At 58.6% G+C, this 56,658-nt stretch carries 55 protein-coding genes (2 of these 55 only partly in view); 38 read left to right on the top strand and 17 right to left on the bottom strand.

Annotated features, from left to right (window positions below; all coding sequences use genetic code 11):
- Window positions 1-596: the final stretch of a 23S rRNA (adenine(2503)-C(2))-methyltransferase RlmN gene (gene rlmN / locus BOSE62_RS05965; protein ID WP_159643263.1), read on the top strand. The gene continues 652 nt to the left of window position 1, outside the view; only the last 596 of its 1,248 coding nucleotides appear in the window; the start codon falls outside the window, past its left edge; its stop codon occupies window positions 594-596.
- Here rlmN and BOSE62_RS05960 read toward each other — a convergent pair.
- Entirely contained in the window at window positions 593-982 is a 390-nt protein-coding gene (locus BOSE62_RS05960; RefSeq protein ID WP_159643261.1) for a RidA family protein, read from the bottom strand. The two genes, rlmN and BOSE62_RS05960, sit on opposite strands and share 4 nt — an antisense overlap.
- 114 nt (window positions 983-1,096) lie before the next feature.
- Window positions 1,097-1,636 (bottom strand): outer membrane protein, encoded by a 540-nt coding sequence (locus BOSE62_RS05955; protein ID WP_159643259.1) that lies wholly within the window; start codon window positions 1,634-1,636, stop codon window positions 1,097-1,099.
- 227 nt (window positions 1,637-1,863) lie between these two features.
- Between BOSE62_RS05955 and BOSE62_RS05950 the strand changes: the two genes are divergently transcribed.
- Genes BOSE62_RS05950 through BOSE62_RS05940 form a run of 3 tightly spaced genes read left to right on the top strand, consistent with a single transcriptional unit; the run spans window position 1,864 to window position 4,722 of the window.
- On the top strand, window positions 1,864-2,673 hold the full coding sequence (locus tag BOSE62_RS05950) for a cytochrome b/b6 domain-containing protein (RefSeq protein WP_236553865.1): 810 nt from the start codon (window positions 1,864-1,866) through the stop codon (window positions 2,671-2,673).
- The gene (locus BOSE62_RS05945) at window positions 2,667-3,431 is read left to right on the top strand and encodes a molybdopterin-dependent oxidoreductase (RefSeq protein WP_443028820.1); all 765 of its coding nucleotides are present in this window, start codon (window positions 2,667-2,669) and stop codon (window positions 3,429-3,431) included. Before BOSE62_RS05950 ends, BOSE62_RS05945 begins: the two co-directional genes overlap by 7 nt.
- 37 nt (window positions 3,432-3,468) lie before the next feature.
- Window positions 3,469-4,722: an SAM-dependent methyltransferase gene (locus tag BOSE62_RS05940; RefSeq protein ID WP_159643255.1), complete on the top strand. Its 1,254-nt coding sequence runs from the start codon at window positions 3,469-3,471 to the stop codon at window positions 4,720-4,722.
- Window positions 4,723-4,754: 32 nt separating this feature from the next.
- On the opposite strand, the gene BOSE62_RS05935 is transcribed toward BOSE62_RS05940, so the two are convergent.
- Window positions 4,755-5,198 carry a DUF1801 domain-containing protein gene (locus tag BOSE62_RS05935; protein WP_236553863.1) on the bottom strand — a complete coding sequence of 148 codons (444 nt, stop codon included), beginning with the start codon at window positions 5,196-5,198 and terminating at the stop codon, window positions 4,755-4,757.
- Between the two features lie 102 nt (window positions 5,199-5,300).
- Between BOSE62_RS05935 and BOSE62_RS05930 the strand changes: the two genes are divergently transcribed.
- From BOSE62_RS05930 to recN, 15 genes are all read left to right on the top strand, one after another.
- Complete coding sequence (locus BOSE62_RS05930) at window positions 5,301-6,518, top strand: argininosuccinate synthase (RefSeq protein WP_159643251.1); 1,218 nt, start codon at window positions 5,301-5,303, stop codon at window positions 6,516-6,518.
- A gap of 72 nt (window positions 6,519-6,590) precedes the next feature.
- Window positions 6,591-7,583, top strand: a complete 993-nt coding sequence (locus BOSE62_RS05925; RefSeq protein ID WP_159643249.1) for a calcium/sodium antiporter — start codon at window positions 6,591-6,593, stop codon at window positions 7,581-7,583.
- Window positions 7,584-7,709: 126 nt separating this feature from the next.
- Window positions 7,710-8,267 (top strand): ribosome maturation protein RimP, encoded by a 558-nt coding sequence (gene rimP, locus BOSE62_RS05920; RefSeq protein WP_159643247.1) that lies wholly within the window; start codon window positions 7,710-7,712, stop codon window positions 8,265-8,267.
- 2 nt (window positions 8,268-8,269) lie between these two features.
- Window positions 8,270-9,898 (top strand): transcription termination factor NusA, encoded by a 1,629-nt coding sequence (gene nusA, locus BOSE62_RS05915; protein ID WP_159643245.1) that lies wholly within the window; start codon window positions 8,270-8,272, stop codon window positions 9,896-9,898.
- Window positions 9,879-10,562, top strand: a complete 684-nt coding sequence (locus BOSE62_RS05910) for a DUF448 domain-containing protein (protein ID WP_159643243.1) — start codon at window positions 9,879-9,881, stop codon at window positions 10,560-10,562. The genes nusA and BOSE62_RS05910 overlap by 20 nt, the downstream gene beginning before the upstream one ends.
- A 63-nt stretch (window positions 10,563-10,625) precedes the next feature.
- Window positions 10,626-13,190 carry a translation initiation factor IF-2 gene (infB, locus tag BOSE62_RS05905; protein WP_159643241.1) on the top strand — a complete coding sequence of 855 codons (2,565 nt, stop codon included), beginning with the start codon at window positions 10,626-10,628 and terminating at the stop codon, window positions 13,188-13,190.
- Window positions 13,191-13,304: 114 nt separating this feature from the next.
- The gene (gene rbfA, locus BOSE62_RS05900) at window positions 13,305-13,706 is read left to right on the top strand and encodes a 30S ribosome-binding factor RbfA (protein ID WP_159643239.1); all 402 of its coding nucleotides are present in this window, start codon (window positions 13,305-13,307) and stop codon (window positions 13,704-13,706) included.
- Between the two features lie 86 nt (window positions 13,707-13,792).
- Window positions 13,793-14,371: a thymidine kinase gene (locus BOSE62_RS05895; RefSeq protein WP_159643237.1), complete on the top strand. Its 579-nt coding sequence runs from the start codon at window positions 13,793-13,795 to the stop codon at window positions 14,369-14,371.
- Window positions 14,364-14,900: a GNAT family N-acetyltransferase gene (locus tag BOSE62_RS05890; RefSeq protein WP_159643235.1), complete on the top strand. Its 537-nt coding sequence runs from the start codon at window positions 14,364-14,366 to the stop codon at window positions 14,898-14,900. Before BOSE62_RS05895 ends, BOSE62_RS05890 begins: the two co-directional genes overlap by 8 nt.
- Window positions 14,897-15,619: a hypothetical protein gene (locus BOSE62_RS05885; RefSeq protein ID WP_159643233.1), complete on the top strand. Its 723-nt coding sequence runs from the start codon at window positions 14,897-14,899 to the stop codon at window positions 15,617-15,619. Before BOSE62_RS05890 ends, BOSE62_RS05885 begins: the two co-directional genes overlap by 4 nt.
- 20 nt (window positions 15,620-15,639) lie before the next feature.
- Window positions 15,640-16,683: a tRNA pseudouridine(55) synthase TruB gene (gene truB, locus BOSE62_RS05880; RefSeq protein ID WP_159643231.1), complete on the top strand. Its 1,044-nt coding sequence runs from the start codon at window positions 15,640-15,642 to the stop codon at window positions 16,681-16,683.
- A 24-nt stretch (window positions 16,684-16,707) separates the two neighbouring features.
- Window positions 16,708-16,977, top strand: a complete 270-nt coding sequence (gene rpsO, locus BOSE62_RS05875) for a 30S ribosomal protein S15 (protein WP_159643229.1) — start codon at window positions 16,708-16,710, stop codon at window positions 16,975-16,977.
- Window positions 16,978-17,151: 174 nt separating this feature from the next.
- Complete coding sequence (pnp, locus tag BOSE62_RS05870) at window positions 17,152-19,416, top strand: polyribonucleotide nucleotidyltransferase (protein WP_159643227.1); 2,265 nt, start codon at window positions 17,152-17,154, stop codon at window positions 19,414-19,416.
- Window positions 19,417-19,606: 190 nt separating this feature from the next.
- Window positions 19,607-20,389, top strand: a complete 783-nt coding sequence (locus tag BOSE62_RS05865) for an outer membrane protein assembly factor BamD (RefSeq protein ID WP_159643225.1) — start codon at window positions 19,607-19,609, stop codon at window positions 20,387-20,389.
- Between the two features lie 57 nt (window positions 20,390-20,446).
- Window positions 20,447-22,111 carry a DNA repair protein RecN gene (recN, locus tag BOSE62_RS05860; protein WP_159643223.1) on the top strand — a complete coding sequence of 555 codons (1,665 nt, stop codon included), beginning with the start codon at window positions 20,447-20,449 and terminating at the stop codon, window positions 22,109-22,111.
- 46 nt (window positions 22,112-22,157) lie between these two features.
- Here recN and BOSE62_RS05855 read toward each other — a convergent pair whose 3' ends face one another.
- Entirely contained in the window at window positions 22,158-22,646 is a 489-nt protein-coding gene (locus BOSE62_RS05855) for a DUF2165 family protein (RefSeq protein ID WP_159643221.1), read from the bottom strand.
- A gap of 87 nt (window positions 22,647-22,733) precedes the next feature.
- On the opposite strand from BOSE62_RS05855, the gene ligA reads away from it, so the two are divergent.
- Window positions 22,734-25,043, top strand: a complete 2,310-nt coding sequence (gene ligA / locus BOSE62_RS05850) for an NAD-dependent DNA ligase LigA (RefSeq protein ID WP_159643219.1) — start codon at window positions 22,734-22,736, stop codon at window positions 25,041-25,043.
- 66 nt (window positions 25,044-25,109) lie between these two features.
- The gene (locus BOSE62_RS05845; RefSeq protein WP_159643217.1) at window positions 25,110-25,937 is read left to right on the top strand and encodes an alpha/beta hydrolase; all 828 of its coding nucleotides are present in this window, start codon (window positions 25,110-25,112) and stop codon (window positions 25,935-25,937) included.
- Between the two features lie 71 nt (window positions 25,938-26,008).
- On the opposite strand, the gene BOSE62_RS05840 is transcribed toward BOSE62_RS05845, so the two are convergent.
- A complete protein-coding gene (locus BOSE62_RS05840; RefSeq protein ID WP_236553861.1) occupies window positions 26,009-26,866 on the bottom strand; it encodes a sterol desaturase family protein in 858 nt (285 codons plus the stop codon).
- A gap of 87 nt (window positions 26,867-26,953) precedes the next feature.
- Here BOSE62_RS05840 and BOSE62_RS05835 point away from each other — a divergent pair, with 87 nt between their 5' ends.
- The gene (locus BOSE62_RS05835) at window positions 26,954-27,610 is read left to right on the top strand and encodes a Crp/Fnr family transcriptional regulator (RefSeq protein WP_159643215.1); all 657 of its coding nucleotides are present in this window, start codon (window positions 26,954-26,956) and stop codon (window positions 27,608-27,610) included.
- Between the two features lie 176 nt (window positions 27,611-27,786).
- Here the strand turns inward: BOSE62_RS05835 and BOSE62_RS05830 are convergent, their stop codons facing one another.
- Window positions 27,787-28,473, bottom strand: coding sequence for a TIGR02117 family protein (locus tag BOSE62_RS05830; RefSeq protein WP_159643213.1), 687 nt, complete (start codon window positions 28,471-28,473; stop codon window positions 27,787-27,789).
- A 29-nt stretch (window positions 28,474-28,502) separates the two neighbouring features.
- Here BOSE62_RS05830 and phhA point away from each other — a divergent pair, with 29 nt between their 5' ends.
- On the top strand, window positions 28,503-29,399 hold the full coding sequence (phhA, locus tag BOSE62_RS05825) for a phenylalanine 4-monooxygenase (protein WP_159643211.1): 897 nt from the start codon (window positions 28,503-28,505) through the stop codon (window positions 29,397-29,399).
- Between the two features lie 84 nt (window positions 29,400-29,483).
- Here phhA and BOSE62_RS05820 read toward each other — a convergent pair whose 3' ends face one another.
- Both BOSE62_RS05820 and BOSE62_RS05815 read right to left on the bottom strand, forming a co-directional pair.
- Complete coding sequence (locus BOSE62_RS05820; RefSeq protein ID WP_159643209.1) at window positions 29,484-30,467, bottom strand: 50S ribosomal protein L11 methyltransferase; 984 nt, start codon at window positions 30,465-30,467, stop codon at window positions 29,484-29,486.
- Between the two features lie 42 nt (window positions 30,468-30,509).
- The gene (locus BOSE62_RS05815) at window positions 30,510-32,390 is read right to left on the bottom strand and encodes an ABC-F family ATP-binding cassette domain-containing protein (RefSeq protein ID WP_159643207.1); all 1,881 of its coding nucleotides are present in this window, start codon (window positions 32,388-32,390) and stop codon (window positions 30,510-30,512) included.
- A 218-nt stretch (window positions 32,391-32,608) separates the two neighbouring features.
- Between BOSE62_RS05815 and BOSE62_RS05810 the strand changes: the two genes are divergently transcribed.
- Window positions 32,609-33,901, top strand: coding sequence for an MgtC/SapB family protein (locus BOSE62_RS05810; protein ID WP_159643205.1), 1,293 nt, complete (start codon window positions 32,609-32,611; stop codon window positions 33,899-33,901).
- Window positions 33,902-33,908: 7 nt separating this feature from the next.
- Here the strand turns inward: BOSE62_RS05810 and BOSE62_RS05805 are convergent, their stop codons facing one another.
- Window positions 33,909-34,589: a spermidine synthase gene (locus BOSE62_RS05805; protein WP_159643203.1), complete on the bottom strand. Its 681-nt coding sequence runs from the start codon at window positions 34,587-34,589 to the stop codon at window positions 33,909-33,911.
- The gene (locus tag BOSE62_RS05800) at window positions 34,586-35,299 is read right to left on the bottom strand and encodes an SDR family NAD(P)-dependent oxidoreductase (protein ID WP_159643201.1); all 714 of its coding nucleotides are present in this window, start codon (window positions 35,297-35,299) and stop codon (window positions 34,586-34,588) included. Before BOSE62_RS05800 ends, BOSE62_RS05805 begins: the two co-directional genes overlap by 4 nt.
- Window positions 35,300-35,499: 200 nt before the next feature.
- Between BOSE62_RS05800 and sdhC the strand changes: the two genes are divergently transcribed.
- From sdhC to BOSE62_RS05780, 4 genes are all read left to right on the top strand, one after another.
- A complete protein-coding gene (sdhC, locus tag BOSE62_RS05795; protein ID WP_159643199.1) occupies window positions 35,500-35,913 on the top strand; it encodes a succinate dehydrogenase, cytochrome b556 subunit in 414 nt (137 codons plus the stop codon).
- A gap of 15 nt (window positions 35,914-35,928) precedes the next feature.
- Window positions 35,929-36,318, top strand: coding sequence for a succinate dehydrogenase, hydrophobic membrane anchor protein (sdhD, locus tag BOSE62_RS05790; RefSeq protein ID WP_159643197.1), 390 nt, complete (start codon window positions 35,929-35,931; stop codon window positions 36,316-36,318).
- Entirely contained in the window at window positions 36,318-38,135 is a 1,818-nt protein-coding gene (sdhA, locus tag BOSE62_RS05785) for a succinate dehydrogenase flavoprotein subunit (RefSeq protein WP_159643195.1), read from the top strand. The genes sdhD and sdhA overlap by 1 nt, the downstream gene beginning before the upstream one ends.
- A 215-nt stretch (window positions 38,136-38,350) precedes the next feature.
- Window positions 38,351-38,971: a LysE family translocator gene (locus BOSE62_RS05780; protein WP_159643193.1), complete on the top strand. Its 621-nt coding sequence runs from the start codon at window positions 38,351-38,353 to the stop codon at window positions 38,969-38,971.
- On the opposite strand, the gene BOSE62_RS05775 is transcribed toward BOSE62_RS05780, so the two are convergent.
- Genes BOSE62_RS05775 through BOSE62_RS05765 form a run of 3 tightly spaced genes read right to left on the bottom strand, consistent with a single transcriptional unit; the run spans window position 38,968 to window position 41,175 of the window.
- Entirely contained in the window at window positions 38,968-39,480 is a 513-nt protein-coding gene (locus BOSE62_RS05775) for a hypothetical protein (RefSeq protein WP_159643191.1), read from the bottom strand. The two genes, BOSE62_RS05780 and BOSE62_RS05775, sit on opposite strands and share 4 nt — an antisense overlap.
- 32 nt (window positions 39,481-39,512) lie before the next feature.
- The gene (locus tag BOSE62_RS05770) at window positions 39,513-39,995 is read right to left on the bottom strand and encodes a hypothetical protein (RefSeq protein ID WP_159643189.1); all 483 of its coding nucleotides are present in this window, start codon (window positions 39,993-39,995) and stop codon (window positions 39,513-39,515) included.
- Between the two features lie 31 nt (window positions 39,996-40,026).
- Window positions 40,027-41,175, bottom strand: coding sequence for an alpha-hydroxy acid oxidase (locus BOSE62_RS05765; RefSeq protein WP_159643187.1), 1,149 nt, complete (start codon window positions 41,173-41,175; stop codon window positions 40,027-40,029).
- A gap of 127 nt (window positions 41,176-41,302) precedes the next feature.
- Here BOSE62_RS05765 and creD point away from each other — a divergent pair, with 127 nt between their 5' ends.
- A complete protein-coding gene (gene creD / locus BOSE62_RS05760; protein ID WP_159643185.1) occupies window positions 41,303-42,718 on the top strand; it encodes a cell envelope integrity protein CreD in 1,416 nt (471 codons plus the stop codon).
- 42 nt (window positions 42,719-42,760) lie between these two features.
- On the opposite strand, the gene ypfJ is transcribed toward creD, so the two are convergent.
- Window positions 42,761-43,672, bottom strand: coding sequence for a KPN_02809 family neutral zinc metallopeptidase (gene ypfJ, locus BOSE62_RS05755; protein ID WP_159643183.1), 912 nt, complete (start codon window positions 43,670-43,672; stop codon window positions 42,761-42,763).
- A 125-nt stretch (window positions 43,673-43,797) separates the two neighbouring features.
- Between ypfJ and BOSE62_RS05750 the strand changes: the two genes are divergently transcribed.
- The 4 genes from BOSE62_RS05750 (at window position 43,798) to BOSE62_RS05735 (ending at window position 46,928) form a co-directional block, all read left to right on the top strand.
- Window positions 43,798-44,583 carry a 3-hydroxybutyrate dehydrogenase gene (locus BOSE62_RS05750; protein WP_159643181.1) on the top strand — a complete coding sequence of 262 codons (786 nt, stop codon included), beginning with the start codon at window positions 43,798-43,800 and terminating at the stop codon, window positions 44,581-44,583.
- Complete coding sequence (locus BOSE62_RS05745; RefSeq protein WP_159643179.1) at window positions 44,580-45,167, top strand: DUF4893 domain-containing protein; 588 nt, start codon at window positions 44,580-44,582, stop codon at window positions 45,165-45,167. The genes BOSE62_RS05750 and BOSE62_RS05745 overlap by 4 nt, the downstream gene beginning before the upstream one ends.
- Window positions 45,168-45,236: 69 nt before the next feature.
- Window positions 45,237-46,559 carry an amidohydrolase gene (locus BOSE62_RS05740; RefSeq protein WP_159643177.1) on the top strand — a complete coding sequence of 441 codons (1,323 nt, stop codon included), beginning with the start codon at window positions 45,237-45,239 and terminating at the stop codon, window positions 46,557-46,559.
- Window positions 46,560-46,592: 33 nt separating this feature from the next.
- Window positions 46,593-46,928: a hypothetical protein gene (locus BOSE62_RS05735; RefSeq protein WP_159643175.1), complete on the top strand. Its 336-nt coding sequence runs from the start codon at window positions 46,593-46,595 to the stop codon at window positions 46,926-46,928.
- Between the two features lie 86 nt (window positions 46,929-47,014).
- Here BOSE62_RS05735 and BOSE62_RS05730 read toward each other — a convergent pair whose 3' ends face one another.
- Window positions 47,015-47,434: a hypothetical protein gene (locus tag BOSE62_RS05730; protein ID WP_159643173.1), complete on the bottom strand. Its 420-nt coding sequence runs from the start codon at window positions 47,432-47,434 to the stop codon at window positions 47,015-47,017.
- A gap of 203 nt (window positions 47,435-47,637) precedes the next feature.
- Between BOSE62_RS05730 and BOSE62_RS05725 the strand changes: the two genes are divergently transcribed.
- The 5 genes from BOSE62_RS05725 to BOSE62_RS05705 all read left to right on the top strand — a co-directional run bounded on the left by BOSE62_RS05725 (window position 47,638) and on the right by BOSE62_RS05705 (window position 56,081).
- The gene (locus BOSE62_RS05725; protein ID WP_159643171.1) at window positions 47,638-49,029 is read left to right on the top strand and encodes a helix-turn-helix domain-containing protein; all 1,392 of its coding nucleotides are present in this window, start codon (window positions 47,638-47,640) and stop codon (window positions 49,027-49,029) included.
- 176 nt (window positions 49,030-49,205) lie between these two features.
- Complete coding sequence (locus tag BOSE62_RS05720) at window positions 49,206-50,594, top strand: TIGR03013 family XrtA/PEP-CTERM system glycosyltransferase (protein WP_159647914.1); 1,389 nt, start codon at window positions 49,206-49,208, stop codon at window positions 50,592-50,594.
- Window position 50,595: 1 nt separating this feature from the next.
- A complete protein-coding gene (gene prsK, locus BOSE62_RS05715; RefSeq protein WP_159643169.1) occupies window positions 50,596-52,692 on the top strand; it encodes an XrtA/PEP-CTERM system histidine kinase PrsK in 2,097 nt (698 codons plus the stop codon).
- Window positions 52,692-54,074 (top strand): PEP-CTERM-box response regulator transcription factor, encoded by a 1,383-nt coding sequence (gene prsR / locus BOSE62_RS05710; protein WP_159647913.1) that lies wholly within the window; start codon window positions 52,692-52,694, stop codon window positions 54,072-54,074. Before prsK ends, prsR begins: the two co-directional genes overlap by 1 nt.
- Window positions 54,075-54,077: 3 nt before the next feature.
- On the top strand, window positions 54,078-56,081 hold the full coding sequence (locus BOSE62_RS05705; RefSeq protein ID WP_159643167.1) for a tetratricopeptide repeat protein: 2,004 nt from the start codon (window positions 54,078-54,080) through the stop codon (window positions 56,079-56,081).
- Between the two features lie 7 nt (window positions 56,082-56,088).
- On the opposite strand, the gene BOSE62_RS05700 is transcribed toward BOSE62_RS05705, so the two are convergent.
- Both BOSE62_RS05700 and BOSE62_RS05695 read right to left on the bottom strand, forming a co-directional pair.
- A complete protein-coding gene (locus tag BOSE62_RS05700) occupies window positions 56,089-56,433 on the bottom strand; it encodes a GntR family transcriptional regulator (protein ID WP_159643165.1) in 345 nt (114 codons plus the stop codon).
- Window positions 56,434-56,512: 79 nt separating this feature from the next.
- Window positions 56,513-56,658, bottom strand: partial view of a nitroreductase family protein gene (locus BOSE62_RS05695; RefSeq protein ID WP_159643163.1) — the final stretch only. Its footprint extends 457 nt past the window's final position; the window shows 146 of its 603 coding nt (coding positions 458-603); its start codon lies beyond the right edge, outside the window; its stop codon occupies window positions 56,513-56,515.

The raw sequence follows: 56,658 nt of genomic DNA, 5'->3' as shown, positions 1-56,658 counted from the left end.
TTGACAATGTGCGCGACGCGATGAAAATCGTGATGGATGGCGACGGGCTCGCGCTTTCCCGTCGGCGGATCACCTTGTCGACCAGCGGCGTCGTGCCGATGATTGCTCGGGCGGGAGCGGAAATTAACGTTAATCTGGCGATTTCACTGCACGCGGTGAACAAGGAGACCCGGGACGAGATCGTCCCGCTCAACCGCAAATATTCGATCGAGGAACTGCTGCAGGCCTGCGCCGATTATCCCGGTGCCAACAACGCCCGCAGGATCACCTTTGAATATGTGATGCTCAAGGACAAGAATGACAGCGATCACGATGCTCGCGAACTGGTAAACCTGCTGCGCAACTATGACCTGCCCGCCAAGGTCAATCTGATCCCGTTCAACCCCTGGCCGGGCTCGGATTACGAATGTTCGACACCGGAACGGATCAAATCCTTCTCGAAAATCATTTTCGATGCCGGGATCAGCGCTCCCGTCCGGACCCCGCGAGGCCGAGATATCATGGCCGCCTGCGGTCAGCTGAAATCGGCGAGCGAAAAGAAGAGTCGCGCCGAACTGGACCGATTGGCCGAAGAAAAACAGGCGGCTCTCGGCTAGGCAGTCGCGATGACGTCGATTTCAACCATCAGATCGGGCAGAGCGAGAGCCTTGACCTCCAGCGTTGTGTCTGCCGGATAAGGCGCGTTGAAATAGATTTTGCGCGCCTGCACGATCTTGGCAAAATTCTCCATGTCAGTCAGATAGATAGTGACCTTGATGATCTTGTCTCGGCTACTGCCTGCTGCCTGCAGAATGCGGTCTATGTTGATGAAAACCTGACGCAACTGGGCGTCGAAATCGGCAATTCCGACAACCTGTCCCTGTTCGTCGATTGCCGCCTGGCCGGAAAGAAGCAGCAGATCGCCTACCCGCCATGCCGGTGATATTGCATAAGGGGCAAGCGGGTCCGGATCCAGATTGATGACCTGTGTCTTGACGCTCATGATATTGTCTCTCCGCTTTTGTGCCACGGCAGATTAGAGGCTGGGCAGCCCGGATGCCATAAGAAAGGGGCGGGCATCGCTGCCCGCCCCGTCATCGTCATCAATCCGTCTGGATTAGAATTTCATGCCGAGGCTGACCAGGCCCTGGTTACGGGAAACGCCAGCTTCGTAATTGCTGTAACGATATTCGCCGCGCGCAAACATATTGTCGCTCAGCAGATATTCGATACCGGCACCAACGCGAACGCCGTCGCCATTGTCGCCACCGAGACCGGGCGAGGAAAGGCGAGCATTGGTGTAGCCTGCTTTGGCGTAGAGCAGGGCGGCGTCACCAACAACGAAACCCAGTCGGCCACCGGCGTACAAATCACGACCCGCTTCGACACGTTCGCCTGCAATGGTGGTGTTGCCGGTGGATTCGGTTGCTTCCAACTCGACGCCATAGACAACGTTGCCGGACTGGATGTCATAGCCAAGTGAAGCGCCGTAAAGGAAGCCGTCGACATTATCGATGCCGGCGATGTCGAGATCAATATTATCATATCCAGCGATTGCCGTAGCTTTTACGCCGGAAAAATCACCTTTTTCCTGAGCCATTGCGGGGGATGCAAGCACAGATGCTGCAATAGCGGCTGCTATTGTTACATTTTTCATTTTTATAGGTTCCTTGATTTTGCGAATAAACGACCGCTAAGTCTTTTAACTTAAAATATTCTTTCGCGGTCGCTTAGGCATATAAGTTTACAAACCTGAATGACAACTGCATGATCGAAATAAAATTGTAACAATTTTCATTCTCTCTGGCTGTGTTGCTCTTCTACCACAGCCGGCGGCTGTAACGACAGGCTTGGCAAGAGCGAACCAGCGGCTAGAGTATGGCTATGCCGGAGGATATCATCATCGCCGATCGACCACGCCACCAGTTGGCCACCCGGATCTGGCACTGGACCAATGCGCTATGCCTGTTGATAATGCTGATGAGCGGCCTGACCATCTTCAACGCCCATCCGCGGCTCTACTGGGGAGAATATGGTGCCAATGACGATTATGCCTGGATGGCGGTCGGTTCGTCCCCGACGCAGGCCTATCTGAGATTGGGCGATACGCGTATTGATACTACCGGTGTTCTGGGCAACTGGCAGGATAGCGAGGGCAGGACGCAGACCTGGGCCTTCCCCGGCTGGGCAACCATACCGTCGACTTACAGTCTGGCCGACGGTCGACGCTGGCATTTCTTTTTCGCCTGGATATTCAGCGCCGGCTTGACGCTGTTCATGATCCGGTCGCTGTGGAACCGGCATATCCAGAAAGATCTGCATATGCGCCGGGAAGAGTGGCGACCTTCACATATCTGGCGATCTCTTCGGGATCACGGCAGCTTGGCGGTGATCCGGCAGTCGGCCACGCACCCGTATAATGTCGTCCAGAAGCTGAGCTATATCGGCGTGATATTCATTCTGTTGCCGCTGATGATATTTACCGGTCTCGCCATGTCCCCGGCCATGGATGCGAACTGGCCGTTTCTGACCGACCTGCTCGGAGGCCGCCAGTCGGCGCGCTCGGCACATTTTATCACGGCTTTCCTGCTGGTGCTGTTTTTTCTGGTCCATATCCTGATGGTCCTGCTTTCAGGACCGATAGGGCAGATCAAGGCGATGCTGTCCGGCGGGCAGGACAGGAGGGCATTGTAGTGACCATCATCACCCGCCGCAAATTGATCACTGGCGCCGCAATCGGTGCAGGTGGGCTGTTATCCGGTTGCGATGCGCTGAATCGCAATCCGCTTTTTCAGGATATTTTGGCCAGCGCGGAAACAGCCAATTTTGTAGTGCAGCGGACGCTCGGGGACCGAATGGAACTGGCCAGCGAATATCGCATGGCCGATCTGTCGCCGACCTTCAGGGCCAATGGCACCCGCGATCCGGCCAGTCCGGAATATGATGCCAGCGCGGCGCAGGGCTTTGCTGACTGGCGGCTGCGGCTGACCGGCCTGTTCCGCAAACCCCAGCAGTTCAGTCTGGCGGCGGTGCAATCGCTGCCTCAGCGGACCCAGATCACACGTCATGACTGTGTCGAAGGCTGGAGCGCGATTGGCCAGTGGACCGGCGTGCCGCTGAAAATCCTGCTCGACTTGGGGCAACTGCAGGACAAGGCTCGCTTTCTGGTTTTCCATTGTGCCGACAGGCTGGGCGGCCGGCCTTATTATGAAAGCATCGATCTGCTCGACGGCTTTCATCCACAGACCATATTGGCCCATCGGCTGAACGGATCGCCCTTGCCGGTCGCGAACGGAGCGCCGCTCCGGCTCAGGGTAGAGCGCCAGTTGGGCTACAAACATGCCAAATATGTGACCGGGATCGAAGCAGTGGCTTCCCTGGCCGGCATTGGCGAGGGAAAAGGCGGCTATTGGCAGGATGTCGCCGGTTATGCGTGGTATGCAGGTATCTGAGCCATGAAATTTTGCATGGATTTTCAGGAGTGATTTGATGTCGATATTGGGCCGGTTTCTGAACAATATAGTCAAAAAGGGTACAATAGAGGTCACATATCCCGATAACTCTATGGAGGCGTACGGGACGCCAGCCCCTGGCTATCCCGATGTTGGCATCCGGCTCGGCGATAAAAATGTGGTGCGGCAGATATTGCTCGATCCGCGATTGGGTGCGGCCGAAGCGTTTATGGATGGCCGATTGATCGTCGAGCAGGGCGATATCATGCAACTGATACAGCTTTTGCGCGCCAACAAGCCGTTCGAGCGCGGCGGCCGATTAAAGGACCTAGGCGCTTTCAAAAAGCTCAAAGATCAAGTTGCTGGCAGTCTGGACCGGATCAACCGACTTGGACGGTCAAAAAGCAATGTGGCGCACCATTATGATATCGGCAATGATCTCTATGATCTGTTTCTTGACGAGGACCTGCAATATAGCTGTGCCTATTGGGATTTTGACAAATATGGTCCGGACATGACGCTGGAGCAGGCGCAGCAAGACAAAAAGGCGCATATCGCCGCCAAACTCGACCTGAAAGCCGGGCAACGGGTGCTCGATATCGGCTGCGGCTGGGGTGGCATGGCACTCTATCTGAACCGCAAGACCGGCGTCGAGGTACTGGGAATTACCTTGAGCGAGGAGCAGCTCAAAAAGGCACAGGAGCGGGCGGAGAAGGAAGGCGTGGCGGACAAGGTCCGGTTTGAGCTGATCGACTATCGCGACTTGGCCCGGCGGGAGGCAGGGGCGTTCGACCGAATTGTCTCGGTCGGGATGTTCGAGCATGTCGGTACGCCGCAATTCCGGACCTTTTTCCGCAGCTGCGCAAATCTGTTGACCAGCGAAGGAGTGATGCTGTTGCACACGATCGGGAGAATGGGCGGTCCCGGCACGACCGATGCCTTCACCCGCAAATATATTTTTCCCGGCGGCTATATCCCCGCACTCAGCGAAACCCTCGCGGCAAGCGAACCCTATCGCCTGATCGCAACCGATATCGAGAACCTGCGGCTGCATTATGCCTTCACCCTGCGCGAATGGTATCGGAGAACGGTGGACAATCGTGACAAGATTGTCGCGCTTTATGATGAACGCTTTTACCGGATGTGGATATTCTATCTCGCCGGCGCGACGGCGGCTTTTGAAGGCGGTGGCATGTGTAACTACCAGATCCAGTTTAGCCGCAACCGGAGGATTTTACCGCTGACGCGAAATTATATCCGAGAAGCGGAGCAAAGACTGCGCGAAAATTGAAACCCGGACGGCGGTCTCGTGATCCGTTTGGACTATTGCGGGTAGCGGTCGTTCATCAAATCCCAATTGTTGCGGATCAGTTGCTCCAATATCCCGATGTCCACCTGTTCGAGCCGATTGATGTAGAGGCAGGACTTTCCCACGCTGTGTTTGCCCAGCAAGCCGAACAGACGTTCCTGCTCCGTCTGGGCTTCGGGTGTGCAATAGGCGCCCATAAGATAAATGCTGATTTTCGTTTTGCGCGGCGAAAAACCGGTGCGGCACATGCTGCCCTCGCGCCCACTGGCATATTTATAGTCATAGCTGCCGAAGCCGATGATAGTGGATCCCCACATCAGGGGATCTTCACCGGTAACGTGTCTGAACAGGTCGACGAGCTGACGCGCTTCTTCCTGTCGGCGATCGGGTTGTGCGGTGGCGATAAATGCATCGACATCTGCATCATTCGGCTGTGTCTTGAGATCCGCTTTCGCCACTGTCTTCTCCTGATTATTCAAGCATAGCATATTGCACGATAAATTGGAGCCTGTTAGGCGCGCTTTCAAATTGACGGCATATTTCCATCGAAAGCGAAGCAAATGAGCGAATCTGTAAAACGCGTAGTGTTGGCTTTTTCCGGAGGCCTGGATACCAGCGTCATCCTGAAATGGCTGCAGCAGGAATATCAGTGCGAAGTGGTGACCTTCACCGCCGATCTGGGGCAGGGCGAAGAGCTGGGCCCGGCACGACGAGTAGCGGAAACGCTGGGCGTCAAACCGGAACATATTTTTATCGACGATCTCCGTGAGGAATTCGCCAGAGATTTTGTCTTTCCGATGATGCGCGCCAATGCGCTATACGAAGGTTTGTATCTGCTTGGTACATCGATCGCGCGGCCATTGATTTCCAAACGGCAGATCGAGATTGCCAAGCTGACCAATGCCGATGCCGTGGCCCATGGTGCCACCGGCAAGGGCAATGACCAGATTCGCTTCGAGCTCGGCTATTATGGTCTCAATCCGGATGTAAAAGTCATCGCGCCCTGGCGGGAATGGGATTTGACCAGCCGCACCCGGCTGATTGAATTTGCCGAGAAGCACCAGATACCGATCCCCAAGGACAAGCGCGGAGAATCGCCATTTTCCTGCGACGCAAACATGTTGCACACATCTTCCGAGGGCAAAGTGCTCGAGGATCCGTGGGAGGAAGTTCCGGACTATGTCTATTCGCGGACCAACAATCCCGAGGATGCACCGGATACGCCAGAATATATCACGATCGATTTCGAGCGTGGGGACGGCGTCGCGATCAATGGCGAGGCGATGAGCCCGGCAACCTTACTCGAAAAGCTCAATGACTATGGTCGGGAACACGGCATCGGCCGTCTGGATCTCGTAGAAAACCGCTATATCGGGATGAAATCCCGTGGCATGTACGAAACCCCCGGCGGAACTATCTATCATGCCGCCCATCGCGGTATCGAGCAATTGACGCTGGATCGCGGCGCGGCCCATTTGAAGGACGAACTGGCTCCGCGGTACGCCGAACTGCTCTACAACGGTTTCTGGTTCTCGCCGGAGCGCGAGATGCTGCAGGCGGCGATTGATCACAGCCAGGCGCGGGTCAACGGCACAGTCCGGTTGAAACTTTATAAGGGTTCGGTCAATGTTGTCGGTCGGAAATCGCCCGACAGCCTCTACAGCGAGAAAGTCGTGACGTTCGAGGATGATGCAGGCGCATATGATCAGAAAGACGCAGAAGGCTTCATCAAGCTGAATGCGCTGCGCCTGAAATTGCTCGGCAAGCGCAATGGCTAGGATAAGCAAGGCTCCGCGCGGGCCGCGGAGCTGCCGGACTGTCGAGGCGCAATGTTTCGGCGGCTTTGCAGCATGTGCTGTGACACCGTCGTGCTGATACCGCTGCTTGTTCTGGTTGCCGGATTCGTCATCCTCATCGTCGGCGGCGAGTTGCTCGTGCGCGGCGCTGTCCGGGTCGCCGAGCGGGCAGGAATGTCGGAGCTACTCATCGGTCTGACGATCGTGGGTTTCGGCACTTCTGCGCCGGAACTTGTGGCCAGCGTAGAAGCGGCGCGGGCCGGATCGCCCGGCATCGCCTGGGGAAATATAGTCGGTTCCAATCTGGCGAACAGCCTGCTGATCCTCGGTGCGGCATCCCTGATCCTGCCAATGGTGGTGCCGCGTGGTCCCCTGTGGCGCGACGGCGGGCTGGCGCTGGCGATGACGATTGTTCTCTGGCTGGTCGCCAGCACGACCGGTATAACCATCGCCATCGGTGTTATTTTTCTAATGCTGCTGACTGGCTATCTCGGTTACGCCTATTGGGCAGAGCGGACACAACCGCCCGGAGCGAGCGCCCTGCACGAAAAAGCCGAAGCTCTCGAAATTTCGGACACGCACCTGCATGATATCCAGCCGCTCTGGCGGTCGATACTGGTCTTGCTGGTCGGAATTATCCTGATCGTCCTGGGTGGCCGGTGGCTGGTTGAAGGGGCGGTCGATCTGGCGCGTCTGGTCGGCATGAGCGAAGCGGTGATCGGCTTGACAGTAATCGCGATTGGCACATCGCTGCCCGAACTGGTGACCTCGGTTGTTGCCGCCTACAAGGGCGCCAGCGCGGTGGCTCTGGGCAATGTGCTGGGTTCCAATATTTTCAACCTGCTTCTGATCGGCGGCGTCACTGCGGTGATCGCTCCTGGCACGATCCCTGGTGAAATCAGTAATTTCGGACTGCCGGTGCTTGTTGCCGCTTCCGTCCTGCTGCTGATCTTCGCGGCGACCGGGCGGAAGATCACGCGCTGGGAAGGCGCAATATTGCTGATCGTCTATCTGGCTATGCTGGTCTATAATATCCTCGCTGTATGAATCAGGCGTTGCAATCTCGAGAATCTGTCCCTAAATAGCAGTCATCCCGACATTGTGAGATTTTGAGGGGCTGGCGCTGAGGGGCCGGTAGCAAATTCGCATTGTAACTAGAATTAAGGACATGGATTGACCGATATTGCCGCACTGACGAACCTGATTAAACCGGAAGCCGATGCTTTGGGCTTTGATCTGGTGCGTGTGCAGTTCGTGTCCGGAGCGGAAGAGCCAACTTTGCAGGTAATGGCGGAGCGTCCGGAAACCGGTCAATTGAATATTGATGATTGCGCAGCCTTGTCGCGCCGGATCTCGGTAAAATTTGACGCGCTGGAAGAAGAGGGGCGTGACCCGATTGACTATGCCTATCGCTTGGAAATCAGCTCGCCGGGTATTGACCGGCCGTTGACCCGAGCAAAAGATTTTGAAAACTGGGCTGGCCACGAGGCTCGGATCAACCTGGTCGATGCTGTGGCAGGCAAGAAACAACTGCGCGGACTGCTCGAAGGCATCGAGGGTGATATAATAAAGATTGACGATCGCAAGGCGGGCAGTCAGGAGACGCCTCTTACGAATGTCCATAGCGCAAAATTGATTCTGACCGACGCCCTGATCGCTGCAACCGTCCCGGTTTCAACGGAAGGTGCTGACGAAATCGAAGAACAGACTATAGAAGAACAGGAAGACTAATCATGGGCAGTGCTATTTCAGCCAATAAAGCCGAGTTGCTAGCGATTGCGACCGCCGTCGCGACGGAAAAGATGATCGACAAGGCGATTGTGATCGAAGCGCTGGAAGAAGCCATCCAGAAAGCGGCGCGTGCGCGTTATGGCGCAGAGAATGACATTCGCGCAAAATTCGATATCAATACCGGTGACCTGCGTCTCTGGCGGGTTGTCGAAGTTGTCGAGGAAGTCGAAGACTATTTCAAACAGGTCGATATCAAGCAGGCCGAAAAACTGGAGCCGGGTTCCAATGTCGGTGATTTTATCGTCGATCCACTGCCCGAAGTTGATCTCGGTCGTATCGATGCACAGTCCGCCAAGCAGGTTATCTTCCAGAAAGTTCGCGACGCCGAACGCGAGCGGCAATTTGCTGAGTTCAAGGACCGGGCGGGTGAAATCATCACCGGCGTGGTGAAATCGGTTGAATTCGGTCATGTGGTTGTCGATCTGGGGCGCGCCGAAGGTGTGATCCGTCGCGACCAGCAGATTCCGCGGGAAGCAGCCCGTGTTGGCGATCGTGTCCGCTCGCTGATCCTGGATGTGCGTCGCGAAAATCGCGGTCCGCAGATTTTCCTGTCTCGCGCCCATCCGGACTTCATGAAGCATCTTTTTGCGCAGGAAGTGCCGGAAATTTATGACGGTATCATCGAGATCAAGGCCGCTGCCCGCGATCCCGGTTCGCGTGCCAAGATCGGTGTGATCAGCCACGATAGCTCGATTGATCCGGTCGGCGCCTGTGTCGGCATGAAGGGTAGCCGCGTACAGGCCGTCGTCCAGGAAATGCAGGGCGAGAAAATCGACATCATTCCATGGTCGGAAGATATTGCGACTTTCGTGGTCAATGCGTTGCAGCCAGCCACCGTCAGCCGTGTGGTTATCGACGAAGAAGAAGGCCGCATTGAGGTCGTCGTTCCCGACGATCAGTTGAGCCTTGCCATCGGTCGTCGTGGCCAGAACGTCCGTCTGGCATCACAGCTTACCGGCCTTGCAATCGACATCATGACCGAGGCGGATTCGAGCGAAAAGCGTCAGGCCGAGTTTGCTGCACGGACGGAAATGTTCCAGGATGACCTGGACGTGGACGAAACCCTGTCGCAACTTCTGGTTGCCGAAGGATTCAGCGAACTTGAAGAAGTCGCCTATGTGGCACCGGAAGAAATCTCGAACATCGAGGGCTTTGACGACGAGCTTGCTGCCGAATTGCAGAGCCGTGCCCTTGAAGCGCTGGAACGGCGCGAAGCGGCTGCGCGTGAAAAGCGTACCGAGCTGGGTGTCGAGGACGCAATTGCAGAATTGCCGCATCTGACCGAAGCGATGCTGGTCACTCTCGGTGAAGCGGGCCTCAAGACGCTGGACGATGTTGCCGATTTGGCGACCGACGAGCTTGTTCTCAAGCGCAAATCGGAGCCGCGCCGCCGCAATGACAACCGCAAGCCCGAACCCGACGGCGTATTGGCCAAATATGGTCTGACCGAAGAGCAGGGCAACGAGATCATCATGGCCGCGCGTGCGCACTGGTTCGAGGATGAAGACGAGCCAGTGGCATCCGCCAGTGACGAAACCGGGGAGGACGCAGATGCGGAATCTCCCCAATGAAACGCGGTCTAAACCACTAGATCAAGCGCCATATCGTAAATGCATTCTGACCGGGGAAAGTCTTTCCCGGGAGGAGCTGTTGCGTCTTGCGATGGGTCCCGACGGGCAAATAGCGCCGGACGTCCGCGCCAAGGCACCCGGCCGGGGCGCATGGATTGCCGTAGATCGTGCCGCGCTGGAGGCAGCGCAGGCAAAAGGACAGCTGAAAGGCGCCTTGGCACGCGCATTCAAAACCGGACAGCTTGATATTCCCGCCAATCTGGCAGAGTTGCTTGAAACCGCGCTGGAACGTGCCACATTGGATCGACTTGGGCTGGAAGCGCGCGGCGGGACATTGATTACCGGATCGGAAAAGATTGAAACCGCCGCACGACAAGGCGATCTCAACATGCTGCTCCATGCAGCCGACGCCGGGCGCGATGGCTGCGCCAAACTGGATCAGGCCTGGCGGGTCGGCAGCGACCGCGAAGGCGAAAATTTACGCGGGCTGATATTGCCGGTGGACCGGCAGGGGCTTTCTGTGGCATTGGGCCGCCAGAATGTGGTGCATATCGGAATAACCGACAAGCGCGCAGCGGGGCGAATTTCGCACAGCCTGAAGAGATGGCTTCACTTTATCGGTTCTGATAAAGTTGATGATGATGCGGAAAAGAAAGTTGCGTAGTCCGGTCGGAAAAACTGGATAAGATATTGCAGTAATTACTATTTTAAGGATTAAGTCTGTTCGATGAGTGAAGATACAAAAGATACGCCAAAACCTGCACGCAAACCCCTAGGGTTGAAGCGTTCGGTTGAGCCTGGCGAAGTCAAACAGACGTTCAGCCACGGACGCACCAACAAGGTGGTGGTCGAAGTCAAGCGCAAGAAGCTGGTCGGCAAGCCAGGCGCGCAGGAAGCGGCGAAGGAAATTGTCAAGGAGACACCTGCGCCCGCCCCGACACCGGCTCCCGCCCCCAAGACAGCGCCGAAAAAGCCGGCTGCTGCACCAAAAGTTGATGATGGCCTGACCCGTCAGGAGCGGCAGGCAAAGCTCCTGCGTGAAGCAGAAGAAGCGCGTCTTGCGGCGATGCAGGAAGCCCGCATACGTGATGCGCGCGAGAAGAAAGAACAGACTGCAGAAGAAAAGAAGCGGGCGGAAGAGAAACGCAAGGCCGAAGAAGAACAGGCCCGCAAGGCTCAGGAAGAAATCGCTGCAGCTGAAAAAGCTGCTGCCGAGGCGCCGGCTGCCGAGGCCGAGTCAACGCCTGCTGCCGACAAAGACAAAGCGGCAGCTCCGGCCGCGACCGGCACAGCTCGGCCACCGGCTCGCAAATTCACGCCCGTGGAATCGCCGAAGCGTCCGAAACCGGATAAAGAAAAGCAGAAAGCAGGACGCGACGACCGCAACGACCGGCGCCAGTCGGGCAAGCTCACCGTCAATCGCGCCTTGCGCGGCGAAGATGGTGCTGCGCGCGCCCGCTCGCTCGCAGCGCTGAAACGCGCGCGCGAGAAGGAAAAACGGGCGCAGCGGTCCGGGCGGCCGAGCGAACCGCGCGAAAAGCAGATCCGCGATGTCATCGTGCCGGAAGCCATCACCGTTCAGGAACTGGCGAAGCGTATGGGCGAAAAAGGCGCGGATCTCGTCAAGTCGCTGTTCAACATGGGTTCGATGGTAACCGTCAACCAGACGATCGATCAGGATACCGCAGAATTGCTGGTCGAGGAATTCGGCCACAACATCCAGCGCGTTTCCGAAGCCGATGTCGAAATCAACACCCAGGCGGATGTCGATCCGGAAGATACACTGAAGCCACGCGCTCCGGTTGTGACGATCATGGGCCACGTCGATCACGGCAAAACCTCGTTGCTCGATGCTCTGCGCGGAACCGACGTGGTTGCCGGGGAGGCCGGTGGCATCACCCAGCATATCGGCGCCTATCAGGTAACGATGAAAAACGGTGACAAGGTCACATTCCTCGATACGCCGGGCCATGAAGCCTTTACGGAAATGCGCATGCGCGGTGCCAATGTCACGGATATCGTGATCCTGGTCGTGGCTGCCGATGACGGTCTGATGCCGCAGACGATCGAGGCGATCAATCACACGAAGGCTGCTGGCGTTCCGATGATTGTCGCGATCAACAAGATCGACAAGGAAGGCGCCGACCCGACAACGGTCCGCACGCGTCTGCTCGAGCATGAAGTGATCGTGGAAGAAATGTCGGGCGACGTGCTTGATGCAGAAGTATCCGCGCTCAAGAAGATCGGGCTCGACGAGTTGATGGAGAAAATCCACGTCCAGTCCGAGCTGCTGGAACTGAAAGCGCGTCCCGACCGTCCTGCCGAAGGCGCAGTGGTCGAAGCGAAGCTGGATATTGGTCGCGGACCGGTTGCTACGGTGCTCATCGAGCGCGGTACGCTGAAGCGCGGCGACGTCTTCGTTGTCGGTTCGCAGACCGGCAAGGTTCGGGCCATGATCGATGACAAGGGCAAGCAGGTCAAGGAAGCAGGGCCTTCGACTCCGGTCGAAGTGCTGGGTATCTCCGGCGTTCCATCCGCTGGCGACAAACTGACCGTGGTCGAAAACGAAGCACGGGCCCGCGAAGTCGCCGCCTATCGCGCGGAGCAGGAGAAGCTGAAGCGCACCACGCAGGCGCCAACCAGTCTCGAGAATATGTTCTCCGCTGCGGCGAATAGCGCCGTCGAATTCCCGCTGTTGGTCAAGGCCGACGTTCAGGGCTCGACCGAAGCCATCGTGCAGGCGCTGAACAAGATTTCGAATGACGACATCAAGGTGCGCATATTGCACAGCGGTGTTGGCGCGATTACGGAATCGGATGTTACCCTGGCCGGAGCAAGCAAGGCGCCGATCATCGGTTTCAACGTGCGTCCCAACGCCAAGGCGCGGGAAATCGCCAAACGCGATGGCGTCCGCTTCAAATATTTCGATATCATTTATGATCTGACCGACGATATCCGCGCCGAAATGGCCGGTGAACTGGGTCCCGAGAAGATCGAGAATGTCGTTGGCCGCGCGGAAGTCAAGGACGTGTTCAAGTCGGGCAAGAAAGACAAGGCAGCCGGCTTGCTGGTTACCGAAGGGGCGTTGCGCAAGGGTCTGTTCGCCCGTCTTACCCGCGACGATGTTATCGTCAGCGCAACGACCATCGCGTCGCTGCGGCGGTTCAAGGACGATGTCGAGGAAGTCCGGGCCGGTATGGAATGTGGTGCGGTTCTGGAAGATACCAACGATATCAAGCCAGGCGATATGCTCGAGGTCTTCCAGGTCACGGAGAAAGAACGGGTTCTTTGATAATATCGTTATCCCGGACCTGATCCGGGATCCAGAGCGGCTGCCACGCTATTTGTGTCAGCCACTCTGGATGCTGAACCCAGTTCAGCATGACGAATTTGAGGCTTTATTATTGTGGCAAAATATAACGACACATCTCCCGAAGGCCGTTCGGTCCGCTTGCTGCGCGTTGGCGAGCAGGTCCGGCACATCCTGTCGGAACTGCTGATGCGTGGCGAGGTGCATGATGCGGTGCTGACATCGCACAGCGTCAGCGTCACCGAAGTGCGCATGTCGCCGGATTTGCGCCACGCGACGGTGTTCGTGAAGCCGTTGCTTGGTGCGAACGAGGCGGATGTCCTCAAGGCGCTGAAAACCAACACCGCCTTCTTCCAGAAGGAAGTCGCGAAGCGGGTGAAGATGAAATATGCGGCCAAGTTGAAATTTCTGGCGGACGAAAGCTTTGATACCGCCGAGCATATCGAAAGCCTGCTGAGCAATCCCAAGGTTGCGCAGGATTTGGGCGACACGGACTGAGCGATTAACCCTTGTCGTCATCCTGAACTTGTTTCAGGACCTTCAGAGATCCTGAAACAAGTTCAGGATGACGAGCGACAGGACAGATGGCGAAACTCTATTTCTATTATGCGTCGATGAACGCCGGCAAGTCGAGCAATCTGCTGCAGGCGGCGTTCAACTATGGCGAGCGCGGCATGAAGGTAATGCTGTGGACCGCAGCGATCGACAATCGGGCGAGCTTCGGCGCCATTGCATCCAGAATAGGTCTGCACGCCGATGCGCATCGCTTTGGCGAGGATACGGATCTTTTTGCTGCGGTCAGCACGGAACAGAAAGATGGCGAGCTGGCCTGCGTGATGATCGACGAGGCGCAGTTTTTGACCGAAGGACAGGTCTGGCAATGTGCGCGACTGGCCGATGAACTGGGCGTGCCGGTGCTTTGCTATGGTCTGCGGACGGATTTTCAGGGCAATCTGTTCCCGGGATCGGCCAAACTTCTGGGGCTGGCCGACAGTTTGGTGGAATTGAAAGCCGTGTGCGAGTGCGGGCGCAAGGCGACGATGAACTTGCGGATTGATGAAACGGGCAAGGCCATCGCCGCCGGCGCGCAGACGGAAATTGGCGGCAATGAAAGCTATATCGCGCTCTGCCGGAAGCATTTCCGGGAGCGGCTGAATGGCTGAACTGTCAGCAACGCTGGAGCAGGATCCCGTGCGGCTCGAACCGTTGACCGAGCACCATCTCGAGCCGTTGCGCGTGGCTTGTGCCCAAGATCAGGAAATCTGGGACATCTACCCGGTGTCCATGCTGGACGAAAATTTCGACAAAGCGATAGAGGCTTTTCACGATACCACAAGCTGGGCGCGCTTTGTTGTGATCAACAGCGAGACCGGCAAGCTTGTCGGCATGACCAACTATATCAATCCCGATCAGCATGGCGTGGTGGAAATCGGTGGTACCTATCTCGAACCGTCTGTGCGGGGTAGCGGTTTCAACGATGTGATGAAAAAGCTGATGATCGATCACGCTTTTGCGCAAGGTTTCAATCGCATCGAATTCCGGGTGGACACCCGCAACAAGCGCTCTATGGCGGCGGTGCTGAAGCTGGGAGCAAAGCATGAGGGCACATTACGGAAGAACCGGACTACCTGGACCGGCTATGTGCGCGACACTGCCGTGTTTGGCCTGCTCTGGGAGGAATGGGACGTATGAAAGTCAGGGTTCTGTTTCTCGCCACAGCGCTGTTGATGGCCAGCAGTGCAACCAACGCCAATGATCGGCTCAAAAATGTTCCCATTCCCGAGCGTTCGGAATCGGCCATAGGTTTTGTTCCTGATGGCTGGTATATTGAAAAATCGGTCGTGGGTGACCTGAACAAGGACGGCTTGGCGGATCTGGCGATCATCATTCGGCAGAATGACCCGTCCCTGATCATTGAAAGCGACGGTTTTGGTCGAGACACATATGACTGTAACCCGCGAACGATCCTGGTGCTTCTGAAAGAATCCGGCGGCGGATATTTGCAAATTGCCCGGAATGATCAGATTATTCCCGTTCCCGGCAGCGCTACGATGGATGACCCGATTGACAAGGCTTCGGATGGCTCGCTGACTATCAAGAATGGCGTTTTGCGGTTGAACATCCATTTTTGGTCCAGCGCGGGAACCTGGTTCATGTTTAACCGGACATTTTCATTTCGGATGCAGGGCGGGCAACTGGTGCTGATAGGTTATGATAATTACCATGTTCATCGCGGCTCGGGAGAATTGAAAACAGTCAGTATCAATTATCTGACGCGTCGCATGAAAACCGAAAACGGCAGTATCGAAGATGAGCATGTTCCTGAAATGTGGAGCAAGATTAGGCGGAAGCCGCTTATTCCTTTCGCTTCCATCGGTGATGGCTATGATTTCGATCCCGATGACTATTAGTTTTCCAGTCAGGATATAGATTGACCACAGCAAAGCCACACGGCTGGATCATATTGGATAAACCGCTGCAACTAGGCTCGACACAGGCGGTCGGGGCAGTGAAGCGCAATCTGCGCGAGGCCGGTTTGCTCGGTAAAGGCAAGAACAAGCTGAAGGTCGGGCATGGCGGGACGCTGGATCCGCTGGCGACCGGAGTCCTGCCGATTGCGCTGGGCGAGGCGACCAAGCTGTGTGGACGGATGCTCGATGCGTCGAAGATTTACGAGTTTACCATCGGCTTCGGCAGCGAGACCGAGACGCTCGATGTCGAGGGGGCTGTGACAGAGACTTCCGACCGGCGGCCGACTTTGGTGGAAGTCGAAACGGTGCTGCCGCAATTCACCGGTCCGATCGAGCAGATACCGCCGAAATATTCGGCGCTGAAGATCGACGGCCAGCGTGCCTATGATCTGGCGCGGGCAGGGGTGGATGTGGAGATGAAATTGCGGGGAGTGATGATATATGCGCTTTCTATTTCCTCCCCGAAGCAAAGCTTCGGGGAGGGGGACCGCGCCGAAGGCGTGGTGGAGGGGCCGGAAAGCGCGGTGAGCCCTCCACCAGCTAACGCTGGTCCCCCTCCCCGTGCGTCGCACAGGGAGGAAATTACGGAAATCACCCTTACAGCCAAAGTCTCCAAAGGCACCTATATCCGCTCGCTGGCGCGCGATATTGCGCGGGCGCTCGATACGGTCGGTCATGTCACCATGTTGCGCCGGACCAAGGCCGGGCCATTTACCCTGAAACAGGCGATTTCGCTGGACAAACTCAACGAAATCGGTAAGGGCGCGGACATCAAGGAATACCTCTTGCCGCTTGAGGCGGGGCTGGACGACATCCCGGCTTTCGACCTCGACCCTGATCAGGCAAGAATGCTTCGGCAAGGCTTGACGCTGGACGAGCAGGATTTGATCGGGAACCCCGCAGTCAACGGGCTTTTTCTAGCGACAGAGAATGAAGGTTCTCCAGTTGCTCTGGCAGAGATTGTTGATGGCACCGTGAAGGTTGTCCGCGGGTTCAATATGTAAAAGATGTTCGAAGGAATGACATAAATGACGATTACCGCAGAAAAAAAGCAGGAACTGATCAAGAAATTCGCACAGACCGAAGGCGATACCGGATCGCCGGAAGTCCAGGTTGCCGTGCTCACCGAGCGCATTGTAAACCTGACCGAGCATTTCAAAGGTCACCACAAAGACAACCACTCCCGTCGCGGATTGCTTATGATGGTGAACAAGCGGCGCAGCCTGCTGGACTATCTTCGCAAGAAAGATGTCGAGCGTTATGCCAAGCTGATCAAGGACCTCGGTCTCCGGAAGTAAGAGTTTCGAAAGCGGCTCCCAGACGGGGGCCGTTTTTGCATTGGGTATTGCGGCAATAAGGCGGCGATGCCCTTCGAGCGGGGTATAATGACCCCGAACCGCTGTTCAGCCGGATTGCTGGACACATGAAAGCCCCCGCACTGCATAGGGCAGGCGGGACAAAGGAAAATACGAATGTTTGATGTAAAGAAAGTTGAAATGGAGTGGGGCGGACAGACCCTCACCCTCGAAACGGGCCGTATTGCCCGTCAGGCCGATGGCGCGGTGCTCGCGACTCTCGGCGAAACGGTTGTGCTGTGCGCAGTTACCGCCGCCAAATCGGTGCGCGAAGGGCAGGATTTCTTCCCGCTGACCGTTCATTATCAGGAAAAATTCTCAGCCGCCGGTCGTATCCCGGGCGGTTTCTTCAAGCGCGAAGGCCGTGCGACGGAAAAAGAAACGCTGACATCGCGTTTGATTGACCGTCCTTGCCGTCCGCTGTTCCCCGAAGGTTTCTACAACGAAATCAACGTTATCTGCCAGGTGATGAGCTATGACGGTGTCAACGAGCCCGACATTCTCGCGATGGTTGCAGCCTCTGCTGCGCTGACCATTTCCGGCGTTCCGTTCATGGGCCCGATCGGTGCGGCGCGCGTCGGTTACAAGGAAGGCGAATATCAGCTGAACCCGTCGATGGAAGAAGTCGCCGAAGGCGAACTCGACCTCGTGGTTGCGGCGACGCATGGCGCGGTGATGATGGTGGAATCGGAAGCGCAGGAACTTTCCGAGGAAGTCATGCTCGGCGCTGTCCAGTTCGCCCACGAAGCGTCCAAGCAGGTTGCAGGCCTGATCATCGATCTGGCTGAACAGGCTGCGAAAGAGCCCTGGAAGCTCGACGCCGGTGACGACAATAGCGAAATCAAGGAAGAGCTTCGCAAGCTGGTCGGAGACGATATTGCTGCGGCTTACAAGAAAACCGACAAGTCAGAGCGTAGCGACGCGCTGAACGCGGTTCGCGAAAAAGCCAAGGAAAAATACGCCGACGCAGACGGACAGACTCAGATGACCGCCGGCAAGATGGTCAAGAAGCTGGAAGCTGAAATCGTTCGCGGTGCCATCATCAAGGACGGCACCCGTATCGACGGCCGCAAGCTCGATCAGGTTCGCCCGATCGAAGCCATGGTTGGCCTGTTGCCACGAACCCACGGTTCGGCGCTGTTTACCCGCGGTGAAACGCAGGCAATCGTCACCACGACCCTGGGCACCAAGGATGCCGAGCAGATGATCGACGGTCTCGACGGTCTGAGCTATACCAACTTCATGCTGCACTATAACTTCCCGCCTTATTCGGTCGGTGAAGTGGGCCGTTTCGGATTCACCAGCCGCCGTGAAACCGGTCACGGCAAGCTCGCATTCCGCGCGCTTCGTCCGGTATTGCCGACAGTGGAAGAATTTCCGTACACGATCCGCGTTCTCTCGGACATCACCGAGTCCAACGGGTCCTCCTCGATGGCGACCGTCTGTGGCGGTTCGCTGGCGATGATGGATGCCGGTGTGCCTCTGGCGCGTCCGGTTTCCGGTATTGCCATGGGCCTGATCCTCGAAGGCGAAGAATTCGCGGTTCTTTCCGACATTCTCGGCGACGAAGATCATCTCGGCGACATGGACTTCAAGGTTGCGGGTACCGAAAAGGGTATCACCTCCTTGCAGATGGACATCAAGGTAGCCGGCATCACGCAGGAAATCATGAAGTCTGCTCTGGAACAGGCCAGCGGCGGCCGCGCGCATATCCTCGGTGAAATGAGCAAGGCGCTGTCTTCGGTTCGTACCGAAATGTCCGAACATGCTCCGCGCATCGAAACGCTGCAGATCAACAAGGAAAAGATCCGTGACGTTATCGGTACGGGCGGCAAGGTCATCCGCGAAATCGTTGCCGAAACCGGCGCGAAGGTCGACATCGACGACGAAGGCCTGATCAAGGTCTCCTCATCCGACAAGTCCCAGATCGATGCGGCTATCGCATGGATCAAGGGCATTGTGGAAGAAGCCGAAGTCGGCAAAATCTATGACGGCAAGGTCGTAAATCTGGTCGACTTTGGTGCGTTCGTCAATTTCATGGGTGGCAAGGACGGTCTTGTCCACGTTTCCGAAATCAAGAACGAGCGTGTCGAGAAGGTCTCCGACGAACTGAGCGAAGGCCAGGAAGTCAAGGTCAAGGTTCTCGAAATCGACCAGCGCGGCAAGGTTCGCCTGTCGATGCGGGTTGTTGACCAGGAAACCGGCGAAGAACTGGAAGACACGCGTCCTCCTCGCGAAAACAAACCACGCGGCCCGCGTCGTGATGGCGGTGGCGGTCGCGGACGTGGTCGTGATGGCGGTGGACGGGGCCGGAACAATGATGGCCCGAAGAACGAAGGTGGCGGTGATATTCCTTTGCCGTCCTCGATCACCGAAGACTAGATTTTCGACCGACCGAAACAATAGGGGCCCGGAGCAATCCGGGCCCTTTTTGCATACGGAATATTTTCGGCCCGGCCGCCTGATTAATGTCTGGTAAAGCTGCAAGAAGACAGGGACGGGCACTCCAGCCCGGCGGTTTTTTTGCTTTATTCTTGGCTGGATGAAAACAAGCGGTTAAGAGGTCTGGCATATGACAAAACACATTATCAAATGGGCCGCTCTGGGTCTCTCCGCCTCGCTTCTCTCCGGTTGCGCCATGTTTGGCGGTGGCGGGGGTAGCGGAACAGACACCCGATATGTCGCCCGCGATGTCAACACGCTGTACAGCGCTGCAAAATCAAGGCTTGATCGCGGCGAGTACAAGATTGCCGCCGCTTTGTTCGACGAAGTTGAGCGCCAGCATCCCTATTCGCCCTGGGCCCGCCGTGCGCAACAGATGAGCGCGTTCAGCTATTATCTGTCGGGCGACTATAACAAGGCCACTGAATCGGCGCGCCGCTTTCTGTCGATCCATCCGGGCAACAAGGATGCACCTTATGCTTATTATCTGATCGCGCTCTGCTATTATGAGCAGATCGGCGATGTGACGCGCGACCAGAAGATCACCGAACAGGCGCTGGCGACGCTCGGAGAGGTTGCCCGTCGCTATCCCAATTCGCGCTATGCCGCCGATGCCAAGCTGAAAATCGATCTGGTCAACGATCATCTTGCCGGCAAGGAAATGGAAATCGGCCGCTTTTACCAGCGTCGTGGCAAATGGCTGGCCGCCACGATCCGTTTCCGCACGGTGATCGAGAAATATGACACCACCACCCATGCGCCGGAAGCGCTGATGCGGCTGACTGAATCCTATCTGGCGCTCGGTATTCCGGTGGAAGCGAAGAAAACCGCTGCTGTTCTGGGGGCCAACTATCCGGGCAGCAAATGGTATGAGCGCGCTTATGATCTGGTTAACAAACATGGTGCGACTTAAAAGCCTGTGGCGCTGCAATGCGTTGCAGCTAGGCTGAACCTGTTTTAAGAGGGATCTGTGCTGCAGTCCCTTTCCATTCGCGATATCGTGCTGATTGAGGCGCTTGATCTGGAGTTCGGATCGGGCCTGACCGTGCTGACCGGCGAAACCGGCGCCGGCAAGTCGATCCTGCTCGACAGCCTCGGCTTGGCGCTTGGCAATCGGGCGGACAGCGGACTGGTCCGGCAGGGCACGGAAAAAGCCCAGGTTACGGCCAGTTTTGAACCACCAGCCGCGGGCAGTAGACTGGCCGCGACCCTGGCCGAAAATGATATCGACATCGAGCCCGGCGAACCGCTGATCATCAAGCGATCGGTCAAGGCCGACGGTGGTAGCCGCGCCTTCATCAACGACCAGCCCTGCTCGGCAAGCCTGCTGCGAGCCGTGGGCAGCCAGTTGATCGAAATCCACGGCCAGCATGATGACCGGGGCCTGATCAATCCCAAGGGACACCGGGCCCTGCTCGACATTTTCGCCGGGGTCGAGGGTGCGGCGGTGGCCTCTGCCTTCGATGCATGGCAAGATGCGAAAACAGCGCTGGAGCGGGCGAAGCGAGAACAGGAATCAGCAGAAAACGACTGCGATTATCTCGAGCATAGCGTGGCCGAACTGTCCAAGTTCGCGCCACAACCGGGCGAGGAGCAGGAGCTCGCGCTCGAACGGGCAACGATGATGAAGGGCGAGAAACTGACCGGCGATCTGGAGGCGATTCGCGCCGCTTTTGACGGCTCCAACGGCGGGCTTGCCTCGCTGCGATCGGCGGCGCGGCGGCTCGACATGATTGCCGAGGATCACGCGCTGCTGAAAGAGGCGCTGGAGTCGCTCGACCGGGCGATCATCGACGCGACCGATGCCGAGGACAAGCTCAACGCAGCGGCCGATGCGCTGAGTTTCGACCCGCAGCGACTCGACGATATGGAGACCCGCCTGTTCGATCTGAGAGGACTGGCGCGCAAGCATCGGGTGGAGCCGGACAAGCTTTCGGACCTGCTCGATGAGCTGCAGAACAGGCTGGCGGCGATCAGCGATGGCGGGCGGTCACTGGAAGAATTGGAAGCATCTTTGGCCGGTGCCAGAAAATCCTACATTGCAGCGGCGGAAGATTTGCGGGCAAAGCGGGCGAAGGCGGCGAGAGCGCTGGACAGGGCGGTGGCCGGAGAATTGGCGCCGCTCAAGCTGGATGCCGCCAGATTTGAGACTTTACTTGAAGAAATGCCTGAAGAGCATTGGAATAAAAGCGGAATGGACCGGATCGAGTTTCTGATCTCGACCAATCCCGGAGCGCCGTTGGCGCCGCTGGGCAAAATTGCGTCGGGTGGTGAACTTTCGCGGTTCATTCTTGCCCTGAAAGTGGCGTTGGCGGAAGAATATGGTCTGAAAACGATCATTTTTGACGAAGTCGACCGCGGCGTCGGCGGCGCTGTGGCCTCGGCCATAGGCGACCGCCTGTCGCGCCTGTCGAGCGGCGCGCAGTTGCTCGTCGTCACCCACAGCCCGCAGGTCGCGTCCAAGGGCGACGCCCATATGCTGATCAACAAGTCGCGCAGCGGCACCGTCTCGCGCACCGATGTCCGGGCGCTGGACGATGAAGGGCGGCGGCAGGAGATTGCGCGGATGCTTTCGGGCGCGGATGTAACGGATGAGGCGCGGGCGCAGGCGGATCGGTTGCTGGAGGGGGTTTGAGTGTAGATGGGCCGCGATCAAATTTGCGCTGTATGCCAAACAGTTTTCAAATCGTCTCCGCCTGATTCAGATAAATCAACAAACCAAATGCGAACGCCCAGAAGGTGAATGCGTCGATCAGCGATCCGCTTCCTATCTCCGTTTGCCACATTTGATATCCCGCGCCGCCCAATACCGTAAACAGACCAAACCAGACCACTATCGCCGTGGCACATCCAAGCTTGGCAATATCCTTGGCAGCCTGAAATTCAGATGCCTCGCCCTTGCACGCCGACCATAGTCGAAAACTACCGAAAAGCAGGAGCAACCCGGTCGCACCTTCTCCGACGAATATGATCCAGGCCAGTATATTGCTCAACGGCGGCGTCAGTGCGGGCAGCAGGTTTTGCGGATAAGCAGCGTGGTCGGCCAGTCCCGTGACATAGGCGAAAGCGCCATAGGCCTGTTCGAGATTGACGATATTCTGGGTGACATATAGCAGCGCCATCACGCCCAGCAGAAATGTAAAAACGGCTTTCAGTTTGCGGTCAATCATTGTCCGGTACCCCCTCCCCAGAAATACAAGCTCGGGATATAATAGAGTGCTGGCAGGAGTTTCACAACTCTGGCAGAAGAATGGCCTATGTCAGAATCAATCTCCGAAGCCGATGCCGCCAACGAACTGATGCGTCTGGCGCGCAAGATTGCGCATCATAACAAGCTCTATCACGCCGAAGACACGCCGGAGATTTCCGACGCGGATTATGATGCGCTGGTGCGGCGGAACAACGAACTGGAACAGGCGTTTCCGCATCTGGTGCGGGAGGACAGTCCGAACAAGCTGGTCGGCGCGGCGGTGGCGGCTTCGCCCTTGTCCAAGGTGAAGCACGAACAGCGTATGATGAGCCTCGATAACGGTTTTTCCGACGCGGATATTGCCGAATGGCTGGCCCGGGTGCGACGGTTCTTGAATCTGGACGAGGGCGCGCCGGTGGCGGTGACGGCGGAGGACAAGATTGACGGGCTGTCCTGTTCGTTGCGCTACGAGAAGGGCGAACTCGTGCTGGCCGCGACGCGCGGCGACGGGCAGGTTGGCGAGGATGTGACCGCCAATGTGCGGATGATTTCGGATATTCCGGAGCGGTTGTATCCCCGCGAAGGCGGGGATACATCTCCCGAGGGTGCGGCCGGGGCGCGAGCGGGCGATGGGCTCCTGCCTTCGCAGGAGCACGCTTCCCATCCCGTCCCAGACCTGTTCGAAATCCGTGGCGAGGTCTACATGGCCAAGGCCGATTTTGCCGGGCTCAACGAGCGGCTGATGGACGAAGGCAGGGCCGATGCCGAGGCCAAGGGGGTTGATTTCGATCCGGAAAAAATCCGCCAGTTCGCCAATCCGCGTAATGCCGCCGCCGGGTCGCTGCGGCAGAAAGACGCGAATATTACGGCGAAGCGCCCGCTAAAATTCTGGGCGCATGGCTGGGGTGTGCACAGCGAAGTGCCGGGCGACACGGCGTTTGAGGTCATGAACGCGATCGAAAGCTGGGGCGTGCCGGTTTCACCGCTGGTCAGGCGCTTTGAATCGCTCGACGACATGCTGGCCCATTATCGGCATATCGAGGCGGAGCGGGCGGACCTGCCTTATGATATCGATGGCGTGGTCTACAAGGTTGACCGGCTCGACTGGCAGCAGCGGCTCGGCTTTGTCGCCAAGGCGCCGCGCTGGGCCTTGGCGCATAAATTCCCGGCCGAGCAGGCGCAGACGACGCTGGAGAGTATTGATATCCAGGTCGGGCGTACCGGCAAGCTGACTCCGGTGGGGCGTCTGAAGGCCGTAACCGTGGGTGGCGTGGTGGTTTCCAACGTGACGCTGCACAACCGCGACGAGGTCGAACGGCTTGGCGTGCGTCCGGGTGACCGGGTGGTGATCCAGCGGGCCGGGGACGTGATCCCGCAAGTGGTCGAGAATCTGACCCGCGACGAGGAACGCGAGCCCTATGATTTCCCGGATCACTGCCCAAAATGCGGCAGCGAAGCCGTCGCCGAGGAGGGCGAGGTCGATGTCCGCTGCACCGGCGGGCTGATCTGCCCGGCGCAGCGCTTCCAGCGACTGGTCCATTTTGTTTCGCGGGTGGCGCTGGATATCGACGGGCTGGGCGAAAAGAGCATCGCCGAATTTATCGAGGCGGGCTGGCTCGAAAGCCCGGCCGATATTTTCCGCCTGCATGAGCATCGCGCCGAAATATTGGCGCGCGAAGGCTGGCAGGACAAGTCTGTGGATAATCTGTTGGCGGCTGTGGAAAAGAAGCGCGCACCCGACGCGGCCCGTCTGCTGTTCGGACTGGGAATCCGCCATATCGGCACGGTGACGGCGAAGGATCTGTTGAAGAATTTCCGGACCCTGCCGCGTTTGCGGGAGGTAGCTGAGGCTGCGCAGGAATCGGAGAAATACCGTTCGTCTCGAGCGCAGTCGAGAGACCGGGATGGCGGAACTGCGGGTGTCTCGACTTCGCTCGACACGAACGGAGAGGCTGCGAGCGAGACGACCGGAACCGAAGCCGGTGATGCGGCCTGGGCGGAAATCACCTCGATCGACGGCGTCGGCCCGACGGTCGCACAGGCGCTGGCGGATTTCTTCCACGAACCGCATAATGTCACGGTCTGGGAAGATCTGCTGAGCGAGGTGTCTCCGCCGGACTATATTGTCGAAACCCGCGACAGCGCGGTGGCCGGCAAGACCGTGGTCTTCACCGGCAAGCTGGAAACCATGAGCCGCGACGAAGCCAAGGCGCAGGCCGAGGCTCTGGGCGCCAAGGCTTCGGGGTCGGTCAGCGCGAAAACCGATCTGGTGGTTGCGGGGCCGGGGGCGGGGTCGAAAGCCAAGAAAGCGGCAGAGCTTGGGATTGAAGTGATTGACGAGGCGGCCTGGGCGGAGATTGTAGCGGCGGCAGAGTAGATCGTTGCGCGCGCTGCCTGTAGCGATGGTTGAAAGGGATAGATATTGAAATTTCCAGCGATAGCCATGGCGCTTTTTATATTTGGTCTTTCACCTTCGCAGGCGCAGGATAGCGTCACGTCCGAACCGCTGACTATCGGCACCTCCTATCTGGTCTCGACCCACGGGGCCAAACGACGTCTGAATGTCGTGCTGCCGGCCGATTATGACGAGAGCGACCAGACTTATCCGATATTGATCATGCTGGATGGCGGGGTGCGGCAGGATTTTTACCTGACCCTGGGCATAGAGCGCTGGAACCAGCTCTGGCGGCGCAGCGCACCGGTGATCTTCGTCGGCGTCGAAACGGTTGACCGGCAGCGGGAATTGCTGCCGCCGACAAAATCCGGAGAAGAGCAAGGCCGCTATCCGACAGCGGGAGAAAGCGCAGACTTTAGAGCGTGGTTGTCTGGAACGGTTCTGCCCCTGATCAGAGATCGCTATCGGGATGACGGTCGCGCCTTTCTGGCGGGCGAAAGCGCTGCCGGCCATTTTGTGGCTGAAACATGGGCTATAACGCCCCAGTTGTTCGATGGCTATGCAGCCCTATCGCCCAGCCTGCAATGGGACAACCAGAGCCTCTCGCATCGTCTGGCCGGCATGGAGAAGCAGGATCGACCAGCTTTGTTTCTTTCGCTTGCGGATGAAGGCGGGGCGACCGAGGAGGGCGTTCTTCGCTTTGTCTCCGAAGCAGGCTCTAACCTATGCTTTGCAGACCGGCGCACAGAATTGGCCCATGCCAATATGCTGCACGGCTTGTTGCCCGAAGCCCTGCAATATCTGTTGCCCACAGACGCCGACTGGCTTGAAGACTATGGCCTGGCCCTGCGTTGCAGCGGCCAGGTGGGCGCGTAGCGACCATAGGTGGGAAGTCGGGCGGCCGCTGGGACATGGCCGGCGACCGCCCCACCTCTCTCCCAAGCTTTTCAAACATTCGCAATCGCTTCGACCGCCGCCAGTTCCTTTACACCGTGGCCGCCTTCCTTGTTTTCCGGAAAGATCGGCCAGGCCAGTTGCTGGCCCAAAGTGGCTGGTGCGAGATTTTCCACGCCATAGCTGTCGGGATAGCGGCGTGTGATATGGGCGGTGCCGAACAGGACGTCCCAAAAGAACAGCAGATTCCCGAAATTGCCCTTGTAATGGGTCACGCCGTCGCTTTTGTGGCGGCCGTGATGGGCGTGGTGGGTCGCGGGCGTCGAGATGGTGCGCTCCACAAGCCACATGACCGGGGACAGCCATTTGATCCTGTAGAGCGGCGCGTCCCAGGCGACATCGCTGTGCGCGCCGACGATCACTGCCATTTTGACGATGATATAACCGACATAGACCCAGCCGAGACCGAGATAGATCAGCGCGCCGGAAAACCAGATGCTCGGCATGGTCAGATAATAGAAGATATTGTTCCGGTAGACGAGGCGGACGCTCATATAGCGCGCATTATGGTGCGAGCGGTGCAGATTGTAGAGAAAGGGCACGCTGTGCGACAGGCGGTGCCAGAAATATTGCATCATGTCGTCGAACACCAGAAACAGCGCGATCGCGGCGATCAGCGGAATGCCGGCCAGCGCGCCCTGCCATTGCGGCGCGACAGTGCCGAGGATGAACTGGGCGGCGAGAATGATGCCGGGCTGGGTGATCACCAGCAACACGAAAGAGCCGATAATCTCGACCAGCGCGTCGTCGCGGGTCTGTTCGGGCTTGCTGAAAAGCCGGGTGCGGAAAAATTCCAGCAGTCCGAAGACGAGGAATATACCGGTGATTGCCAATAGTTCGGGCCGCATCATGTCTCTCCCAGAGGATTGCTTGCGGAGCGTGGGTAGCCGATGTAGATCTTTATAAATGCAAACTAGTTATCATTATCGGAGAATCCCATGAGCGGAGCGGCGCCGGTTGCCGGTACCGGCTTTGTCATGGCCTTGCCCGACGGCCTTCGCCAGGATCTGCTTGCGCGCGGCCAGCCACGGCGGTTCGCCAAGGGGCAGATCATCCAGCAACGCGGCGACAAGGCCCGGGAATTCTGGTATATCGAAAGCGGCGCGGTACAGATCGGTCGTTACGGACGGGATGGGCGGCTGACCCTTTTCGCGCTGCTCGGCGCCGGTGAAACATTCGGCGAGCTGGCCTTTCTCGGGGAATTCCCGCGGACGGTGGATGCGATTGCCGGAAGCCACTGCAGCCTGATCCGGATCGGCGACAGCGAACTGCAGAGTCTGATGGACGCCGATGCGGCGGTTACGCGCCTGTTGCTCAAGACGATGGCGCTGACCGTGCAGGAATCCTTTGATCTGATCGAATTCAGTCGCAAGCTGTCGGTGCCGCAACGGCTGGCGCAAGCGTTGTTGCAACTTTCCGGTGATCAGCCGGAGGTGAGGGTGACGCAGCAGGATATGGCCGATCTGGTCGGGGTATCACGGGTGTCGCTGGGCAAGGCGGTGACGAAGCTGGAAGCAGCGGGAATGATCGAGCCGGGCTATGGCGTTATCACGATACAGGACCGTGCCGCATTGCTTGATATGTGCGGGCGCTAGGGCTCGTTTTCGGGTTGTTGATAGGGATCAGTAGCGAGTTGTGGTTCGACAGGGTTTTCCCGAACGGTCTCTGTCGGACCGCTTTTGGCGACATCTCTCCGCACCCGGGCGTCCTAAGCTTGTCGAAGGACCGGTTTTCACGATGGCGGCCGTTCAACGAGGGCGACGCTGCAAATTCAATCCATTCCCTCCGGAAACCAGCGCATCACACCGCCCTGAAAAGGCGTCCAGCGCCCGGTGCGGATGCCGGCCTGCTGCAGGATGTCGCTTGTCCAGCTGTTGCAGGTGTAGAAGGCGCTGTAATGGCCTTTTGCAGCGTAGAACAGGTCGTCCCGACCATAGCCGGGTGTTGGTCGGGGGCGATACTGTTCGTCCAGAGTGAATCGCGCTTCGATTGCCGTCGCGATTTTGCGATATTCTGCCGCGCTGACTTTCAGGGGGCGGCGGTAATAGGGATAAGCCTGTGGATATTTCAGGTGGTAGACGTGGACAAGTACATCGTCGCTGCCAATTATCGCGCTGATCGCGTCGCTTGCGCGCAGGTCGCTCCATTGCCGGGTGTTGCGATAGACGCCTTCATGCCCCCAGCCGACCAAAATGTGGCTGCCATAATATGACGGGTCGGCGAGATGCTCGGGCCGGACCAGAGGCGTCCAGTCATAGACATCGCTCCAGATCGGCATGACGATGCCGCTGTGCAGGCCATTGGTTTCGATGAACAGTTCGATGCCGTCTTCGGGGCTTTGCCAGTGCTGATTGGCGGGCAGCAGGCTACCGGCCAGCGCCGCAAGCAGATAGGCGGAAAGGATCGCGACCAGTGCAACCACCATGCGTTTCAACCATTTAAGCGCTGTAGTTGCCATCGAAACCTTTTCTGCTGTAGGATGCGGCCATGCTCGATACCCCCGAAACCGAAACCCATGTCTATGACAAGCCGCCAGCGCACGCAAATGCCGACTGGACGATAGACCAAGACTGGCAACGCTATTCGGCGGAAGACCACGAGACCTGGGATATTCTCTTCGCCCGCCAGCAGAAAATGCTGCCGGGCCGGGCGGCGCAAGCGTTTCTCGACGGCATCGATATCTTGAAGCTGTCGCGGCCCGGTATTCCCGATTTCGAAGAGCTCAACCGGATCCTGATGGATGCCACGGGCTGGCAGGTTGTGGCGGTGCCCGGTCTGGTGCCCGACGATGTGTTCTTCAACCATCTCGCCAATAGGCGCTTCGTGTCCGGTAATTTCATCCGGCGGCGCGACCAGCTCGACTATCTGCAGGAACCGGATATTTTCCACGATGTCTTCGGCCATGTGCCGATGCTCGCGGACCAGCGATTTGGTGACTATATGGCGGCCTATGGCCGCGGCGGGCTCAGGGCGCTCAAATTCGGCACATTGAAACAGTTGGCGCGGCTCTACTGGTATACCGTGGAATTCGGACTGATCCAGGAGGCCGAAGGTCTGCGCATCTATGGCGCGGGCATTGTCTCCAGCTATGGCGAGAGCGTCTTTGCGCTGGATGATCCCAGCCCCAACCGGATCCTGTTCGATCTCGAACGGGTCTTGCGGACCGAGTATAGAATCGATGATTACCAGCAGAATTATTTCGTCATCCCCAGCCTCGACGAGCTGCTCAGGGTGACAGTGGAGACGGATTTCAAGCCGCTCTACGACAGGATTGCCGACCTTCCGGACATCAGGATTGCCGAGATTGTCGAGGGTGATGTGGTGCTGACCGAAGGGACGCAGGACTATGCCCGGTCGCAAGCGGGTGAGGCTACGGTCGTTTGATTATGCGTGTGCTCCGTACTTGATACGGAGCCCGGCCCGCGTGATGGTGAGGTGCCGACAGAGCTCCGCATCAGGTGCGGAGCACTAACATTCCCCGAAATAATCCGATGCCAGCGGGGACTTTTTGCGGTGGGGTTTGCGGGTCCAGCCATATTTTTTCGCTTTGACCAGAGTCAGGCAGGGCCATTCGTTGTCCAACCGGGAATGTTTCAGGCGAAATCCTTCGCGGATATAGGCGCGGACCACTTCGGCCTTCTGCCGGCTCAGCAGGCCGGCGAGCAGCAGCACCGTCCCGGCACCTGATGCGGCGGCGATTTGCGGGGCGAGGGCGACCAGCGGACCGGCGAGAATATTGGCAATGATCAGGTCGAACGGTGCGCGCTGCCGGAGCGCCGGATGATCGAGGCCATTGCTCTGGACCAGCCGGATCTGGCTGCGGCCATTGCCCAGCGTGATTGCATTCTGGCGCGCATTTTCGCCGGTGACCATGACTGCAACCGGATCGATATCGCTGGCGATGATCTTCGCGTCGCGCCAGAGATGGTGCGCGGCAAAGGCGAGCAGGCCGGTGCCGGTGCCGACATCAGCAATATTGCGAAACCGGTGGCCGGTGCGCCGCAACCGGTCGAGGCTTTGCAGGCAGCCCATCGTGGTTTCATGATGGCCGGTGCCAAAGGCTTGCCCGGCGTCGATGCAGATATTGGTCAGCTTGGGATTGGCGGATGGCTGGTCGCTAGACGTGTGCACATGAAACCGCCCGGCACGCAATGGTTCAAGCCCCTGCTGGCTGAGCGTCACCCAGTCCTCGTCGCCGAGCATTTCGACCGCTGGCTGGAAACCGGCCCGTTTGGCAGAGGGTGACAATAGCAAAAGATTTCCAACCATCTCCGCATCTGGTTTTTCCTCGCAATAGACGTCAATCATCCATTCGTCGGGACGCTTGGGATCGGTCTCGCTGGTGACGATAGTGGGCGTTGAATCGCTGGAGGAAATGAACAGATTGTCCGCCGCCAGCGTCCGGGCCTCGGCGCGGGTGCAGGGAATCGAGACTTTCCACGTCTCGCTCAACGGACGATCCCGTCAGTAGAGGGCCCGCCAGAGATGCGCCGGTCAGGCATGGGCATTTTCCTGTTCGAGTCTGTCGCTGGCTTCTATCCACCGGGTTTCGGCCGCATCGAGCTTGTCCTGACTGTCGGCGCGCAGCTTCATCAACTCGGTCATCGACAGATCGGCAAGTTTCGCTGCTGCACTTGCCGGATCAAACATCGCGCGGTCGATGGCGGAGATTTCCTCGGCCAGGATTTTCATTTCCTTGTCGGCGGCGGCTATCGTTTTGCGTAATTCGGTCTGCTGCTTGCGCCGTTCCGCGGCCGCGCGCCGTTCTTCCTTGCGGTTGCCGCCGCTGGTCTTGCCGCCCGCGGTTGCCGGTTGGTTCTTGCCAAGGACGAAATCGGTATAATCCTTGAGCGATCCGGCAAATTCTTTCGCCTTGCCGCTGTCGACCATGACCAGCCGGTCGGCGGTCAGTTCGAGCATATGGCGGTCATGGCTGACCAATATGACGGCGCCGCTATATTCGTTAAGCGCGTGCACCAGGGCTTCGCGCGCATCGACGTCGAGATGGTTTGTTGGTTCATCGAGGATCAGCAGGTGCGGCGCGTCGCGGGTGATCATGGCGAGCGCCAGCCGGGCGCGCTCGCCGCCGGACAGCTTGCCGACCTTGATCGTCGCCTTGTCGCCAGAAAAGCCGAAACGTCCCAATTGTGCCCGAACGGCCCCCGGCTTGGCGTCTTTCATCAGCCGGGTCATATGTTCCAGCGGCGTGTCCGACGTATCCAGTTCCTCGACCTGATATTGGGTGAAATAGCCAACAGTCAACTTGCCCGACTTGTTGATCGCCCCCTTTTTCGGTTCGAGCTGGCTGGCGAGCAACCGGGCGAGCGTGGTCTTGCCGTTGCCGTTCCGCCCGAGCAGCGCGGTCCGGTCGTCGGGATCGAGCCTCATGTTGAGATCGGAAAGGATGATATTGTCGCCATAGCCGACGGCGGCGTCGTCCAGCGTAATCAACGGCGGTTTCAGTTCTGCCGGGCTCGGGAAGTGAAAGCTTAGCGACGGATCGTCGATCGCGGCGGCAATCGGTTCCATGCGAGCGAGCGCCTTGACCCGGCTCTGCGCCTGTTTGGCGCTATGCGCCTTGGCACCCCATCGGGAGACGAAGGATTCCAGCTTTTCGCGCTGGGCGATCTGCTTTTCGCGCGCGGAGGCCTGCTGCGCCTGCCGTTCCGCCCGCTGCTTCTCAAATGCGTCATAGCCGCCGGGATAGAGAGTGGTGGTGCCATGCTGCAGATGCAGGATATGGTCGACCACATTGTTCAGCAGATCGCGCTCGTGGCTGATGACCAGGATTGTCGCCTGATAGCTAGTCAGGAAATTCTCCAGCCACATGGTCGCTTCGAGATCGAGGTGGTTCGACGGTTCGTCGAGCAGCAGCAATTCCGGTTGCGAGAAGAGCAGAGCGGCGAGCGCCACGCGCATCCGCCAGCCACCGGAAAAACTGTCCATCGGCTGCTGTTGCGCGGCTTCGTCAAAGCCGAGACCGATCAGGATTTTCGCGGCGCGGGCCGGAGCGCTATGCGCGTCGATCATGTTCAGCCGCTCGTGGATCTCGCCGATCCGGTGCGGGTCGGTCGCGGTTTCGGATTCTTCCAGCAGCGCCGCACGTTCGGTATCGGCGGCCAGTACGGTATCAAGTGGACTGGCCTGTCCGGCCGGCGCTTCCTGGGCGATATAGCCCATGCGCGCGTCTTTGGGCATGTCGACGCTGCCGTCATCGGGCTCGAGCATGCCCGCGATCACTTTCATAAGGGTCGATTTACCGGCGCCATTGCGGCCGATCATACCGACGCGTGCGCCGGGAGGCAGCGAAGCGGTTGCGCCGTCGAGGATCACGGTGCCGCCGAGGCGCACGGTTATATTGCTGAAATTAAGCATGGGGAGCCGTTAGCCGAGCTTGCCGCTCAATGCCAGCGCCGTGAGAGGGTAAACACGTCATGGCGCAAATTTCTCGCCTGAACCGCGCAAAGAGGTTTGCGGAGCGATCTGACCGCTTCCTACGGGTAATTACGCATGGGCAAATGCCGGGGCGGCTTTCACTAAGGCTGGATGATGATGACCAAACCCGGATTTCACCACGGGACGATGCTCGTGCCATGCTGACGGAATTCTCCGGCGAATGGCTTGTTTATCGCGACCTTGCGATCGCGCTGGCGGCGGGCCTGCTGATCGGTGTCGAGCGCGGATGGACGATGCGCGACGAGAACAAGGGCGCACGGGTTGCCGGGATTCGCACTTTTGGCCTGATCGCCGGACTCGGCGGTCTGGTCGCGCTGATCTCGCAAAGCCTGAATCTCGTCATTGCCGCCATCCTGCTGACCGGCGTGGTGGCGATGTTGTCGTTCAGCCATTTCAAGACCATCCACGAGCCGGACGGGCGCAGCATCACCAATTTCGTGGTCTCGCTGCTGACGCTCTGTCTTGGTCTGCTGGCGGGGAGCGGCTATCCGGCGCTGGCGATGGCCGGGGCGGCAATCGTCACCGGCCTGCTGTCGATGCGGTCGGAACTGCACGGACTGATGCGCAGGCTGGGGCCGACCGACATCAATGTGATGATCCGCTTTGCCCTGATCGCGCTCGCCGTCCTGCCGTTTTTGCCGGACCGCGATTTCGGACCTTATGAGGCCTTCAACCTGCAGCAACTATGGTTTGTCGTCATATTGGTGACGGGTCTTTCCTTTGCCGGCTATGTCGCCAACCGGATATTTGGCGCCGCCCATGGCACGGTGGTCACCGCCGTTATTGGCGGCGCCTATAGTTCCACCGCAGTGACCGCGTCGCTGGCGCAGCGATTGCGCGGGGAAGAGACGGCAGGTCGCACCCTGTCAGCGGGGATCGCGCTGGCGTCCTCGGTCATGTATATCCGGGTGCTGTTGCTGACTTTCCTGCTCGCGCGCTTTGCCTTCGTGCCGCTAGCGATGATTCTCGCCCCCGCGGCGCTGGTGGCCGCCATCATCGGCTTGCTCCTGCTGCGCCGGAGCGGGGCTGCCCGGTCGGATGAGAGCGTGGAAACACGCAACCCCATCCGCCTGCTGCCGGCGTTCTTCTTTGCGCTGACCGTCGCGGCAATGTCGCTGGCGGCGCGCTGGGCCGAGGCAAAATACGGAAGCAGCGGCATTGCCTATCTGGTGCTGATCGTGGGATCATTCGACGTCGATGCCGCGATCATCACTTTGGGGGCGCTGCCGGAGGAAACGATAATGTCGGATCTGGCCGGCTTTGTGCTGGCAATGACGGTGCTGGCGAATATGCTGTTCAAGACCGGCGTGGCCGGCTTTACCGCAGGCTGGAAAAAGGGGCGCGCGGCGGTGGCGGCGCTGGCTGCAAGCAGCCTGGTGCTGGCAATCGCCGGTCTGGTCAGCTTTGTCGCGTTTGATATTCGCTTCTAGATCGCCTTTAGCGATTTGCTGCCAGCCAGATCGTATGTTTTGCGCCCTTGCCGTTGCTGCGGGCGGAGACGGTTTTAACCTCGACGGCGAAACCGGATTTTTTCAGGCGCGCTGTAAATCGGTTGTCGCTTTCGCTCGACCAGACCGCTAATATGCCATTGGAGCGCAAGGCCTTTTTCGCCGTGGCCAGGCCCGCCATGCTGTAGAGCCGGTCATTGGCTTCATGGGTCAGCCCGTCCGGACCATTGTCGACATCGAGCAAAATCGCATCATAGTCGCGCTCCGCCTTGCCGATCACATTTGCGACATCGCCGATGGTGACGGTCACCCGGCTGTCCTCGAGACATTTTTGCGAGAGATCCGCCATCGGCCCGCGCGCCCACTGGACGATGGCCGGAATCAGTTCGGCCAGTTCGACATGCGCCTGTGGCGGCAAGACCGACAAGGCAGCGCGCAGGGTAAAGCCCATGCCGTAGCCGCCGATCAACAGGCGCGGGTTTTTGACTGCCAGGCGTTCGCAGGTGAGGGTGGCGAGTGCTTCTTCCGATCCGCTGAGCCGGCTGTTCATCAGCTCGATGCGACCCAGCATGATGGAATATTCGTCGGCACCTTTTAGGGCGCGGCGGAACAGGCGGAGTTCATCGCCGCCGGGGATGGGAGCGGTGTCGAGATGTTCGCGGGCGATCATCGGACAAAACTCGCGCCATTGGCATCGAGTACGGCGCCGGTCATGCTGGGCGGCGCATCGAGCGCGCAATAGCGGGCGATGGATGCGATTTCCTCCGGCTGGGCAACCCGGCCGAGCGGAATGTCGGCGAGCAATTTGTCGCCGCCGCGGCTTGCCAGATAATCCTCGGCCATACCGGTCATGGTGAAGCCGGGGCAGATGGCGAAAGCCAGTATCCCGTCTTTCGCATAGGCCCGGGCGATGGTCTTGGTCATTGCCACCATGCCGCCTTTCGATGCGGCATAATGCCAGTGGTCAGGGCTGTCGCCGCGATAGGCGGCGCGGCTGGCGATATTGACGATCCGGCCCGGCTCGCCGCGCTGCCGAAAATGCAGCACCGCTAGGCGGCACAACTCCGCCGATGATGTCAGATTGATGGTCATCGTTCTGTCCCAGCTTTCCAGCCAGTCTTCGGCGGCAAGCGGGTTAGGCTGGAACAGGCCGGCATTGTTGACCAGCACGTCTATGCGGCCGTCAAGCCGGTCGAGCGCCTGCTGCCACAGCAGGGGTGCCGAGCCGTCCTGCGTGAAATCGGCCGCGACCAGATCATCTCCACCGGCGGTGCTCTGACCGACGACCGTCACATCATCCTTGCCGAACGATTCGATGATGGCCTTGCCGATGCCGCGGCTGCTGCCGGTTACCAATATATGCGTTTTGCTATTGCTCATCCGCACGGATTAGAACGACAGGGCGCCCGCGTCCATCGATGATACGAATTTCAGGCTTTGCAATCGGTTGGGAGAATTTTGCACTAATAAATTGTCTAAATCATGCGCATCCGGTTTGCATGATACGCGCTTTTCGCTAAGGGATTGGTTCTATTTCAAAGACTCCGGCATCATCCGGAGATATTGTTCAGGGGAATATAATGTCCGGCGTATCAGGTTCAGCATCGAACAGACCGCTTTCACCGCATCTGCAGGTTTATAAATGGGGGCCGCATATGCTGGTGTCCATTCTTCACAGGGCCACCGGCGACGCCATGGCGCTCGTTGGCGTTCCGCTTCTTGTCTGGTGGCTTTATGCGATCTCCGCAGGGCCGGAAAGCTACGACTATTTCCTCAGCTGGTTTAACTGGGGTTATATCGGTTATATCGTTCTGGTCGGCATGAGCTTTGCCTTTTTCGAACATATGTATAGCGGACTGCGCCACTTCGTGCTCGATGCGGGGGCCGGCTATGAACTGCAGAGCAATAAAATGTGGTCGATTGCCGTGCCTCTGGCAGCGATCCTCAGCACCGGTGCGATGTGGCTCTACATCGCTTCCAAGAATATTCTTTAGAACAGGAATCGGATCATGGGTTCAGGAACCAATATCGGCCGGGTACGCGGCCTCGGATCGGCGCAGGAAGGCGCGCATCACTGGATAGTCCAGCGGGTGACCGCGGTCAGCAATTTGCTGCTGCTGCTCTGGCTGGTCTTTTCGCTCGTCCGGCTGCCGAACTATGAACATGGCCTGATGGTCGAATGGCTGGCTTCGCCGCTGGTTGCCGTACCGATGATGCTGATGCTGGTCAGCATCTTCTGGCATCTGCGCCTCGGCCTGCAGGTGCTGATCGAGGATTATGTCCCCGATCACGGCGTCAAATTCGGCCTGATCGTCCTCCTCAACTTTTTCGCCATCGGCGGTGCGGCTCTGGGAATTTTCTCGGTCGCGAAAATAGCCTTTACCGGAGTGGTAGCATAATGACTGAACAATCCACCCAGCCTGCTTACAAGATTATCGATCACAGCTATGACACTGTGGTTGTCGGTGCCGGCGGCTCCGGCCTGCGCGCCACCATGGGCGCTGCGGAATCGGGCCTGAAAACGGCCTGCATCACCAAGGTTTTTCCGACCCGCTCGCACACGGTTGCGGCGCAGGGCGGTATTGCCGCCTCATTGGGTAACAACACGCCCGACCACTGGCAGTGGCATATGTATGACACGGTCAAGGGCTCCGACTGGCTCGGCGACCAGGACGCGATCGAATATCTGGTGCGCGAAGCACCGCAGGCGGTTTACGAGCTGGAACATGCCGGTGTGCCTTTCTCGCGCAACGAAGACGGCACGATCTATCAGCGGCCGTTCGGCGGCCATATGCAGAATATGGGCGAGGGGCCTCCGGTCCAGCGTACCTGTGCTGCTGCCGACCGTACCGGCCACGCGATGCTGCACGCGCTCTACCAGCAGAGCCTGAAATATGACGCGGATTTCTTCATCGAATATTTCGCCATCGATCTGATCATGGAAGATGGCGAATGTCGCGGCGTGATTGCAATCTGCATGGAAGACGGTTCGATCCACCGGTTCCGCAGCCACGCTGTGGTGCTGGCGACCGGCGGTTCCGGCCGCTGCTATTTCAGCGCGACCTCTGCCCATACCTGCACCGGTGACGGTGGCGGCATGGTGCTGCGCGCGGGTCTGCCTCTGCAGGATATGGAATTCGTCCAGTTCCACCCGACCGGCATTTACGGCGCGGGCGTGCTGATTACCGAAGGCGCACGCGGCGAGGGCGGTTATCTGACCAACAGCGAAGGCGAGCGTTTCATGGAACGCTACGCGCCAAGCGCCAAGGATCTGGCCAGCCGCGACGTCGTTTCGCGCTGCATGGCCACCGAAATCCGCGAAGGCCGCGGTGTCGGGCCGGAGAAGGACCATATCTATCTCCACCTCGACCATATCGCGCCGGAAGTGTTGGCCGAACGGCTGCCTGGCATCACCGAAACCGGCAAGATTTTCGCCGGCGTCGACCTGACCCGCGAAGCTTTGCCGGTGGTGCCGACGGTCCATTACAACATGGGCGGCATCCCCTGTAACTATCATGGCGAAGTGATCAATCCGACGGCCGATGATCCGGACGCGATTGTCGAAGGGCTCTACGCCGTCGGCGAAGCGGCCTGTGTATCCGTGCACGGCGCCAACCGTCTCGGTTCCAACTCGCTGATCGATCTGGTGGTTTTCGGCCGCGCAACCGGTCTGCGGCTGAAGGAAAAGCTGACCCCCAACGCGTCGCACAAGCCGCTGCCCAAGGATAGCGCCGATCTGGCGTTGCAGCGTCTCGACCATTTCCGCAACGCCAAGGGTTCGATCCCAACAGCCGATTTGCGCCTCGAAATGCAGAAAACGATGCAGGCGCATGCCGCCGTGTTCCGCGACAACAAGCTGCTCGAAGAGGGCGTTGCCGCGATGGACAAGGTCAATGCCAAGCTTGCAGATATCGGCGTCACCGACCGCTCGCTGATCTGGAACACCGATCTGATCGAAACGCTCGAGCTCGACAATCTGATGAGCCAGGCGATGGTCACGATCAAGGCCGCCGCAAACCGCAAGGAAAGCCGCGGCGCGCACATGCACGAGGATTATGAAGACCGGAACGACAAGGAATGGATGAAGCACACGGTCATCACTTTCGAAGGCTGGGGCGGCAAGGGCGGCAAGAGCGAAATCAGCTATCGCCCCGTGCATGATTACACGCTGACCGACGAAGCAACCTATGTGAAGCCGAAGAAGCGGGTTTATTGATCGCTGGGACCAGGTCGAAAAGCTACCGTTGACTGGCGTCGCCCCAGCGCAGGCTGGGACTGATACCAGTTGGGTATGAGGGAACGGCTGTTCCCTCATCGACCGTTGGTTTGGCTGTCAGCCTGCGCTGGCATGACAGGCCGGAACTGTTAAACATTGCCGCTGAAATCTTCAGTGACTTCCACCCGCTTGGCAATGGCGATAGAAGCGACCCGATGCTTGCGCCCTTGCTCCCTTCGTTTTTGCTAGTCGCCTTACTGGTCGAACTGACGCCGGGTCCGAACATGGGCTGGCTGGCGTTGCTCAGTGCCAGCGAGGGCCGGCGCGCCGGATTTGCGGCGACGGCGGGGATCGGACTGGGGCTGGCGATTGTCGCGGCTGCATCGGCTTTCGGGCTGGCGCAACTGGCGCAGCAATCCCCCTTGCTGTTCAACCTATTGCGCTATGCGGGTGCGGGCTTTCTGTTGTGGCTGGCCTGGGAAGCCTGGGCGGGTGAGCGGAACGTGTCGCCGTCCGCGATTCACAAGAACGGGACCGCGGCCAGACATTTCCGTCGCGGGCTGATTATCAATCTGCTCAATCCGAAAGCCGCGCTATTCTTTATCGCGGTGCTGCCGGTATATATTGTCCCCGAGGGTTCCGTAACGCTGCAGACGGCCCAACTTTCGATCGCCTATGTAGCAATTGCCACGCTGATCCATCTGGGCATCGTGACGCTCGCCGGTCGCGCACATGGTTGGCTCAGCAGCGGTCCTTATGCAGGGCTGGTACGGCGCGGATTCGCGGTGTTACTGGCTGCTATCGCCCTGTGGTTCTTAATCGATACGTTCCGCTAGGATACGGACGGGGGCGGCATGCACCCCTTGCTGACGGCCATTCCCTTCAGGAAGCTCCGGCGGGCGAACCCGGCCGACAGGGCTTGGCGGTATCGCTCCTGCGCGGCATTGGCTCCGGTGATTTCACGCACGACGCCACGAAAGGGAATGAAACCGCCCAAGATGCCGCCGGCCACGCGACTGATGCTGCGTTCGCGCTTTTCGGCGCGGGATATCTGCGGTTTCTCGTTGATGTCGGGGCCCAATATCGGACGCAGGCTGGCAATCTCGGTGGTGATGGTGCGGCAACCGGTAATTCCGGTGAGATCATAAGGCGCCTTCTGGATTTTCAGCAAGCGCGGCGGAATCTGGTCTTTCTTGAGGTTCACATCCCTGGCTGGCTGGGTCACCGCATCCTCGACATGGTTGACCATTGGCCGTTCCACATTGGGCGATGCCGCTTGCAATGGCTGGGCGGCCAGCGACAGCAGCGCCACTCCGCTTAACATATTGTATCCGGCTGATGCCATGATATGTCTCCCTTGTTGCCCCCAAGGTTGATTTACGGTCGGGCGGGTGCCTTGCATCCACGCTGTAGGCCAACGCCTTTCAGGAATCCGCGCCGCACGGTTCCGGCATAAACGGCCTTGTTGTAGCGACGGCGCTCGGCGTTCGCGCCGGTTACCTCGCCGATGATGCCGCCGAACGGAATGATCGAGCCGACGGCGCTGCCAGCCACTCGGGCGGCGGTTTCCTCGCGCTTCTTGGCGAGGCTTTTGTCGACCGTCTCGTTGACATCGGGGCCGAGCACGGCGTTGAGTTCCTGGACTTCAGCGATGATTGCGGCGCAGTTTCGCAGACCGCTCATCGAATAGGGGGCATCCTGAATATCCAGCAGTTTCTGCGGAACCTCTTTGCCATCGAACGGTTCGGTCACCTTGTTTCCCGCCTGTTCCAGCGTCGATTCCTGCTGCGCGCCTTCCTGTGCGAATGCGGTTGTGCTCAAGCTGCCGATGACCAGCGTCAGGCCCGTCAAAAATTTCATATGTTTCATTTCAATCCCCTGACCGCGCCGGTTATCGAAATCTCAGATTGTCGCGGTTCAACTGATTAACCGCTGTGACGCCCATTAGTTTCATGTCGCGTTCAATTTCATTCTGCAGCAAAGCGAGGATTCGCTCAACCCCCGCCTGTCCGGCGGCTGCCAGGGCATAGAGATAGAGGCGTCCGCCCGAGCAGGCCTTGGCGCCGACGCTGAGTGCTTTCAGCACATGGCTGCCGCGGGTGATGCCACCATCGCAGATGACGTCAAGCTTGTCACCAACCGCATCGCAGATCTCGGCCAGCTGGTCGAAGGGCGCGCGGCTGCCGTCCAGTTGCCGTCCGCCATGGTTGGATACCATGATCGCGGTGGCGCCGATATCGACCGCGCGCTTTGCGTCGGCGACCGACATGATACCCTTCAGGCAGAATTCCCCGCCCCAGTCCTTGGCGATTTCTTCGGCCATTTTCCAATCGAGCGACTGGTCGAGCATATTGGTGAAATAGTCGGCAACCGAATTGGGCACGCTCGTGCCTTCCGACACATGGTCTTTCAGGTTGGACAGTTCGAACTTCTCCCGGAACATGTAGTTCAGGCCCCAGGCCGGTTTCGCGGCATAGCTCCAGAAACTGGTCGGGGTGATCCGGGGCGGGCTGGTGAAGCCGGATCGCAGGCAGCGCTCGCGATTGCCGCCGACAATCGTGTCCACTGTCAGCGTCAGCGCATCGAATTTTGCTGCCTTGCAGCGCTCCACCATCGACCGGTTGAGATCCTTGTCCTTGTGGACATAGAGCTGGAACATTTTCGGTGTGCTGATGCTTTCGCCAATCTCCTCGATGCTGACCGTGCCCAGTGAGGAAATGCCGAAATAGGTGCCGAATTTCTCTGCCGCCCGGGCAACCGCGCGCTCGCCCTGCCAATGGAACAGGCGTTGCAGCGCCGTCGGGGAAAGAAACAAGGGCATCGCCAGCTTTTGCCCCATCACGGTCGTGCTCATGTCGATATTCTCGACACCGGCGAGCACATTGGGCACCAGATCGCAACGCTCATAGGCTATCGTGTTGCGCCGCCGGGTGACTTCGTCGTCCGCTGCGCCGTCAATATAGTCAAATATCGGAAAGGGCAGGCGTTTTTTTGCCAGTGTGCGGAAGTCATTCACATTGTGGCAATCCGAAATATTCATAACGGCCTTTCGCTTGGGCGCACGTGCGCCTCATCTCGTCGTAAGGATTGGAGTGGTCTTGCGCGCGAGTTTAGACGATCATGCGCACGCCGCAAGCTACCTTTATGGCGGTGGGAGAGGGAAGATAATGACAGAGGAAACAGAGAGCCGGAACGAGTTCGATAAAGCAGAACGATCACCGGGCGCAAAATTCCTGCTTGTCCTGCTGATGGGCTTTTTGTTGACGATACCTTTGTTTGCGACGTGGCTGCTGGTCTATGACCGGCAGAGCCAGAGCGAGACCGCCCAACAGTCCATCGTCACCGGCTGGGGCGGAGAACAGGTGTTTGCCGGGCCGAAGCTCGTACTGCCCTATACAGCTACAGTGCAGGAAACGGTGGAGCAGGATGGCAAGAGCGTGACCCGTAGCAATGAAGTAACCGCAGAACTGTTTCTGGCCCCCGAGACGGTCACTCTGGACAGTGACCTCAAGACCCAGAGCAAGAAGCGGGCGATTTACGAAGTCGTCGTTTATGACAGCCATATCGCCGGCTCCGCCCGGTTCCGACTGCCGGATGATTTCGAGCGCAACGGTATATCGACATCTGATATTGATTTTACCCGCGCCGAACTGCGCTTCGGATTGTCCGATGCCCGCGGTCTGGCTGGCGACAACAATGTTACGGTGAATGGCGAGCAGCTGACGTTGAAACCGGGCAGGGGATTGGGCGAGACCGGTAACAGCGGATTCTTCGCCTGGGTCGATGCCAGCCGCCTTATGGACGGCGGTCTGTCCGCAGATTTCACCGTCAGGTTCAAGGGCAACCAGAGCCTGACTGTCGCGCCGCATGCCGGCCTCACCGAATGGACGGTCCGGTCGAAATGGCCGCACCCGAGTTTTACCGGCGGCTTTCTGCCCGAAACGGAAGAAACCAAAGTCACGGCCGAGGGCTTTGAAGCCAAATATGCGATCACAAATCTCGCGCTGGGAAGCTCGCTGGTTGCCCTGCAAGCCGGACAGCAGGTGTCGCCCGACAGCGAGCCGCGTGTCGATCTTTATCAACCTGCCGGCGGCGCGGCGGCAAGTGCGTCGGTCAATCTGATCCAGCCGGTTGATCTCTATGGCCAGGTTGACCGGGCGGCCAAATACGGCTTTCTGATCATTGGCTTCACCTTTGTCGCCTTTCTGCTGTTCGACCTGATCGGCGGCGTTCGAATATCCTCGGTGCAATATATATTGATCGGGGCGGCGCTGGTGCTGTTTTTCGTGCTGCTGCTGGCTTTCGCCGAAATCATCGGTTTCGCGCTCGCTTTCATCGCGGCGTCGGCGGCAACGATCGGGCTGATAACAGCCTATTCGGCTTCGGTCCTGTCGAGTTGGCGCAGCGCCAGTCTGGTTGGCGGATTGCTGGCCGGTCTCTATGGTGCGATCTATATATTGCTCAGCCTGCAGGCCTATTCGCTGCTGATCGGATCGCTGCTGATCTTCGCGGCGCTCGCCGGGGTGATGTTTGTTACCCGCCGGCTGGACTGGTCGAACAGCCTGGGTCGGGCCAAGGCCTGAGAGAGATGCGAGCTCCGGCGTGTTGCCGGAGCCCGTTCCTTGCTAGACCGCACCCGCGGCGAACGTATCACACGAAGACGGATCACCGGTTTCCATACCCTTGCGTAACCAGGCCATGCGCTGCGCGGAACTGCCATGGGTGAACATGCTTTCCACTGGCTGCTGGCCGGCTCCGCGCATCAGCGTATCGTCGCCAATCGCATGGGCCGCGTTCAACCCTTCCTCGACGTCGCCGGCTTCCATCCGGTCGGCATTTTGCGCCGCCCACACGCCGGCATAGCAATCGGCCTGCAACTCCATCCGTACCTGTAGAGCATTGCCTTCGGCCTTGCTCGCCCGGCGCTGGGCGTTGCGCACCTGATCGGCGACACCAGTCAGATTCTGGATGTGGTGGCCGACTTCGTGCGCGATCACATAGGCCTGAGCAAAGTCGCCCTTGGCTCCCATGCGCGTGGACATTTCGCGGAAAAAGCTGGTGTCGAGATAGACGCCCTGGTCTGCAGGGCAGTAAAAGGGACCCATGGCCGCCTGCGCTGCGCCGCAGCCGGACTGGCCGGACTGATCATAAAATGTGAGGGTGGTCGGACGATAGCGTTGACCCTGCTGCCGGAACAAACTGTCCCATGTCTGTTCTGTCGAGGCAAGTACCTGGCAGGCGAAAAGTTCTTCCTCCGTATCGCACGCCACATTGGTTCCGGAGCTTTCCGACTGGAAGCCGCCCGCGCCGGTGTCGCCGGCCAGTTGCACGCCACCGCTGCTGAAATACATGAAGGCCAGCGCCGCGCCGCCGATCAGCAGGATCGTGCCGCAGCCCATTTTCCGGCCGAGCAGCATCGGCAGAAAACTGAGCAGCAGGCCGAGACCGCCACCCCCGCCACCACCGCCAAAGCTGCGGCCGCCGCCGCGCCCCTGATCGCGAACATTCTTGCTGGGGTCCAGATCGTCCAAACGCATTTCTTGTCTCCTCGTCCGCCACCAATTCGCCCGAATCCGGAAAAAGCGCAAGTTCCGCCAGATAGTTTTACAAAATCATTGCAGTCCGGCGCGACGGAATTAAGGTCGCGGCAAAGGAGATATCTATGTTTTTGAAGGGCAAGACGGCGCTGGTCACCGGCTCCACATCGGGCATTGGCGGCGGCTATGCAAAGGCGCTGGCCGCGGAAGGCGCGGCGGTGATGATCAACGGCTTCGGCGACGCGGGTGAGATTGAAACGCTGCGTCAGGAGCTGGAAACATTGAGCGGCACCAAGGCGGCCTATAGCAGCGCCGACATGACCAAGCCGGAGGAAATCCGGCAGATGTGCGCCGATTGTGCCGAACAGCTCGGGACCGTCGATATATTGATCAACAATGCCGGTATCCAGTTCGTTTCGCCGGTCGACGAATTTCCCGAGGAAAAATGGAACGCCGTGATGGACATCATCATGAACAGCGCCTTCCACGCGACCAAGGCGGTGCTGCCGGGAATGAAGGAAAAAGGCTGGGGCCGGATCATCAACACCGGATCAATGCACAGCAAGGTCGCGAGCCCCTATAAGTCCGCCTATAATGCGGCGAAACACGCGATCGACGGTTTCGGCAAGACGGTCGCTCTGGAAGTCGCGCAAAACGGTATCACAGTGAACACGATTTCGCCCGGCTATACTTGGACACCGCTGGTGGAGGGCCAGATCCCGAACACCATGGAAGTGCGCGGGCTGACCCGCGAGCAGGTGATCAACGATGTGTTGCTGGCGCCGCAGCCAACGAAGGAGTTTGTCCAGATCGACCAGATTGCAGCGCTGGCCATCTTCCTGTGCAAGGACGAGGCGCGGGCGATTACCGGCGCGAATATTTCGATCGACGGGGGCTGGACCGCGCAGTGATTGCGGGACTGATCTTGCTCGTTGCAGCCGCCGCGGAGGCGCCGGTCGCACCGCTATGGCGTGAGCGGGCGACTGCTGCCGATATAGAAAGGCTGGAAAAATGGAAAGAGGCGCTGGAGATCGGTCGATCGGGCGTTACCGGTGCGGGACAAGGCGCTTTGCTTGCCGCTCGTTCTCCGCTTTTCAAAACCGATGCTGCTCTGGCCGGCAGTGACATTCCGCAAGGCCTTTATAATTGTTCGATCACCAAGTTGGACGGCGATGCCGATGGCGGGCTGCCCTATATCGCTTATCCTGCCTTCAAATGCCGGATCGTGGATCAGAATGGCCGCAAACATTTCACCAAATTGACCGGCTCGCAGCGGACGATCGGCTGGATCGACAAAGCGGCCGGTAACCAGTCAGTATATCTCGGCTCCCTGATCTACCATTATGAAAATGCTCTGGTGCCTTATGGCCAGACTGCCAAACGCGATCAGGCAGCGGTTGTCCAGCGTATCGGATCAAAACGCTGGCGGATGATTTTTCCGTTTCCCGCCTATGAAAGCAAGGTCGACGTGATGGAGTTGACGCCAGCGGAATGAAATTTTGGACCTGACAAGCCTTTCGCATACGATTAGGCAGGGCTAGAAAAATATAAAATGGGGACGGATATGCGGAATTTTACAAAGCTCGGATTGATGGCAGCGGCTTCGATATTGGCAGCCGTCCCGGCGCAGGCCGACAGTCTGAAGGATGCGATTTCCGCCGACATGCCTTCGCTGATGGATATTTATCGTGATCTGCATGCCAATCCTGAACTGAGTGGCGAGGAAGTCCGCACTGCCGCCAAGCTGGCGGCCGAAGCACGGCGGCTTGGTTTTGAGGTCACCGAAAAGGTTGGTGGCACCGGTGTTGTGGCGGTCATGGAAAACGGCGAAGGCCCGACCGTGATGTTGCGGGCCGATATGGACGGTCTGCCGCTGGAGGAAAAGACCGGGCTTCCCTTCGCATCGAAGGTTCAGGCCAAAACCCGTCAGGGCAACGATACCTACGTGATGCACGCCTGCGGTCATGACACGCATATGACCGGCTGGGTTGCCACCGCACGGCAACTGGCTGCGCGGAAAGCCGAATGGTCGGGCACGCTGGTGATGATCCTGCAACCGGCGGAGGAGACAGGCGAGGGCGCATTGGCGATGCTCGAGGACGGTCTCTATAGGCGCTTTCCCAAGCCCGACTATGCGCTCGCTTTTCATGATGCCGCGGGTGCTCCCGCCGGCTATATTGGCTATGCTCCCGGTTTCGCGCTGGCCAATGTCGACAGCGTCGACATCCACGTGAAGGGTGTTGGCGGTCATGGCGCCTATCCGCACACGACGAAAGATCCCGTAGTGCTGGCCAGCCGCATCGTCGGTTCCCTGCAGACATTGGTTAGCCGCGAGATTGATCCGCAGGATCCGGCGGTCGTCACCGTCGGTAGTTTTCAGGCCGGTTCCAAACATAATATCATCTCCGACGAAGCGCTGCTGTTGCTCACTGTGCGCAGCTATGGCGACGACACGCGGGCAAAATTGCTCGACGGCATCAAACGGATTGCGCGGGGCGAAGCGATTGCCGCGGGCATGCCGGAAGACCGGATGCCGGTTGTGACATTGCGCGAAGCGGAATTCACGCCGGCGACCTATAATAGTCCCGAATTCTCGATAGAAATGGCAAGGCTTTTCGAGACCCGTTTCGGCAAGGACCGTGTCGTCCAGTCCAAGCCGGTGATGGGGGGCGAGGATTTTAGCCGCTACCGCCGGGCTGATGAAAATATCAACAGCATGATTTTCTGGGTCGGCGGCGTTCCGATGGCCGATTACCAGGCGTCAGTGGCCAAAGGCACGAAATTGCCATCGCTGCACAGTCCATTCTGGGCCCCCGAGGCGGAAACGGTGATCCAGACCGGTGCCGAGGCGCTGACGGCGGCCACTTTGCATATCATGAAGAAATAAATGGCTTGCCGGTGGCTCTTTCCCGGGGCGCTGATGTTTGCGGCCGCACCGGCAATCGCGCAACCGGCGGGCCAGCCGAAGCCCTCTTACTTTGAGGGGCGCTGGGCCTTTCTCGATGAAGATTGTGCGGCATCGACCAGTTGGACGATGATTGCCGGGGGAAATTTCGTTTCGCAAGATCTGGTCGGCACCTGGGCCTGGCAGGATGGAAAACTGGTGTTGAGTCTCAATGATCTGGCGGTCGACGAGGAAACCGGCGAGGCCGGCGGCCGGTTTCGCATGGACGGGCCGGTCGCCATAATCGACCGGAGCCGGTTTGATTTCACCATTGCACCTGACGTTTACCAGATGCGGCGTTGCGAAGGGTAACCGGGGGCCGTTGCAAGGCAAGTGTCCACGCAAGTACGGATGATTGTCATTTCTGACGGCAGGCGCCGACAGACGTGCCGATGTGACTAGAAATCGTTCGGTCCTGGTCCGGGCCTGCCGTTTCGTTCGATTGGGTTTTGCAGGCTGCCGGGTTCGCCGGGCCGTGGACTACCGGCCAGTGGACTATCTCCGCCGCCGGATGACCGGTTGCCGGATGCCACCCTGTCTGGCTGATATTGCAGGCTCGGATTATGATCGTCGTCCCAGGGATCATCACTATCGTCGCTACCCGAAGCCGTCATCGGTTCGCCGAAGACAAAATTTTCGTAATCGCTATCATCCTCCTCATCATCTCCCCAGCTGTCGTCCGATACCGGAGCAACGGGTTTGACAATTTTCGGGGCTTCCTTTTCCACGGGAACGACCTTTGGCGGCTCGTCCGACGGCGTTATAAAGTAGATCAGCAGTCCGGTGGACGCGACCAGCAGGATGGATTCTTTCAGCATAGCAAACACCAATGTCTTTCGATTTCCGCAAACGAACTAGCCCAACGCGGTTAAGAAATATTTACCTTCGGCTCGGACGGGGCGTCGCAGGATATGCCGGAACAGTGCCGTCCAGGGGCAGGCAGAAGATGATCTTGCGCTGATTGTTACAATCAATGTGGTTATTTCTTGAATATCTGTAAATATATTTACATAGGAGGCGGATGACTGTTCAGAAACTTTTCGCCGGCGCCGCCATCAAGAGACTCAGACGCAGCGCCGCCATGACTCAGGTCGCCCTCGCGGAGGCGCTGGATATCTCGCCCAGCTATCTCAACCTGATAGAGCGCAACCAGCGACCCCTGAGCGCCCGACTGATGCTGCTTCTGGCTGAAAGATTCGATTTTGATCCAAGGCAGTTTATTGCCGCGGAACCGGGGGGCGGCATCGATGCAATTCGCCAGCGACTGGCCAGTCCGCTGTTCGAGGATATGTCCATTGATCGCTCGGAGCTGGAAGAATGGCTGATTGCGTCGCCCAATACCGCGGAAGCATTTGCCCGGCTTTTCGACAATCGGAAATCCGGTGATGACACGGGCGAAAAAAATGCGCCCGATCCGATCCAGGCGGTTCGTCGCGAAATCGAGCGCTGGCGAAACCATTTTGCCGATCTGGACTCCATGGCCGAGCAGCTCGCTGACGAGTTGCGCCTCGGGGCAGGGGATCTCTATGGTGCGATAACCGAACGGCTGCGGGTGAAGCATCAACTGATGATCCGGATATTGCCGGAAACGGTGTTGCCCGACAAGTTGCGCCGACTGGACCTTCACGCCCGGCAATTGCAGCTTTCGGAAATGCTCGATCCGGCATCCCGTACATTTCAGGCCGCGCTTTTGCTCGGCCAGATCGAGGCGAAGGGAGAGATTGATGCGCTGGCAGCGGGCGGGAAGTTCACCGACCGGGCAGCGGAGAAACTGTTTCGCCGCCACTTGTCCGGCTATTTCGCCGCGGCGTTGATGATGCCCTACGGCCGGTTTCTCAAGGCCTGTGAGCAAAGCGGCTATAGGATCCAGTTGCTGCAGCGCCGTTTCGGTGCCGGTTTCGAGCAGGTGGCCCACCGCCTGACGACATTGCAGCGGGTTGGTTCGCGTGGCCTGCCGTTTTTCATGGTGCGGATTGACCGCGCCGGCATGATTTCCAAGCGCTATGCCGGGGCGAGCAACGCGCCGCTGGTCGAAAGCGCCCATCGCTGTCCATTATGGGATATCCACCGCGTCTTTGAACAGCCGTCGGAAATCCGGTCACAATTGGTGGCACTGGAGGATGGTTCAACCTGGTTCACTTTGTCGCGGGCGGTGCAGGGCATAGGTTCCGGTGTTGGCGGCCATGCGCCTGCATTTGCCATCGGACTTGGCGTGTCTGCCGATGTTGCATCCTCGCTCTATTATGCGCGCGGCAAGGATCTGGGTATCGAGCAGGCGGATGCAATCGGGCTGGGCTGCACTGCCTGTACCCGGCCGCAATGTTCGCAGCGGTCAGCGCCGCCGCGCAGTCGCTCGCTGACGTTTGACGAACAGGAACGGGGCCTGACGCCTTTTGATTTCGTTAACGACTAGGTCCCGGAACCCGCAAAGACAGTTTGAATCGGGTTGCATCTGGTTGCCAGACTGTCGGTATATTGAACAAAATCGATGAACTTGTGCGTTTGCGCGTAATTTATGCTGTAAAATTTACCGACAGATAACGAATTTTCCTTATGTCCGACGCTGACCAAGGAAAGACGACGCGCGATATGATCCGATTGTTCAAACATTATATTCCTTACCCGGTTCTTATTCTGGGGTTGATCGATTTTCTGCTGTTGCTGGCGGCAGCCGAAGTCGGCTGGATTTTTCGCGCCGTACAGATCAACATGGAAGTCGGGAATATCTTTGACCGGCCAGCCCCGATATTCAGCTTTGCCTTCGCGCTGCAGCTGGCGCTGATCGCGGTTGGCGTATACGGGCCCGAAGCTCTGCAATCGCTGCGTTTTGCTGCGGCCCGCATTCTGGTTGCCATTTCCCTGGGTGTGATATTTCTCTCGCTGCTGGCATTTGTGCTGCCCGGCGCCACGCTCTGGCGCTCCAATTCCCTTTACGCGATGATCTGTGCAATCGTTTTTCTAATGGTTATTCGTGTGATGCTCGGGACCATGCTGGATAGCGATATTTTCAAGCGGCGTTTGCTGATTTTGGGTGCGGGCCCCCGGGCCGCGCGTATTGCCGCCCTGGAAAAACGTCCGGAATGCGGCTTCATCGTTGCCGGCTATGTCGCGATGAATGAAGGCGCAACCGTGATCGACAGCGCGATACGGCGTCAGGATATTGCCAATCTGCCTCAGCACGTGATCGATCTCGAGGTCAGCGAAGTCGTTCTGGCGCTCGAGGAACGGCGCAACGCACTGCCGGTCGCGGATCTGCTGACAATCAAGACGACCGGTGTGCATGTCAACGACCTGTCCAGTTTTCTCGAACGGGAAACCGGACGGGTTGATCTGGACAGCGTTAACCCGAGCTGGTTCATTTTCTCCGACGGCTTTTCTTCGGGTCGGAGATTGTCGACCACGTTCAAACGGGGTTTTGACATTTTTCTGAGCTTCCTGTTGCTGCTTCTGACAGGCCCAATCATCTTGCTGTTCGCGCTGCTAATCCGGCTGGAAAGCCGTGGCGGCTCCTTTTTCAGGCAGGAGCGGGTCGGTCTGTATGGGCAGAAATTCAATATTCTGAAGCTACGCTCGATGCGCGCCGATGCGGAACCCAATGGCAAGGCAATCTGGGCGAGCGAAAATGATCCGCGGATCACCCGTATCGGAAATTTCATCCGAAAGGTCCGGATCGACGAACTGCCCCAGGCCTGGAGTGTGTTGAAAGGCGAAATGAGCTTTGTCGGTCCGCGTCCAGAGCGACCGCAATTTGTCGACGACCTGCAAACGCAAATGCCTTATTATCCCGAACGCCATATTGTGAAGCCTGGGATAACCGGCTGGGCCCAAATCAATTACCCCTATGGAGCGTCGATCGAGGATTCGCGGCACAAGCTGGAATATGATCTCTATTATGCCAAGAACTACACACCCTTTCTGGATCTGCTGATCATCCTGCAGACCATAAGGGTGGTGTTGTGGCCGGAAGGCGCGCGCTGATATGGAGTCGCTTCTCGACCATATCAGCTTATTCGGCCATGGCATCGCCGCCGCGCTTTTCGGTGCCCTGGCGATCTGGCAATTCCAGCGGAAAGTTGAACGCAATAACAAGCAGATATGGCTGATCATTGCGATCACGCTCACCAGTTTCTGGGCGCTTTCGATAACCGTCGAGGGGCATCTGTCGCAGATATCGCGCTTTGCCGAAACGCTGCGAAACTTCGGCTGGCTCGGCTTCATGTTCATCCTGCTCAGGGCAGGGGAAGGTCGCGACGAGCCGAAAACGGTCAATGTCATTTACGCTGCTCTGATCTTTGTGCTGGTCGGCCAGATGCTGGTGGATTCGCTGCTGCCGGCGTTCGCGGATATACAACCGCTGGAAGACGTCACGCTCTACACTTCGCTCGTGCTGCGGATGATCTACGCTGTCGGGGCGCTGGTGCTGGTCCATAATCTCTATTCGATATCCGCCCCGGAAACCCGCTGGGGTATCCGTTTGCCGATGGCGTCGCTGGCGGCGATCTGGACCTATGATCTCAATCTGTTCACCATCACCTACCTGACCCAGAACACGCCGATGGAGCTGCACGCGATGCGCGGTCCGATGATGGCGGTGATCGCGCCGGTCCTGGCCCTGGCATCCTTGCGCAACACCGAATGGAATCTGAAACTTTCCCGCAGCGTCGCCTTCCGTTCACTCTCGCTGGTCGCGATCGGCAGCTATTTGCTGATGATGATCGTGATCGCTACGGCGCTGCAGATCATCGGCGGCGACTATGCCCGGCTCGCCCAGATCAGCTTTCTGTTCGGCGCGACCATTGGCGCATTGCTGCTGCTGCCGTCGGGCCGATTCCGGGCCTGGCTGAAGGTCAAGCTGGCGAAAAATTTCTTCCAGCATCGCTATGATTACCGATCGGAGTGGATCCGCTTCACCGATACGATCGGGCGCCCTGGGCCCGATAGCGCACCCTTTCACCAGCGTGTGATCAAGGCGATCGCGGATATTTCGGAATCGCCAGCCGGAATCCTGCTGATGCCAGACGAGTCCGGCCAACTGGTGCTGCAATCACGCTGGAACTGGTCATCACTCGAAGTCCCGGCGCGGGCCTGCACGGTGCAGACCATCCCCTTTCTCGAACGGACCAATCATATTGTCGAATTCGACTCGTTGCGCGCGGGCAAGGACGACAAATGCAACGACGACGCGATCCCTGAATGGATGAGCGCGGACGAGCGGACGTGGGTCGGAGTTCCCCTGGTCCATTTCGACCGGCTTGCTGGTCTGATGCTGCTGGCGCGCCCCAGAATCGACCGCAAGCTGGATTGGGAAGATCTGGATATGCTGCGTGTCGTCGGCCGTCAGGTGGCAAGCTATCTCGCTGAAGCGCGCAGCCAGCAATCGCTTTCAGAGGCGCAGCGGTTCGACGAGTTCAACCGCCGGATGGCGTTCATCATGCATGACATCAAGAATCTCGTCAGCCAACTCAGTCTGCTCGCCCGCAATGCCAAACGGCATGCCGACAATCCCGAGTTCCAGTTGGACATGATCGAAACGCTGCAGGATTCGGCCGACCGGATGAACGGGCTGCTCGAACGCCTGTCACAGCATAACAGGAGCAATCCGGAAGAGCCGAAGCCGGTGAAGGTCGCCGACCTGGTCCGCACGATCATCGAGAAGAAGCGCCTGCTGCACAGTCTGGAAAGCGGCGATGTCGAGGATCTGACAATTTTTGCGGATCCTGCGCGGGTGGAACAGATATTGGGGCACCTGATCCAGAACGCGATCGACGCGAGCGAGGACGACCAGACTATAACCATCAACGCCCGCCGTCGCGACCTCAGTGTGGCGATTGAAGTCTGTGACCGGGGAATTGGCATGTCCGCCGAATTCGTCCGCAACCAGCTGTTCAAGCCGTTTTCATCGAGCAAGCAGGGCGGCTTTGGAATCGGCGCCTATGAAGCACGCGAGTTGGCGCGCGGCATGAAGGGGCGGCTGGAAGTGGAGAGCACCGAACATGTGGGAAGCCGTTTCACATTGATCCTGCCGCTCGCGAAACATTTGCCAGAAGAAATTGCCGCAGACGAAAGGGCCGCATGATGCCGGACAGAGAGCAACAGAAAAAAGAGAAGCTGCTGATCGTTGAAGACGATCGGGGTCTGCAGAAACAGCTGAAATGGGCTTATGACGATTTCGAGGTGATCATCGCCGGGGATCGGGAAACAGCGATTGAAAAACTGCGTTCGGAAGAACCGGATGTGGTCACCCTCGATCTCGGCCTGCCGCCCGATCCGGATGGAACCACCGAAGGTTTTGCCACCATGGAAGCGATATTGAGTCTCAAGCCTGACACCAAGATCATCGTCGCTTCCGGTCATGGCGAGAAGGCCAGCGCCTTGCGCGCCATTTCCGGCGGGGCGTGGGATTTTTACCAGAAACCGGTCGACATTGACGAGCTTGGCTTAATTGTCCGCCGGGCCTTTCATGTGCGCAATCTGGAGCAGGAAAATGCCAGCCTCGCCGCTAAAAGCAGTGGCGAGGGATATATTCTGGGCAATATCATCACGGGGGCGCCCGAAATGCTGAAAGTGGCGCAGATGGTTGAGCGGGTGGCAAACACCAATGCGTCGGTGATGCTGCTGGGCGCCAGCGGCACCGGCAAGGAATTGCTGGCCAAGGGGCTGCACGATTCAAGCGACCGGCGCGACAAGGCCTTTGTCGCCATCAATTGCGCCGCGATTCCCGAGAATTTGCTGGAATCCGAATTGTTCGGCCATGAGAAAGGGGCCTTTACCGGTGCCATAAAGACGACCGAAGGGAAAATCGAACAGGCTGATGGCGGCACGCTGTTCCTCGATGAAGTCGGCGATATCCCACTACCGCTCCAGGTTAAATTGTTGCGCTTTCTCCAGGAGCGGGTGATCGAACGGATCGGTGGCCGCAAGGCGATCGCGGTGGACACGCGGATCGTCTGCGCGACCCACCAGAATCTCGAAGCGATGATCAGCGAGAATGATTTCCGCGAGGATCTATATTATCGTCTGGCCGAGATTGTGATCAAGATTCCGCCTTTATCCGAACGATCGGGTGATGCCAGTCTGCTTGCCCGGCATTTCCAGAAAAAATTTGCCACCGAAATCAATCCGGCGGTCAAGGGGCTGGCGCCCGACGCGCTGGCTGCGCTGGAAGCCTGGAACTGGCCTGGCAATGTTCGCGAACTGGAAAACCGGATCAAGCGCGCCGTAATCATGGCCGATGGCAAGCTGATAAGCGCCCAGGATCTGGACCTGGATATCGATGAAGATGCTGCGGCCGATTTGCTCAACCTGAAAGCGGCGCGCGAGGCCGCCGACCGTTCGGCGATCCTGCGTGCGATTTCGCAGACCAGCGGCAATATTTCCAATGCGGCCAAATTGCTCGGGATCAGCCGTCCGACTCTCTACGATCTGCTCAAACAATATAAGTTGCAGCAAGCCAGCTAGACGATGGCTATCCCTTTTTCCCGGAAACTGCGCCTGACCAGCAAACCGGTCTTGTTGGCAGCGGCACTTTCCGTGGCGCTGACCGCCGTTCCGACGGCAATATTGGGAGCTAGCGGAGGCAACGCAGACGCGCGCGAGGCCTTTGCCAGAGCAGCGCAATTTCGTGCCGAGCGGGATGTCCGGTCAGCCCGGATAGCCTTGCTCAACGCCATCAAGGCCGATCCGGAGTGGATTGACGCGCGGGTTGCGCAAGCGGAAGTGTTGCTGAAGCTCGGGGACGGAGTCGGTGCCGAAGCGGAGATTGACCGGGCCGTGCAACTGGGGATTGATCCGGCAACGGTCCGGCACCTCTATGGCCACGCCTATTCCTTGCAGGGCAACGCGCAAAAGGCGCGCGATGAGTTGCTGACCAATGATATTCCGCAGCAATACCAGGGCTATGCAGCCCGAATCATGGGCAAGGTCGCGCTGCAAATGGGTGATGAGCAACTGGCGGGCGCCGCCTATAATCGTGCAATCGAACTGGATGGAAAAAATCCCGATCTTTGGGTCGATATCGCACGCTTTCGCTTTCGGTCAGGGGATCAGGCCGGCGCGACCAATGCGGTGGACGAAGCTGTGAAGCTGGATCCCGTCAACGTCGGGGCGCTGCAATATCGCGGAGAGTTGATGCGCTTCCAGTTCGGATTGGGCGCGGCCCTGCCATGGTTTGAACGGGCGCTGGAGCTAGACCCCAATGATATCCCCTTGCTGAGCGAATATGCGGCCACATTGGGGGATATGGGCCGAATGACCGACATGCTGGCTGTCGCACGAAAAATCATCGCGCTGGATGGAAAAAATCCGCGCGCTTTCTTCATGCAGGCTGTTCTCGCCGCCCGGGCCGGCAAATATGCTCTCGCCAGACGATTGATGCAGAAGACCGGCGGCATGATCGACAATGTTCCAGCCGTGATGCTGGTGCAGGGCATTATCGAGCATGCCGAAGGCAATCATAACGCGGCAGCAGAACAGTTCCAGCGACTGATCGCGATCCAGCCCAACAACCGGCAGGCGCATAATTTGCTGGCGCGATCGCTCTATCTCGCCGGAAGCGCAGGCGACGCGGTTGATATACTCATTCCACAAGTCAACCGCAGTGGCGCGGATCCCTACGCCTTGTGGCTGGTGGGCCGCGCGCTTGAGGATATTGGGGAACGGCGGCAGGCTGCCGCTGTCATGAACCGCGCCGCCGTTCATGATTTCGGCCGGGAAAGCGCCTTTATGGCTACCGCTCCGCTCAATGTGTTGCGCGCCGAGGCGCAACGCAATCCGAATGATGCCCGGGTGGTGGTGCCCTATATCCGCGCGCTCTACAATGCCGCCGATTATGATACTGCCTTCGCAGAGGCCAAGCGACTGCAGCAAGGCAATCGCGGAGCGAGCGCTGCCCATATACTGGTCGCCGACGTCGCCACGGCCATGGGCAATTATGACGAGGCGCTGGATGCACTGGGCCAGGCACGAAGAATCCGTTTTTCCGAACCGGTAATGCTGCGGCTGGTCGAAGTGTTGCGAGCCAAGGGAGACATGCAAAAAGCGGGAGAGGATCTCGCGCAATATCTCAGCTACAATCCCGGTAATATCGCCGGGCTGCGCTGGATGGCCTATGCCCATCTGGAAACCGGCAGCTGGGCCGTTGCAGCCCATATTCTGGAAAATCTACGCCAGCGCATCGGTGACAATGATGCTCTGCTGATGGCGGGCTTGACCCAGGCTTATACCGGTCTCGGAGAGACCGAAAAGGCGATTGCCGCGGGACAGATTGCCTATCATGTGCAACCGTCAAGCCCGGTGGTGACGCATCTTTACGGGCTGGCCTTGCTGCAGGACAGGGACGGCCAGAAAAAGGCCGTCAGTCTGCTGAAAAAAGCGGTCGAGATCCAGCCGGATAATATGGTTTATCGGAAAAGTCTGCAAAGCGCCCGCGCGAAACAGCGGAGCAGCGCGGTGGCAGGCGCAGACTGACCGCTGTTCAGGCGTCGCTTTTCAGCAAATCGTCGACGGTCAGGTCCAGCCGTTTCATCTGGCGCTCGACCGGTGGCCAGACATTCTTGATGAAATCTTCTCGCTGCGACTGACACAGGCGCTTTCTGGCGCCGGCGGCTACGAACATCCCGACACCGCGCTTTACGGTAACCAGACCCTCCTCCTGAAAACCCTGATAGGCTTTGGCGACGGTCAGCGGATTGGCGCCTTGGTCCGCCGCAAAGACGCGGACAGAGGGAAGCATGTCACCCTCTTCATATTTACCGTCGAGAATGGATTCCGATATGATGTCCCGCAACTTCAGATAGACGGGTTTGTTCGCATTGTTCATGCTGCATCACTGCCATAATACAGCGAAGCAGGCAAGTGGAAGTTCCGCTTCTTCCGCAAAGCGCGATAAAGTCCGAGATTTATTGTGGGGCTGGCGGGGTCCATTCGGACAATATGTTCTTCAACTCCGGGCGCGGGCGTTCGGTCAGTTCGGCACCGGCCGTGCCCAGATAGAGGAAGCCCGCGATTTTTTCGGGCTTGGCGCCAAACAGATCGCGGACATCTT

Source organism: Sphingorhabdus sp. 109 (assembly GCF_902506555.1).
Classification (GTDB): domain Bacteria; phylum Pseudomonadota; class Alphaproteobacteria; order Sphingomonadales; family Sphingomonadaceae; genus Parasphingorhabdus.
This window is presented reverse-complemented; position numbering and strand designations above follow the sequence as displayed.

Coding starts and splice junctions, on each gene's coding strand:
- BOSE62_RS05960 (WP_159643261.1), bottom strand. CDS start 982: ATGAGCGTCAAGACACAGGTCATCAATCTGGATCCGGACCCGCTTGCC.
- BOSE62_RS05955 (WP_159643259.1), bottom strand. CDS start 1,636: ATGAAAAATGTAACAATAGCAGCCGCTATTGCAGCATCTGTGCTTGCA.
- BOSE62_RS05950 (WP_236553865.1), top strand. CDS start 1,864: ATGCCGGAGGATATCATCATCGCCGATCGACCACGCCACCAGTTGGCC.
- BOSE62_RS05940 (WP_159643255.1), top strand. CDS start 3,469: ATGTCGATATTGGGCCGGTTTCTGAACAATATAGTCAAAAAGGGTACA.
- BOSE62_RS05930 (WP_159643251.1), top strand. CDS start 5,301: ATGAGCGAATCTGTAAAACGCGTAGTGTTGGCTTTTTCCGGAGGCCTG.
- BOSE62_RS05925 (WP_159643249.1), top strand. CDS start 6,591: ATGTGCTGTGACACCGTCGTGCTGATACCGCTGCTTGTTCTGGTTGCC.
- nusA (WP_159643245.1), top strand. CDS start 8,270: ATGGGCAGTGCTATTTCAGCCAATAAAGCCGAGTTGCTAGCGATTGCG.
- BOSE62_RS05910 (WP_159643243.1), top strand. CDS start 9,879: ATGCGGAATCTCCCCAATGAAACGCGGTCTAAACCACTAGATCAAGCG.
- infB (WP_159643241.1), top strand. CDS start 10,626: ATGAGTGAAGATACAAAAGATACGCCAAAACCTGCACGCAAACCCCTA.
- BOSE62_RS05895 (WP_159643237.1), top strand. CDS start 13,793: ATGGCGAAACTCTATTTCTATTATGCGTCGATGAACGCCGGCAAGTCG.
- BOSE62_RS05890 (WP_159643235.1), top strand. CDS start 14,364: ATGGCTGAACTGTCAGCAACGCTGGAGCAGGATCCCGTGCGGCTCGAA.
- BOSE62_RS05885 (WP_159643233.1), top strand. CDS start 14,897: ATGAAAGTCAGGGTTCTGTTTCTCGCCACAGCGCTGTTGATGGCCAGC.
- rpsO (WP_159643229.1), top strand. CDS start 16,708: ATGACGATTACCGCAGAAAAAAAGCAGGAACTGATCAAGAAATTCGCA.
- pnp (WP_159643227.1), top strand. CDS start 17,152: ATGTTTGATGTAAAGAAAGTTGAAATGGAGTGGGGCGGACAGACCCTC.
- BOSE62_RS05865 (WP_159643225.1), top strand. CDS start 19,607: ATGACAAAACACATTATCAAATGGGCCGCTCTGGGTCTCTCCGCCTCG.
- BOSE62_RS05855 (WP_159643221.1), bottom strand. CDS start 22,646: ATGATTGACCGCAAACTGAAAGCCGTTTTTACATTTCTGCTGGGCGTG.
- ligA (WP_159643219.1), top strand. CDS start 22,734: ATGTCAGAATCAATCTCCGAAGCCGATGCCGCCAACGAACTGATGCGT.
- BOSE62_RS05845 (WP_159643217.1), top strand. CDS start 25,110: ATGGCGCTTTTTATATTTGGTCTTTCACCTTCGCAGGCGCAGGATAGC.
- BOSE62_RS05840 (WP_236553861.1), bottom strand. CDS start 26,866: ATGATGCGGCCCGAACTATTGGCAATCACCGGTATATTCCTCGTCTTC.
- BOSE62_RS05835 (WP_159643215.1), top strand. CDS start 26,954: ATGAGCGGAGCGGCGCCGGTTGCCGGTACCGGCTTTGTCATGGCCTTG.
- BOSE62_RS05830 (WP_159643213.1), bottom strand. CDS start 28,473: ATGGCAACTACAGCGCTTAAATGGTTGAAACGCATGGTGGTTGCACTG.
- phhA (WP_159643211.1), top strand. CDS start 28,503: ATGCTCGATACCCCCGAAACCGAAACCCATGTCTATGACAAGCCGCCA.
- BOSE62_RS05815 (WP_159643207.1), bottom strand. CDS start 32,390: ATGCTTAATTTCAGCAATATAACCGTGCGCCTCGGCGGCACCGTGATC.
- BOSE62_RS05810 (WP_159643205.1), top strand. CDS start 32,609: ATGCTGACGGAATTCTCCGGCGAATGGCTTGTTTATCGCGACCTTGCG.
- BOSE62_RS05805 (WP_159643203.1), bottom strand. CDS start 34,589: ATGATCGCCCGCGAACATCTCGACACCGCTCCCATCCCCGGCGGCGAT.
- BOSE62_RS05800 (WP_159643201.1), bottom strand. CDS start 35,299: ATGAGCAATAGCAAAACGCATATATTGGTAACCGGCAGCAGCCGCGGC.
- sdhC (WP_159643199.1), top strand. CDS start 35,500: ATGTCCGGCGTATCAGGTTCAGCATCGAACAGACCGCTTTCACCGCAT.
- sdhD (WP_159643197.1), top strand. CDS start 35,929: ATGGGTTCAGGAACCAATATCGGCCGGGTACGCGGCCTCGGATCGGCG.
- sdhA (WP_159643195.1), top strand. CDS start 36,318: ATGACTGAACAATCCACCCAGCCTGCTTACAAGATTATCGATCACAGC.
- BOSE62_RS05780 (WP_159643193.1), top strand. CDS start 38,351: ATGCTTGCGCCCTTGCTCCCTTCGTTTTTGCTAGTCGCCTTACTGGTC.
- BOSE62_RS05775 (WP_159643191.1), bottom strand. CDS start 39,480: ATGGCATCAGCCGGATACAATATGTTAAGCGGAGTGGCGCTGCTGTCG.
- BOSE62_RS05770 (WP_159643189.1), bottom strand. CDS start 39,995: ATGAAATTTTTGACGGGCCTGACGCTGGTCATCGGCAGCTTGAGCACA.
- BOSE62_RS05765 (WP_159643187.1), bottom strand. CDS start 41,175: ATGAATATTTCGGATTGCCACAATGTGAATGACTTCCGCACACTGGCA.
- creD (WP_159643185.1), top strand. CDS start 41,303: ATGACAGAGGAAACAGAGAGCCGGAACGAGTTCGATAAAGCAGAACGA.
- ypfJ (WP_159643183.1), bottom strand. CDS start 43,672: ATGCGTTTGGACGATCTGGACCCCAGCAAGAATGTTCGCGATCAGGGG.
- BOSE62_RS05750 (WP_159643181.1), top strand. CDS start 43,798: ATGTTTTTGAAGGGCAAGACGGCGCTGGTCACCGGCTCCACATCGGGC.
- BOSE62_RS05740 (WP_159643177.1), top strand. CDS start 45,237: ATGCGGAATTTTACAAAGCTCGGATTGATGGCAGCGGCTTCGATATTG.
- BOSE62_RS05735 (WP_159643175.1), top strand. CDS start 46,593: ATGTTTGCGGCCGCACCGGCAATCGCGCAACCGGCGGGCCAGCCGAAG.
- BOSE62_RS05730 (WP_159643173.1), bottom strand. CDS start 47,434: ATGCTGAAAGAATCCATCCTGCTGGTCGCGTCCACCGGACTGCTGATC.
- BOSE62_RS05725 (WP_159643171.1), top strand. CDS start 47,638: ATGACTGTTCAGAAACTTTTCGCCGGCGCCGCCATCAAGAGACTCAGA.
- BOSE62_RS05720 (WP_159647914.1), top strand. CDS start 49,206: ATGATCCGATTGTTCAAACATTATATTCCTTACCCGGTTCTTATTCTG.
- prsK (WP_159643169.1), top strand. CDS start 50,596: ATGGAGTCGCTTCTCGACCATATCAGCTTATTCGGCCATGGCATCGCC.
- prsR (WP_159647913.1), top strand. CDS start 52,692: ATGCCGGACAGAGAGCAACAGAAAAAAGAGAAGCTGCTGATCGTTGAA.
- BOSE62_RS05705 (WP_159643167.1), top strand. CDS start 54,078: ATGGCTATCCCTTTTTCCCGGAAACTGCGCCTGACCAGCAAACCGGTC.
- BOSE62_RS05700 (WP_159643165.1), bottom strand. CDS start 56,433: ATGAACAATGCGAACAAACCCGTCTATCTGAAGTTGCGGGACATCATA.